Source organism: Bacillus cereus group sp. TH152-1LC (assembly GCF_027710505.1).
Lineage (GTDB): Bacteria > Bacillota > Bacilli > Bacillales > Bacillaceae_G > Bacillus_A > Bacillus_A mobilis.
This window is the reverse complement of the sequence record NZ_JAQFNK010000003.1, coordinates 343,195-398,736: the sequence shown is the minus strand read 5'-3', so window position 1 is coordinate 398,736 and position 55,542 is coordinate 343,195. Positions and strand designations below refer to the sequence as shown.

Genomic DNA, 55,542 nt, shown 5'->3' with positions numbered 1-55,542 from the left:
GCTGTTAATATTGCGAAATCAACAATTCGTCTTGGGGAAAAAGAGGTGGTTGTTAGTTTGCACAATCTTGATGAAATGTTTGCAATTGCAAATAAGATGTTACAGTTAGCGTTGGAAGCATACGAGCAAGAAAATTTAACTTTTGCGAAACAAATTGCCGAAATGGATGATTCAGTTGATGAAATATATGGGAAAGCGATTCGTGAATTTATATCTTCAGTTCCAGAACAACCAGAAGCAATTACACAAATTACACAATTATCCTTTGTGGCGAGATATATCGAGCGTGTAGCAGATCATATTACAAATATTGCTGAAAATGTTTTTTATTTAGTAAAAGGAAAGCATTACTTATTAAATGAATGAAGAAAAAAAGCAGGTGAAACATCACCTGCTTTTTTTAGTCAAAACATGACAAAAAAAGCTCGTTGTTTCCTTTAGTTTATGATGATAAGATGTATCATAATGTAATGGAAAAAATAGGACATACATGCTATTCATTTTAATAAGTAATATTTTAGCGAGTTGATAGTAAGCGCTTTCTTTTCAGGGTATTTAAAAGGTACATGTATTTAGGGAGTTTTACTGCCTGTAAAAGCCTGAGTGATCAGGGTTAATGATCAGAGGGAGATGCAGCAAAATCCCTACTAATTAAAGTTTCATTTTATACTGCTAGTTAATGCGGGGTAGATAATATACATATCGTATATGGAGTCACTGAACATTATATAAGTGGAGGCTGAAGTATATGAAGGGGGTTATTTTAGCTGGAGGAAAAGGACGACGCCTTAGACCATTAACATGTAATACTCCAAAGCCAATGTTACCATTATTAGAAAAGCCAGTTTTGGAATACAATATTGAATTATTGCGTCAGCATGGTATTCGTGAAATTGCAATTACTGTTCAGTATATGAGTACAGCTATTAAGCAATATTTTGGTGACGGTAGCAAGTGGGGCGTTAACTTGTACTACTTTGAAGACTCTCCACCGCTTGGAACCGCAGGGAGTATTAAACAAGCGGAAACATTTTTAGATGAAACGTTTGTTGTAATAAGCGGGGATGCGTTAACTGATTTTCAATTATCAGAAGGAATTACGTTTCATGAACAAAAGAAAAGAATGGTAACTATGTTTGTAAAGGAAGTAGAAAATCCACTTTCATTCGGTTTAGTTGTAATGAACAAAGAACAAGAGGTTACACGATATATAGAAAAACCGAGCTGGAATGAAGTAGTCTCTAACATTGTGAACACCGGTATATATATTATGGAGCCAGAAATTTTTTCTTACATACCGCCCCAAGAATTTTTTGATTTCAGTCAAAATGTGTTTCCATTATTGGCAAATAAGAAAGCGTTATTTGCATATTTGTCAGAAGGCTATTGGTTAGATATCGGTACATTTGATCAATATCGACAAGCACAATTTGATTTGTTAACGAAAAAATTGCAAGTACCTATTCCTTATACGGAAGTATTGCCGATGGTATGGATGGGGGAAGGTGTGGCGATTGGAAAAGGAACGAAAATTCACGGCCCTTCTTTTATTGGAGAAGGAGCGAAGATTGGTGCTGGAGCTGTAATTGAGCCGTACTCTATTATCGGGAAAAATAGTATTGTTTCAAGTTATTCTCATCTTCAAAAAAGTATTGTTTTTGCAAATGCGCACATTGGGCAGTATTGCGAGCTATTAGAAACGACAATAGGAGAGCATACAATGGTGGAAGATGACGTTACACTGTTTCAAAAAAGTATTGTAGCGGATCATTGTCATATAGGGAAAAGTACGGTAATTAAGCAAAAGGGAAAACTATGGCCATATAAGGCGATTGACAGCTATTCGGTAGTAGGATCGGCTGGTGTTCAAGAAAGTGAAAAGAGTGCAGGGTGGTTGCAAAAAAGCCGCATTGTAGGAAGAGGTAATGTTGAGATCACTCCTCAATTTATTGTGAAGGTTGCGATGGCGTATGGATCTCTTTTTGCTAAAGGAGAAAGTATATTAATCGGGAGTCAAGAATATATAGAAACGACTTCTTATAAAAATCTCTTTCTTCATGCGATTCATGGTATCGGGGTTCATACGATGGAATGTAAAGAAATGAACGAGTCGCTTTTTCAGTATAGTATTCAGGATTTGCAATGTGCAGGTGGGGTTTTCATTCAAGTGGAAAATGAAAAAGAGGTTGTAATAAAGTTGTATGGTAAGGATGGGGTACAATTAACGTATAAGCAGCAAAAAGCGATAGAACAAGTATATATGTCTGAGTCGTTTTATTACGTGTGTGAGAAGGAAATGGGACGGAATAAGCTAGTCCACGTTTCTTTAGATGATTATATAGAGGCTGTATTAGAACGCATTGATATTGAAAAAATTCAAAAACAGAAGTTTCACCTTCTTATTAATAAAAGAAATGATATGTTACAACATTTACTTATGCTCTTTTTGCAAAGGCTCGGATGTACAGTTACATGGATCTATGCAGGTGAACAAAAGGATCATGTGAAAGCCTTGATGAAATCAAGTAAAGCAAATATGGCACTTATGTTTTCGGAGCAAGGAAATTATTTCGAGTTATATGATAATCATAGTAATATTTACCAAGGTACAGATTTTGAAGAGGTAGATATTCCAGATTTATTACTTGAATCGACAGGAAATATTTACCCAATGTCTTTGAAATTAGGAGAATGTTACCTTCTATTTTATACGCAGGATGAAAAGAAGTCGTTTCAAGCGAGATGGAAGAGAGATATTTTATATCGAATAGGAAAATTATTTGAGCTAATAGCATTGCAGGGAAAAAACTTTCTCAGCATAGTAGAGCAATCGCCTCCGCTTTATTTACTGTGTGATGAAGTTGTATGTTCATGGAATGAAAAAGGGAAAGTAATGAGGAAATTATTAGCTGATATGGAAAGAAAAGAAGAAGGTATATTTGAAGGAATACAATTCAAATATACCGAAAAAGAGTGGTCTTATATCGTTTCCGACACAAAACAACCGAAATTTCTAGTGTATTCGCATGCTAGAAACCCAGTAATAGCAAGGGAAAACATGAAAAATCTTATAGAAAAAATTAGACAATATCAAAAGGTGTAGAATTTTTATTTTAAAAGTGGTATTATAGTATAGTCTGATTTAAGTTATTAGTACTGGAGGGAAATAAGAATGCGTGTGAATATTACTCTAGCATGTACAGAATGCGGAGATCGTAACTATATCTCAAAGAAAAACAAACGTAACAACGCTGAGCGTATCGAGCTTAAAAAGTATTGCAAGCGTGACAAGAAGTCTACGTTACACCGTGAAACAAAGTAAGCAGTAGGAATATTTTCCTACTGTTTCTTTTTTTATTCGATTCCTCTGTTAAAAGTGATACACTATCATCGTAGAGAAAAGTATCACTGTGAGGGGGAAAATGTGTGAGAGAAGAGAAATTACGTTTACGTAAACAAATAATAGAGCACATGAATTCTTTATCAGAAGAACGGTATACAACTTTATCAGAGCAAATTGCATTTTTGTTGTATGCGCAAAAAGAGTGGGCTGAAGCTAAAACAATCGGAATCACTCTCTCAATGGAAAATGAAGTGAATACATATCCTATTATCGAAAAAGCTTGGGAAGAGGGAAAGAAAGTTGTTGTCCCGAAGTGTAATAAAGGAACACGATCAATGTCCTTCCGACAAATTAGTAATTTTGATCAATTAGAAACAGTGTATATGAATTTACGTGAACCAATTCCAGCGCTTACGGAAGAAGTGGATGCAGATGAAATTGATCTTCAAATCGTGCCAGGCGTAGCTTATACAGGTCGAGGAGAACGGATTGGATATGGCGGTGGCTATTATGATCGTTATCTCGTGCATTATAAAGGGAAAACGCTATCATTAGCTTATAGTTTTCAAATGGTAGAACATATTCCGGTCGAGCCGTTTGATAAAAATATAGAAAAAATTATTACAGAAAAAGGAACAATGGTTAAAAATGGGCTTGTATAGACAAATAAAAATTGACGAGACTTTTTCTTCTTGATTATAATAAAATATGTGAACGTTTTCTTATTATAATTTTTATAGTAAGTGAGCATAGAGGGTGATGAAATGGTATCTATTTATGATATTCAGCAATTGCTAAAGAAATTTGGTACGATTATTTATACGGGTGATCGAATTGCAGATTTACAATTAATGCAAGATGAATTGCGTGAATTAAATCAATCACAGCTAATCGATCCACAAGACTATCAAACAGCTTTATTTTTATTGAAGCAAGAAATTCAAAAAGAGCTAAATAAGAATTAGATAAAGGTAGGTAAGCAACATGGAAGAGAAATGGTTAGTTGGTGTTGACCTTGGTGGTACAACGATTAAATTAGCATTTATTAATGTGTACGGTGAAATTTTACATAAGTGGGAAATCCCTACGAATACAAATGAGCAAGGAAAACATATTACGCTTGATGTAGCGAAAGCTATTGATAAAAAGTTAGAAGAATTAGGTGAATTAAAGAGTAAGTTAATCGGTATTGGTATGGGAGCTCCTGGTCCTGTACACGTGGCATCTGGAATGATTTACGAAGCGGTTAACTTAGGATGGAAAAACTATCCGTTAAGAGATTTATTAGAAGTAGAAACAGGATTACCTGTTGTTATTGATAATGATGCAAACTTAGCAGCGCTTGGTGAAATGTGGAAAGGTGCCGGTGAAGGAGCAAAAGATTTAATCTGTATGACACTTGGCACTGGTGTTGGCGGCGGTGTAATTGCCAATGGTGAGATTGTACACGGCGTAAGTGGAGCTGCTGGTGAGATTGGACACATTACAGTCGTTACAGAGAATGCTTTCCCATGTAATTGCGGGAAGTCTGGTTGCCTAGAAACAGTTGCATCTGCAACAGGTATTGTGCGTGTTGCTATGCAAAAAATACAAGAGACTGATAAAGAGAGTATGCTACGTTCTATGTTAGCAGAAGAAGGGCGCATTACATCAAAAGATGTGTTTGAAGCACTTGGACAAGGTGACGAGCTAGCAGGCGAAGTAGTAGAAAAAGTAGCTTCTTATTTAGGATTAGCTGTAGCGAACCTTGCTAGTACGTTGAACCCAGAGAAAATTGTTATTGGCGGCGGTGTGTCTAAAGCTGGAGATGCACTATTAGAGCCAATTCAACGTTATTTCGAGCAATATGCTTTTTCACGTGCTGTAAAGAGCACGAAGTTAGCGATTGCAATACTTGGTAATGATGCAGGTGTTATCGGAGGAGCTTGGCTTGTAAAAAAGCACAAATACGAAGCGAAGATGGTATAAGTTGTGAAATATGAAAAGAGGAAGGGGAAACCCTTCCTCTTTTTGTGTGAAATCTTGATGAAGAATAACATGTTAATGAATTAAGCTGCTGGTGGGTACCCGTTATATAGAACAGTCATGATCGTAAACCATCCGAAAACGAGTACAGTTGCAATTGCAAAGCCGCCTGCGAAAAAGTTCTTTTCACGAAGTGTTCTAAGCGTAGCAAATACAGCTAACAGAGTGACTAGCGCAAAAATAATAACAAGGCCCATACAATATCCTCCTCTGTCTACCCATTCCTGAATATGAGTTTTTGGAATATTTACTCTTTTATATTGTACATGTTTTAAAAATGATTGTCGAGATAGCATCCTTTCTTTTCCTAAGAGAAAAAAATGTTGTATCATTGAAAGTAAGTTTAATAATTGGAGGAGATTTTCATATGAAATGGATACAAATGCCGTTAGGCCCATTACAAACGAATGCTTATATTTTAACGAATGATCAAAATGAGTGTATTATCTTTGATCCTGGTCACGAAGGAGAGAAGCTCGTTACATATTTACAAGAAGAACAATTAAAGCCAATGGCTGTTTTATTAACACATGCTCACTTCGATCATATTGGCGCTGTTGATGCGGTAAGAGACGCTTTTCATATTCCTGTGTACGTACATAAAGAAGAAGCAGATTGGTTAGGCGATGCAACTGTAAATGGTTCTCAAATTTTTATGATGAATCGCAGCATTACAGCAAAACCAGCAGATCGTATTATTGATGCAGAAGGTGCATTAGCAATTGGTTCATTTAATTTTGAGGTTTTTGAGACGCCAGGACATTCTCCGGGCAGTATTTCTTATTATTGTAAAGAGGCGAATGCTGTATTTTCTGGAGATGTATTGTTCCAAATGAGTATCGGAAGAACAGATTTACCTGGTGGAAGTTTTGCTGAATTGATTGGAAGTATTGAAGAAAAATTATTTGTATTACCAGATGAAACAGCGGTGCTATGTGGACATGGTCCAGAAACAAGCATTGGTTTTGAAAAAGAAAATAATCCATTTTTACAGTAAGGAGTCATTATGGGGATGGAGCTCATTTTAAAAGAATGGATGGGGAAAGAGAAGGATTATTCAATTTCGTATAGTACGTATATGAGCCTTGTATTGTATACAGAGGGGCATGGCTATTATATGAAAGAACGTGAAAAAATTGGAAGGCAAGGGGATTTTTTTACAAGTAGCAATGTATCCTCTGTTTTTGCAAAAACCTTTGCTAAGTTTTTTATTCGTCTTGTTGAAAGTGGTGAAGTTGCTCCGAATATTTGTGAGATTGGTGGGGGAACAGGAAGGTTTGCCTATGATGTTTTACAAGAGTGGAAGCAAGTCTCTCCAGAAACCTTTATTGATTTAAACTATTCAATGATTGAAATGAGTCCTTTTCATAGAAATTTACAGCAGAAAAATCTTTGTTCGTTTTCAAATGTTTCGTATTATACGTCGCATAGTGAAATGGGAGAATCGTTCGATGGGATTCTTTTTTCGAATGAGTTATTTGATGCATTTCCTGTTGAAGTAATTGAGAAGAGAAATGGAATGTTGTATGAGGTACGTGTTACGTACACGGAGGAAGGGAAACTTGCAGAAGTAAGGAGGCCGTTACATAAAAGCATCGGTCGATACTTATTGAAATATAATATTCATCTTGCAGAAGGGCAGCGTTTTGAAGTGCCAATTGCGATGGAAGAATATATAAAAGACATTGCGAAATGGTTTCAAAAAGGTATATGTATTACAGTTGATTATGGATATACAAAAGAAGAATGGATGCATCCTGCACATCAAGAAGGAAGTTTACGAGGATATTACGAGCATAAGCTAATCCGTAATCCTTTAGCACATCCAGGTGAAATGGATCTTACTGCTCATATTCATTGGGATGAACTGAAAGAGATGTTTAGCTTGCAAGGCATGGATACAGTATGGCATAAGAAGCAGTCTGAATTCTTGTTAGCAGCAGGAATACTAGATCAGCTTACAGGTCACCAAGATAGAAATCCTTTTTCTGAAATTCAAAAACAAAATCGTGCAGTTCGTTCTATGATTTTGAGCGGAGGATTAGGGAGTGCATTTGATGTTGTGATACATACGAAACATATGCAACAGTTACACTTGGATCGGTATTTGAAAATATAAAAAAACAAGACACAGCATATTTCTGTGTCTTGTTTTTTAATACGACTTATGTAGCATCATATATTTCCTCTCATGATATATATTTATATTAAAGATATGAGATAAAAAATATAGAATACGTCCTTTTTCTCTGTTTATGAGTCCCTAACCCAATAATACGCGAACGAGTTGAATAATTGTCTCGTTTTCTACTTTGTAATAAATTTCCAATCCTTTTCTTTCACTTGAAACAATTTTAGCACTTTTTAACTTTGCTAAATGCTGTGAAATTGTAGATTGTGGCATGTTTAAGCCAGTGTACATTGTAGAAACGTTGCTTGGACCACGTTCAATTAATCCTTTTACAATACATAAGCGAACAGGATGAGCAAGTACTTTCAATAATTCTGCATTGCTTTCATATAGTTCTATTTCTTTTTGAAAGGTTTCTAACATGTTCTTTTCCACCTCCGTGTGAGCTGTTATACCATACTATACATACCAAAAAATTAAAGAAAAGAAAACAGTTGTTGCAGAAAAAAATTCCTAAAGTAAAGAAATTGTAAGAAAAGAGACCCTGATGTAAATAAAGTAGATAAATTAGCACGGTTTTGTAAAATGACATTTTTGGGTGAAAATTTCGATGCGTTTTAAAAATTGAAAGATATAGATATATTTGTAACACAATTTTATCATGATTTTCTTATTCTTTCAAATGAATATACGAAATTTTTAAAATAATATGACAAAGGAATTATAATGTTATATATAGAATATAAAACAGGTTATAAGAAAAGAAGCTGAATGTAGTCAGCTTCTTTATGGTGAAAACGAAATGTTTGAATATAGCTGATAAATCTTAGAATTACCAAGACATTAGTTATATATTCTAGCGTTTACTTTGTATCAATTTTAAAAATCTGTGATTCCATATATTTTCATAAAAATCAATTGTATCTTTTGCAGACATAAATGGATTATTTAACGTAGAGGTTGCTTTCTGTACCATGAAGTTTTCGTATCCTAGTCCATGAGCGAATTTAATCGTAGCATCCATACAGTACTCTGTTTGGGCACCACAAAATTCAATACGATGTACAGATAATTGATCTAAAATCTCTTTTAAGTTTGTCTTATAAAATGAATTGGCATGTGTTTTTCTTACAAAAAAATCTTGTTCTTGAACATCTAGATCAGCATGAATAGCCCAAAGTTCTTTTTCGGGTACTAAATCATCATCACAATGTTGAACGAAAAGAATTGGTTTATTTGATTTTCTGTATGAAGAAATTCTGTTATTTACTTTTGTAAGTAAGTTTTGTAAATCAAATAAATGTTCTTCGCTATAACATACTCCATTTTGTAGATCGATAACGATTAAAACATCTGCACAAGTATCCATTATTTTTGCCCCTTTTTTTACTTCTTAATATATCAATTAATTTATTACTTGGAAATAGATGGTGCTCTTTCGTTTTTTATGAACTATATGAAAAGTAAAATATACGCAACAGCATAAAAAGAAGATATGATAACTTAATTTCATATCTTCTTTTCTCTCTATGCATTTACAGGTTCTTCTACATAAGAAAGGGCATTTTCAAAATCGGATATTAAATCGTCAACATTTTCAAGGCCGACGGATAATCGAAGTAATGAATTAGAAATCCCTCTTTCATCACGAGCTTCTTGCGATAGTGCTGCATGTGACATTTTAGCTGGGTAGGAAAGGATCGATTCGACAGCTCCTAAACTAACGGCAAAGACAGGTAATTTTACTTTTGATAAAAATTGGCGGAGTGCGTCTTCTGATTGTAAAGTGAAAGATAGGACAGCTCCGGCTGATGTAGCTTGAGATTGTTGAATGTCAAATCCAAGATGTGTTTGTAAACCAGGATAATAGACATTTTGAACTTTAGCGTGCTCTTGTAAATAGTGTGCAATTTTATTGGCGTTAGCAGCTGAATGTTCAAGACGTACATGTAATGTTTTTAGGCCGCGAAGCACGAGAGAACAATCTTGAGGACCTAAAATAGCGCCGAATGCATTTTGTAAAAATCCAAGTTTTTGGGCGAGTTCGGCATCTTTTACAACCGCTAATCCGGCAGTAACATCACTATGACCGGCAATGAATTTTGTGGCACTATGAAGAACGACGTCGGCACCAAGATCAAGTGGTTTCTGGAATAGTGGTGTCAAAAATGTATTATCAACAAAAGTAAGGGCATTAATAGATTTTGCAAGTTGAGAAACAGCACGAATATCTGTCACTTTTAAAAGTGGATTAGAAGGTGTTTCCACATAAAAGAGTTTTGTGTTTGGCTTAATGTTCTGCTTTATTTCTTCTAGATTGGTCATATCAACAAATGTATGTGAAACACCGTAACGGGAGAGAACTTCAGTTATAATTCGATAAGTGCCTCCGTATACGTCTTCTGAAATGAGTACGTGATCACCTTGTGAAAGAAGGAGGAATGCAGTAGAAATCGCTGCAATTCCCGATGCGAAGGCAAATCCTTTTGTTCCGCCTTCTAATAATGCAATGATATCTTCAAGAGCTTCACGTGTTGGATTACCAGAGCGGCTATAGTCATATTTCCCGAACGTATCTACATCAAATTGGTGGAATGTTGATGTGTTATAGATGGGAACGTTAACAGCTCCTGTTTGCAAGTCATGCTTATATTGGTTGTGCAGTAAGAGTGTATCAATAGAATAACTCATATTCTTACACCTTCTTTTACAAGTTTAATGGCTTGCTTTAAGTCTTGAATCAAATCGTTACTATTTTCGATGCCAACGGAAAATCGAAGAAGACGATTGCATACACCGTTTGCTGTTCTGATTTCTTCAGGAATATCAGCGTGTGTTTGCGTTGCTGGATATGTCATTAAACTTTCAACACCACCAAGACTTTCAGCGAATGTAATTAAGGATAAAGATTGTAAGAATGGATTGATCCATGTTTCATCTTTCAGGCGAAATGAGATCATGCCGCCTCTTCCAGGATAAAATACATCTGTTACCCCGTCCTCATCATTTAAATAAGCGACAACTGTTTTTGCATTTTCTTCATGTTGTCTCATACGAAGCGCTAACGTTTTCATACCACGAATTAAAAGCCATGAGTCAAATGGGCTTAAGACTGCACCAGAGGCATTATGGTAATGAGCAATTTCCTCACAAAGTTCCTTTCCTTTTGCAACGACAAGTCCGCTTAGTACATCGTTATGCCCACCTAAATATTTCGTTGCACTATGAAGTACAATGTCAGCACCTTCTGTTAATGGTTGCTGTATATAAGGCGTGTAGAATGTGTTATCTACAATAAGGAGTAGTCCGTGTCTTTTCGCTACAGTTGCGACAGCGGCAATATCAGTAACTTGCATTAATGGATTAGTTGGAGTTTCTATGAAAATAGCCTTCGTTTCAGTTGTGATAGCTTTCTCAATTTGTTTAATAGATTGTGTATTTACGTATCTACATCGAACGTTCCACTTTTTTTCGTGCTCAGAAAATAATCGATAAGTGCCGCCGTATAAATCTTCAGACACAATAAGTTCGTCTCCAGAACGGAATAGCGAAAGGACGAGAAGAACAGCCGCCATTCCGGAGCTACAGGCATAACCTTGTTCGCCGTATTCTAAGTCTGCGATTGCCTGTTCTAAAAGACCGCGAGTTGGATTTCCAGTTCGTGAATAGTCAAAACCAGTCGATTTACCAATTCCTTCGTGACGATAAGCAGTTGAGAAATAAACAGGCGGATTAACAGTTCCTGTTGTAGTTTCGCTCCGGTTTCCGATTTGTGCTAGTTTTGTTTCAATAGTTGACATGTAAAAATTCCTCCTTTTTAAATTAACAATTAAGTGAATGTAAAATAAAAAAAGCCTTCTAAGAAGAAGGCTTTCGGTTTGAATAGAGTCTTCTTCTCATCTGTCAAATCTTTCACAATTTGCTGGAATTAGCACCTTATTAACAAATGTTAATGGTTGCTGAGGCGTCATAGGGCCAGTCCCTCTACCTCTCTAGATAAGAATGTTCGTATGAAATTTTATTATGTTTTTAACTTTACAACAAAAGATAATTGAATTGCAACTTTATTTTAAATAATTTTTATTTTTCCGCAAGTGTCATTGACTTTTGTATTTGTGCATGCTAAATTTATTAAAAAATTAACAAACATTGTTAAAAGGGGAACGCATTTCCTTTTAGCTACATAAATAAAATAATAAAGACAAACTCTTATTGAGAGCGGTGGAGGGAAAGGCCCTGTGAAACCCGGCAACCTTCAAACTAAATGTTTGAAACGGTGCTAATACCTGCAAAACGAATGTTTTGCATAATAAGAGGAGGATCAATTATGTCCCCCTCTTCAAAGTGAAGAGGGGGTTTTTATATTGATAGAAATGAGGGAGATTTGTGAAATTACTAGATTTATTATCAAAAGGAATTGTAATAGGTGATGGCGCGGTTGGGACATTATTACATTCACATGGCTTGCAAAGTAGTTTTGAAGAATTGAATATATCTGATCCAGATTTAATTATATCGATTCATAAGCAATATGTAGCTGCTGGGGCTGATGTAATTCAAACAAATACGTACGGAGCAAATGAAGCGAAATTACGTATGTATGGTTTAGAAAATCAAGTTACTGAAATTAATAGAGCGGCAGTAAAATTGGCGAAAGCATCTGTGACAGATAGAAATGCAATTTTAGGAACAATTGGTGGTATGAAACATATCGGAGCTGTTACAACGACTGATATAGAAAGAGAATTTATGCTACTTGAGCAGGCAAGTGCATTACTAGAAGAACAGGTTGATGGACTGCTATTAGAGACTTTCTATGATGAGTTTGAATTACTTCATGCTGTTCAGGTGTTACGAAAACAAACGAATATTCCAATTGTAGCTCAATTAGCGTTACATGAGGCAGGTACGACTCAAAATGGAAATGATGTAAATGAAATATTAAAACAGCTTTTAGATTATGGTGCAAATGTTGTTGGATTGAACTGCCAACTAGGACCACTTCATATGACGGAAGCTTTTAAAATGATATCGATTCCGCAAAATGGATATTTGTCAGCATATCCGAATGCAGGTCTCCCAAATTATGTGGAGGGACGTTACGTATATGAGGGAAGTCCAGCTTATTTCGAAGCGATGACGCCGAAGTTTATTGAGCAAGGTATTCGGTTATTAGGTGGTTGTTGTGGCACGACTCCAGAACATATTGAAAGTATGAAACGTGCAATTGCAAATGCTACACCTGTAATAGAAAAGGATACGATTCAAAGACCGAAAGTAGTTCATACACAGGAGAAACGTTCGAAAGCCCATGTCACTTTAGCAGAGAAAGCAAAAAAACAAACGACAGTAGTAGTGGAATTAGATCCACCGAAAACATTAGATACGCAGCGGTTTTTTGAAGGCGCAAGAGCATTGAAAAGAGCTGGAGCAGATGCTATTACTCTAGCAGATAATTCATTAGCATCGCCTCGCGTCTCGAATATGGCAATGGGGGCATTATTAACGAAGCACGATATTCCGGTATTGACGCATTTAACGTGTAGAGACCATAACGTCATCGGACTACAATCTCATTTATTAGGCTTATCAGCGTTAGGCATGGAAGAAGTGCTAGCTTTAACTGGGGATCCAGCGCGCGTTGGTGATTTTCCAGGTGCTACTTCTGTATATGATTTGTCCTCTATTGAGCTCATTAAAATGATCAAAGAAATGAACGATGGGCGCTCCATTTTAGGGAAATCAATAGGTCCAGCAACAAGATTTTCAGTAGGAGGTGCGTTTAATCCGCATGTAAGACATTTAAAAGCAGCGGTTAAGCGAATGGAACGGAAAATAGATGCTGGAGCGGAATATTTCTTAACACAGCCAATTTACGATATTGCGTTAATTGAAGAAGTGTATGAAGCGACAAAGCATTTGGAACAACCTATTTTCATTGGGATTATGCCATTAATAAGTAAACGGAATGCAGATTTTCTTCATTTTGAGGTGCCAGGAATTACGCTACCTGAAGAAATAAGGGAGAGAATGGATGGACATGAAACGAAAGAGGTAGCAATTGAGGAAGGGATTCGCATTTCACAAGAATTGATCGATGCAGCGATGAAATATTTTAACGGCATTTATCTTATTACACCATTTCTAAAATATGAAATTACAGAACATCTTGTTAAATATGTGAGAGAAAAGCAAGAAGTGAAAGAAGGTATTAACTGATGAAATGTATAGAAGAAAAATTACAAAATAACATCTTAATATTAGATGGTGCAATGGGAACAATGATTCAGCAAGAGGACTTAATTGCTGAAGATTTCGGAGGAGAAGAGTACGAAGGTTGTAATGAATATTTAGTAGAAACAAGGCCTGATGTCATTTTAAAGATTCATAAAGCTTATATTGAAGCTGGAGCGGATATTATTGAAACAAATACATTTGGGGCGACAAATATTGTATTAAGTGATTATGAGTTGTCTCATTTAGACGAGGAACTAAATGAGAAAGCAGCGCGTTTAGCGAAGCAAGCGGTCAACGAAAGTGGGAAGGAAGTATATGTTGCGGGAGCAATGGGACCGACAACGAAAGCGATTAGTGTTACTGGTGGTGTGACGTTTGAAGAATTAATTGAAGCTTATACACGGCAGACGAGAGGCTTATTGAAGGGAGAAGTTGATGTATTACTCGTTGAGACGAGTCAAGATATGCGTAATGTGAAAGCTGCTTATATTGGAATTCAAGCAGCTTTTGACGAACTAAATAAAATTGTGCCTATCATGATTTCCGGAACGATTGAACCGATGGGAACAACTCTGGCTGGGCAAACAATTGAGGCTTTTTACTTATCAATAGAACATATGAAGCCATTATCTGTTGGATTAAACTGTGCGACTGGTCCGGAGTTTATGAGAGACCATATTCGTTCCCTATCCGATTTGTCGGAGTGTTACATTTCTTGTTATCCAAATGCGGGTCTTCCTGATGAAGATGGACATTATCATGAATCTCCATCTTCTCTCGCTGAAAAAGTGAAGCGATTTGCTGAAGAAGGATGGATTAATATTATCGGTGGTTGCTGTGGTACAACACCAGAACATATAAAAGCAATGAAAGCTGCGTTAGCTTCTCTTAATCCGCGTGAACACCACGAAAGAGCTGGACACGGGGTTAGTGGATTAGAGGCGCTTCAATATGATGACTCTATGAGACCGTTATTTGTTGGTGAAAGAACAAACGTTATTGGGTCACGTAAATTTAAACGATTAGTAGCAGAAGGGAAATTTGAAGAGGCTGCTGAAGTCGCAAGAGCGCAAGTGAAGAAAAATGCTCATATTATTGATATTTGTATGGCAGATCCTGATCGCGATGAAATAGAAGATATGGAAAACTTCTTGGCAGAAGTTACGAAAGTGTTAAAAGTACCGATTATGATCGACTCAACAGATGAAAATGTGATGGAGCGAGCTCTTACTTATATTCAAGGAAAAGCTGTTATTAATTCAATTAATTTAGAAGATGGAGAAGAACGATTTAAAAAAGTGACGCCGCTTCTTCAGAAATACGGTGCTGCTATTGTTGTAGGAACAATTGATGAAGATGGTATGGCGGTTAGTGCAGAACGAAAACTCGAAATTGCAAAAAGAAGTTATGAGTTATTGACGACGAAATATGGTATACGCCCGTCAGATATTATTTTTGATGCACTTGTATTTCCTGTAGGTACAGGAGATGAAGAATATATTGGCTCGGCGGCAGCGACGATAGAAGGAATTCGCCTTATTAAAGAAGCGTTACCAGAGTGTTTAACGATTTTAGGTGTAAGTAACATATCATTTGGTTTACCACCAGCTGGACGCGAAGTATTAAATTCCGTCTTTTTATATCATGCAACGAAAGCAGGATTAGATTATGCAATTGTGAATACGGAAAAATTAGAGCGGTATGCGTCAATTCCTGAGGAAGAAAAACGTCTTGCAGATGCATTGCTTTTTGAAACGACGCAAGAGACGTTAGAAAAATTTACAAACTTCTATCGCGTGGCAAAAAAGAAAGATGTCGTTATCCAAGAAACATTAACTCTTGATGAAAGGCTAGCAAATTACATTGTAGAAGGTACGAAGCAAGGACTACAAGAAGATTTAAGTCTTGCACTTACAGAAGGAAGAAAGCCTTTGGATATTATTAATGGCCCACTTATGACAGGAATGGATGAGGTGGGACGATTATTTAATAATAATGAGCTTATCGTTGCTGAAGTATTGCAAAGTGCTGAAAGTATGAAAGCTGCGGTAAGCTATTTAGAGCCACATATGGAATCTAGCGATAGTGCGAAAAAAGGGAAAGTATTATTAGCAACTGTTAAAGGTGACGTACATGATATTGGGAAAAACCTCGTTGAAATTATTTTATCGAATAATGGATATGAGATTATTAATTTAGGAATCAATGTTCGCTCGGATCGAATTGTACAAGAAGTACAAGAAAAAAAGCCTGATATTATCGGTCTTTCTGGTTTATTAGTAAAATCAGCGCAACAAATGGTAACGACTGCTGAAGATTTAAAAGCAGCAAATATTGATGTTCCAATCGTTGTAGGCGGGGCAGCATTAACGAGAAAGTTTACAGATAACCGAATTTCACCATCATATAAAGGACTTGTATGCTATGCGAGTGATGCGATGACTGGTCTTGATATTATTAATAAGCTTCAAAAGGAAGAAGAGCGCGAGAAGATGAAACAAGATAAAAAAGAGCGTCATCTCCATATCGTAGAAAAAGAGGAGAAGAAAGTAGAGATTCCAGCAGTAATTGAGCCATTACCGAAGGCTGAGGTTATAGTGCCTGATTCAACAAAGCGAATTGTATTACGTGATATTCCAGCCCTTCATCTCGCTCCATTTTTAAATAGACAGATGTTACTTGGACATCACCTTGGATTAAAAGGAAATGTGAAGAAGCTCTTGCGAGAGGGAGATAAAAGAGCACACGAATTAAATGATTTAATAGACGAACTATTGCAGGAAGGACAATCTTGGTTAAAACCGAAAGCAGTGTATCAATTTTTCCCAGCGCAAAGCGACGGACAAAATATTGTAATATATGATCCAGAAGATCATACGCGTGTTATAGAGCGTTTCACATTCCCTAGACAAGGAAAAGCACCATATCGTACTTTAGGTGATTATTTACGCCCAGTTGGAGATGAGATGGACTATGTTGCTTTCCTATCTGTTACGGTTGGGGAAGGTGTTCGGGACATTGCTGAAGAGTGGAAGGTGAAGGGTGATTATTTACGCAGTCATGCCATTCAATCGTTAGCGCTTGAACTAGCAGAAGGACTTGCTGAAAAAACACATATGCTCATTCGTGATCGCTGGGGTATTCCAGATTCACCAGAACTGACGATGGAAGAACGTTTCCGTACGAAATATAGAGGTATACGCGTGTCCTTTGGTTATCCAGCATGTCCAGAACTTGCAGATCAAGAAAAGTTATTTCGCTTAATTCACCCAGAAGAAATAGGTATTTCATTAACAGAAGGATTTATGATGGAGCCAGAAGCATCTGTGACGGCTATGGTATTTTCTCACCCTGAGGCAAGATATTTTAGTGTATTATAGTGTAGAAGGGGGAGACGTATGAAGAAAATAGTCTTTACAGGTGGCGGTTCGGCAGGGCATGTAACACCTAATTTAGCCATCATTCCACATTTACAAGAACAGAATTGGGATATTTCTTATATCGGTTCTCATCAAGGAATTGAGAAAACGATTATAGAAAAGGAAGGCATTCCGTACTATAGTATTGCAAGCGGAAAGCTACGTCGTTATTTTGATTTGAAAAATATAAAAGATCCTTTTCTTGTAATGAAGGGTGTTATGGATGCGTATGTAAGGATCCGAAAACTAAAACCGGATGTGATTTTTTCAAAAGGTGGTTTCGTATCTGTACCAGTCGTAATTGGAGGATGGCTAAATAGAGTCCCTGTTTTATTACATGAATCTGATATGACGCCAGGACTAGCAAATAAAATTGCGCTCCGTTTTGCTTCGAAAATCTTTGTTACATTTGAAGAAGCTGCGAAACATTTACCGAAAGAAAAAGTAATTTATACAGGATCTCCTGTACGTGAAGAAGTGCTAAAGGGAAATCGTGAAAAAGGTTTAGCGTTTTTAGGTTTTTCACGTAAAAAGCCAGTTATTACAATCATGGGAGGAAGTTTGGGCGCAAAGAAAATTAATGAAACGGTTCGAGAGGCGTTACCAGAACTTCTGAAAAAATATCAAATCGTTCATCTTTGCGGAAAAGGTAATCTTGATGAAAGTTTACAAAATAAAGAAGGATATAGACAATTTGAATATATACATGGAGAGCTGCCAGGCATATTAGCGATAACAGACTTTGTTATTTCGCGTGCGGGCTCTAATGCCATTTTTGAGTTTTTAACATTGCAAAAGCCGATGGTTTTAATTCCGCTATCGAAATTTGCAAGTCGTGGAGATCAAATATTAAATGCAGAGTCTTTTGAAAGACAAGGATATGCTTCTGTATTGTACGAAGAAGATGTGACTGTAAAATCTCTTATAAAGCATGTCGAAGAATTAAATCAAAATAATGAGATGTATAAAACAGCATTGAAAAAATATAATGGAAAAGAAGCAATTCAAACAATTATTCAACATATTTCAGAGGCATGATGAAACAATCATGCCTCTTTTAATAGGATGAAAGATTCCAAGAAACAGTGTTTTTATGTTACAATAACAAATGGATTAGTAGGGAAATTCCAATTAATGAAGCGTGAAAATACGAATGGATTAGGAGTGACTGTGTTGGAGCTAAGTCTCTATGAAAATACTGCACTTATTATATGCTTTGTGTTGTACGTTGGTAGTGTTATTGTTTATATTTCAAGGAAATTTTCGCAAGAAAGAGAACTTGAAAAATCAGAAATAACAGCTGAACTAGAAATGTTAGCTGATGAAAGTTATAAAAAGAAAAAAATAAAAGAAGAGCATGAAGAATCCCATCATTTAAACGCAAATAAGTTTTAAAGATGGGGATTTTTTTTTGAAGTCGTTCTTTATTATGTGTATAGCAAGTAACGCTAAAAGGAGTTTCCCATACATAATGAAGGAGTGTATATAAATGAATTTTTATGTCGCCTCAGGATTCCAAAATAAACATCTTGTACGTTCTATAGCAAATGAACTGAAACATGCAGGATGGCACCATACATATGATTGGACAAGAAACGAAAGAGCAGTGAATCAAGATCAATTAAGAGAAATTGGTCAGGCAGAAAAGAATGCTATAAAAGAAGCGGATGTCTTTTTACTTATATTAGATGGCGGAAACGGGAGCCATACAGAGTTTGGAATGGCGATCGCGCTAGAGAAAAAGATATATGTATACCATGAAAGAAACCCGCTTCAAACAACGTTCTATCATTTGCCAGAAATAAATATTTTTGAAGGAGATGCAACTGAATTTGCATCTTATGTTATGGATCACGTGAAATAATAATAACTGTCTAAAAGGTTATAAAAGTGATCTTTTGGGTACAGTGATGATAAGAAACGTATATAAAGGAGTATATAATATGAAATTAGAAAATGGATGGGAAACGAGCTTTTTAGAAGTCGTACAAAATAGTGAATTTAAGAAAGATGCACTTCTTAGTCAATTGCTTTGTGAGGATAGTGAAGAAGTTGAGGAGCTTGTTGATGATTATGGTTATGAAGAAATTATTGACCGTGAACATGATGAGGAATTAGCTGATATTTTAGGAGAAGAACTTTTTAGTGAGATGGAACGATGTGTATTCTTATCTTCACAGCCAGAAGAAAAACTTATTTCATTCGTAAATGGATTAGGTTTTCACGTGTTAGATTGGATCGTTCTTCTTGAAACAGAATTTGGAATTGATAGTGCAAACTTTACGTCGGACGCCGTGAAAATGTTAGAAAAGCGTTTTAGACAGTTTCCATACATAGAAGATAAAACAATTTTTGATATGACATTTGGAGAAGCAATGGATGTATTACAATCCATTACAGGATTACAACTGAAGGAAAAGATGAACGTATAATGTAAAAAAAGAACGTGAGGCTATCACGTTCTTTTTTTACATTATAATAATTTTATCATCTAGTTTTGTCTGTCCGCTAAGAAGTGCGTTTAAATATTCCACTTTTCTTATACAGGCCTGTATATGTCTTTCAACCTCTTGCAACTCTGCTTGGTGATGTGTTTCAATCGGATGAATTTGTACGTTGAATTTTTCAAATTGACTACTATATGTTATTTCTGCATAGCCGCTCATAATATCCATTTCGTTATGAAATAAAAATTGCTTCGTTTTGTCACAGAATGATACATTCTGAAAGCCATATACTTTTAATGCTTCAATTACCTTTTTTATCATTTTTATATTCATTTTTTAACCCTCTTTACGAAGTTCTACTTATATAGTATAACATAAAAAATTACATAGAAAGCGCTTCCAAGTGTATTTTATTATAAACTTTACGTTTCGATCACAAAAATGAAACAAAGAAAAAATAATTGTAAAGAAGGAAGGACTCTTTTATTGTTTCGTCATATATATAGAGAAATAGTGCAATGAAAGGAAATTTTCCGAGGTGGAGATCGTATTTCCAATTTGAGCGCAGTAAAAGAGGTGAAAATCTTGAACTTTGATATTGTAGGACAAAAAGCATATATAAAAGATGGACCGCATCGGAACCGAATTGGAATTGTAAAGAAAGACGAGACAAAATTAGAATCGCAGTTTGCTATTGTAATTGGAGAACAAAGCATTGATGTAGAGCTAAAGGATATCGTGTTAGTTGGAGTAGACGTAGGACAATTTCATAAATGGTGCGAACAAAATGGTTATTTGTGAGAAGGACGGGCTGTGAGATAATGAAATATATTTGAGAGAAGAGGATATGTTATTGTATTCTCTTTTTCTATGTTTAAGGAGGCGAAAATGAAATATAAAGAACAGGAGTTTACGTTGGAGTTAAAAGAGAATATTCAATGTATGGAGAAGGAAATAGAGCGAATATCATTTAAACTTTTTAAAGATTATTCATATTTTTACATAGAGAAAAACATGGAATTATTTATAGAACTCATCAGAGATAAAGAATATCCTTTTGAAACAGGATATTCTTTATCCGTTTCGATAGCTGTATTAGATGAAGAAGGGAAGATGATTGAATTTTATACTGTTCCTATCTGGGAATGTTGTAATTATTTTTTAGGAGTACCGCTTCAAATAAGGCTTTGGGGAAGTAAGTTAAGTGGTGAGCTTGTTGATGAATCTTATTGTGAGATAGAAGAGGAGTTAAAGGAGCGCTTGGAAGAGTTTTTACAGTTTGCAGATGAGGAATAATAGTTAGTCTTTAGTTTAAAACAAATAGTTATTAAAAAATGAAAAACGGTATATTTTCGTTATATCTATACGTGATGCCTTATGTATAAAAGACAAAGAGAAAGATGAAAAGAACTAAAAAAGGCCGCTAACAGTTTTTGTTAGCGGCCTTTTCATTATGAAGCAATTTCACCAGTTTTTGTATCATCTTGATTGTACGTATCTTGATCTAATTCACCAAGCCATTTACTAGAAATAAGACCTGCTGTCATAGAACCACTTACGTTAAGAGCTGTACGACCCATATCGATTAATGGTTCAACTGAGATAACCAGAGCGACAATACCGATTGGTAAGTTCATTGTAGATAGTACGATTAACGCTGCGAACGTTGCACCGCCACCAACACCGGCAACACCGAATGAGCTAATAGCAACGACAGCGATTAAAGTTAAAATAAATTGTGGTTGTAATGGATCGATTCCTACAGTTGGAGCGACCATCATTGCAAGCATTGCTGGATAAATACCTGCGCAACCGTTTTGCCCGATAGATACTCCAAATGATGCTGCGAAGTTGGCAATCCCTTCGGAAATACCAAGCTTTTCTTTTTGCGCTTCAATATTTAATGGCATTGCACCAGCACTAGAGCGAGATGTGAATGCAAATGTTAATACAGGGAATACCTTTTTTAAATATTGAATTGGATTTAAACCAGATAGAGCAATTAATAATAAGTGGATAACGAACATTACGATAAGTGCTACGTAAGACGCTAACACGAAGTTACCAAGTTTTAAAATAGCATTTATGTCGCTACCAGCAACTGTTTTTGCCATAAGAGCTAATACGCCGTATGGAGTAAGACGTAAAATTAATGTTACCATACGCATTACGATTGCATATACAGCATCAAGCATTTTCTTAAATAGTTCTGCTTGTTCTGGATATTTTCGTTTTACACCTATAAAGGCGATACCGATAAATGCTGCAAATATTACAACAGAAATTGTTGATGTTGGACGAGCGCCTGTTAAATCAAGAAACGGATTTGTAGGCAATAGTTCTAATAATTTATCTGGAATTGTTGTTTTTTCAATAGAAGTAAATCTTTCTTCAACTAGCTTCAGACGAGCTGATTCTGCATCACCTTGTTGCAGGCCTGTTGCAGATACATCAAATCCTGCACTTGCAGCGATACCGACAGCTGCAGCGATTCCTGTAGTAAGAATTAAAATTCCGATAATAAGACCACTAATTTTACCAAGGTTTTTCGTTAACTGTAATTTTGTAAAGGCTGAAATAATAGATACTAAAATAAGTGGCATAACGATCATTTGAAGTAATTTCACATAGCCGTTACCGATTAAGCCAAACCAAGTATTTGATTCAATAATTACTTTAGAAGTTGGCTCATAAATAAATTGTAATATAAGACCGAAGATAATTCCGACTCCTAAAGCAGTAAATACACGTTTATTAAAAGATACATGCTTACGTTGCATATAATATAATACGCCAACTAAGATGAGCATGACTGCAACGTTAATTCCGACAAGCAGTGTATTCATGTTGATTCCCCCTAATTCCAATCTGTTATATAGAATATAAAGTAATAAAACCTATAAGTCAACTAGGAAATTACGGAATTAAAAAAAAGATGGCAAAATGCCATCTTTTAATGTCCAGCTCCAGGGACAAGTAAAAACGTCGTGTAGTATGTAAATCCTATGAAGAAAACAGTCAAATATGCCCCGAATACGTATATATACATACGCTCTGTTAAATTTAAATAGCTTAAAAGTACGAAGAATCCTGTTTGTCCTAAAAATAGTAGTGCGGTCGAATGCATATCCCCTACGTAAAACATAACCGAGAAAATTCCAGTCCAAAAGCCGAGAACGCGAAACATGCGCTCCATGCCATCTCCCTCCTTTTCTAAAAAAAGTAAACCTCACTTCATTATAGTTTATTTTTCTTACTATTGTAAATATTCGTTCATATAAAAAGAAGCCATTTATAAATGGCTTCTTTTTATATGAGAAATTAAATTGTTAGTTTATAATTACAAGATTTACATCCATCTAGTAGACTGTCATTTCGTGTTAATTCCGTGTTAGGGAATAGGATTTCAAAAATCCCTTTCATCATATCTCCGTGCATATTACAAATTTCAGTTGGATGATGAACAGCAACTTCTTTAAATGGACAATTGTGTACATCATAGAAAATTTTCGTTCCATCTGCACTTAATTCAAATGCAGGTGATAAGCCAGCTGTTGAGAAAGCTTCTTTTGCAATTTGAACTTTTTGCTCGACTGTTAAAGCATCTTCATTCACATTTAAACGCATCATATGTTGTTGCATTAATTCGGCTCCGAACTGTTTTCCAGTTTCGTATAGCGCTTTTTCACCAGCAGCGCCAAGGCTAAGTAAAGAATTAAATGCGATTCTTGCTAACAATTGATAATCACGGAATGGAAATTGTAATTGGATAACATCTTCAGATAATACATATAATCTGCTTGGTCGTCCGCCTTTTCCAGTTTTCTTCGTTTCAGATTTCAGCATATGAACATCTTCTAATTTAGATAAATGTAAACGCGCTACGTTTGGATGAATTTCAAACTCATCTGCAATTTCTTGTACAGTTACGTAACTATGTTTTTGAGAAATATATTTATAAATGTAATAACGAGTTGGATCAGATAATACACCTGTAATTTTTAAAGCTTGTTCCATGAGGATCTCCACCTTTATCACTTTATCCAAGATAATAACATTATAATACAGATAAACTTTCATATAGGTAATTTCAGACAATAATTCGGAAATTGTTCATAATTTCACAAACATATTTTTCCTTTTTTCTCTAGTGAAAATACAAAAATACTGATTTTTCTTATGAATTTTTTCATGCTATATACATAGTGGGGAGGGAAAAATGATGAATGGAATTGAAAGTTTTGCGAATACGATTTTGAAAGAAGCGTGCAGGGTACAAGCTTCGGATTTACATATTGTGCCCCGGAAGAAGGATGTAGCGGTTCAACTGCGTATAGGGAAAGATTTAATGACGAAGCATTGTATCGAAAAGGAATTTGGAGAAAAACTTGTTTCACACTTTAAATTTTTAGCATCCATGGATATAGGGGAAAGGCGGAAGCCACAAAATGGTTCACTGTATTTACAAATGGATGGGCAAGAAGTATATTTACGCCTTTCCACGCTACCAACTGTATATCAAGAAAGTCTCGTTATTCGTCTTCATTTACAAGCATCTATTCAGCCGTTATCTCATCTTTCGTTATTTCCAAGTACAGCGAAGAAACTACTCTCTTTTTTACATTACTCCCATGGGTTACTCGTATTTACTGGACCGACTGGTTCTGGAAAGACAACAACAATGTATGCATTATTAGAGGTCATTAGAAAAAAGAAAACACGTCGCATCGTTACGCTGGAAGATCCAGTTGAAAAAAGAAATGACGATGTATTACAAATTCAAATAAATGAAAAAGCAGGTATCACATATGAGGCAGGGTTAAAGGCTATTTTACGCCATGATCCGGATATTATTTTAGTCGGTGAAATTCGTGATGAAGAAACAGCGAAAATTGCTATAAGAGCAAGTTTGACTGGACATTTAGTAATGACGACACTGCATACGAATGATGCGAAAGGGGCGATACTCAGGTTCATGGATTTTGGTATAACGAGGCAAGAAATTGAACAATCTTTATTGGCTATAGCTGCACAGCGACTTGTCGAATTGAAGTGTCCGTTTTGCAAAAGAAAGTGCTCAACTTTATGTAAATCAATGAGGCAAGTCAGACAAGCGAGTATTTATGAGTTGTTATATGGATATGAGTTAAAACAAGCGATTAAAGAAGCAAATGGGGAATGTGTCACATACGAGCACGAAACATTAGAAGCTTCGATACGAAAAGGATACGCTTTAGGATTTTTAGAAGAGGATGTGTATGTTTAAGAAAATATGGAGTTTAAGTGATCAAGTAGTATTGCTGAAACGATTAGGAGAACTATTAGAAAAAGGATACTCCCTTTTGCAGGCATTAGAATTTTTACGGTTTCAATTACCTTTGGAAAAGAAAGGACAATTGCAGCACATGATTGATGAATTAAAAGATGGAAAAAGTCTACACGATTCTTTTCATCAGTTAAAGTTTCATCAGGATATGTTAAGTTATTTATTTTATGCCGAGCAACATGGTGATATTTCTTTTGCATTGCAACAAGGGAGCGCACTTCTTTATAAAAAGGATAAGTATAGGAAAGATATGATGAAAATCATGCAGTATCCTATGTTTTTGGCGTTTTTTTTAATAATCATGATTTTGATTTTTAACCGCATTTTATTACCGCAAGTTGATATGGTATATAGTTCATTCGGTTCTACAGCATCGTTATTTACAGAACAAATATTAAGTGCAATTAAGCTACTACCCTATCTTATTTTTAGTACTATTTTTATCGTTATGATTGGTTGTAGCGTATATATATTTTACTTTCGGAAACTTCCGCATATGAAGCAGGTAAAAATTAAGCTTCGTATCCCCTTCATAAAAACATTTCTTATTTTAAAGCATTCACATTATTTCGCCACTCAATTAAGCGGTTTATTACACGGCGGACTATCAGTACTTGAGGCTCTAACAATAATGATGGAGCAAAAATATCATCCGTTCTTTCAGTATGAAGCGGGCCGAATTGAACGCCAATTAATTGCGGGAGAACCGTTGCAATCTATTATTGCTAAAAGTGGATATTATGAGGAAGAACTTTCTTATATTATTACGCATGGACAAGCAAACGGTAATTTGGCGATTGAATTAGGTGACTATAGCGATCTTATTATGGAAAAGATGGAGCAAAAAGTTAAACGTATGTTAGTAATCATTCAACCGATTTTATTTACGTGTATTGGAGGAATAGTCGTTCTTATGTATTTAGCGATGATTATGCCAATGTTTCAAATGATGAATTCTATTTAGGGGGTGTTTGCATGCAGAATGAGGAAGGATTTACCCTTTTAGAAATGTTATTAGTTATGGTCGTCATAACTGTATTATTACTATTAATTATTCCGAATGTAGTCACACAGCGTTCATCCGTCGAAGGAACAGGATGTAAAGCCTATGTGAAATCTATAGAAGCTCAAATACAAGTATACCAATTACAACATAATAAAATTCCCTCGCTAAAAGAGCTAAGGGATGAAAAATATATTACAGCTGATAAGTGTCCAAACGGTGAATCCATTCACATTTCAAATGATGGCACAGTAACAACTGGGAAACTGTGAAACAAAAAGGATTTACTCTTTTAGAAATGCTACTCGTTCTATTTGCAATTTCTGTACTAAGTATGGTCACATATTTTAACGTACATTCATTACATGAAAAACAAAAAGTCGACCAATTTTTAAGACAGTTTTCAAATGATATTTTGTATATGCAACAATTAGCGATAAACCGTCAAAAACACTATACATTACGATGGCATAAAGATAGACATACGTATTATATAGGGGAACTAAGTACGAATCTTACTATCATTAAAAGAGAATATGATAGCGATATACAAATTGATTTGAATACTTTTCCAAATCCGATGACATATAATCCGAGTGGAAATATTAATAGAGGTGGCACGATTTTATTTTCGTATCGAAGTTATAAATATGAGATTGTATTTCAGCTTGGAAGAGGGAGATTTACGTATCGTGAAATGTCAAAAAGGGTCAGTGATGGCTGAGATGCTTGTAGCGTTAAGTATAGTAATGATGGCAGTGTCTTTACTACTTCCGCAAACAGTATTGATTATGCAAGAACGAAAAAACATACAAATTCGTTATAAAGCATTTGCATTATTAAAAAGAGAAGCGGCTTTATATATATATGAAAATGGAGCGAAACAACAACAAGAAAAAGTCGTAAACGGAAATGTATATTACACATACTGGGGAGGAAATGAAGTTTGTGCTATGTGGAAAGATGTGAAAGGAAGAATGGTGGAACAATGCTTTTATGCAGGAGAACAAATAAATTAGAAGTTGGGTTTACATTAATAGAAATGATCGTATGTTTTTTTCTGTTATCACTGTTCTTTTTACTCTTGCCACGTTTAAATTTTATTGGGATAGAAAATAATCAATCAAAAGGATTAAATAATTGGGAATGGGATGTGTTTTTAGGACAAGTACAGTTAGAGTTTCGGGAAGTATCTTTTGTAGAAAAAGTAGTCAATGAAAATAAAGATACCCTTTTGCGCTTCCGTCTTCGCACTGGAGATGAAGTGACGTATGAAAAATTGAATAATCATCTGATAAGAAAAGTGAATATGCGCGGAAGAGAATTTATATTACAAAATATTGAAATGGTTTCGTATGAAGTAACACCTCATTTGCTCTTTATAAATGTGAAAGATATGAGTGGGAAAATATATGAAGGTGTAGCTGTAAGATATAGCAAAATGGAAATAAATATATGAGAAAACAAGATGGATTTACGATGCCAGGAACAATCATTTTTCTTGTATTATTAACTTCCTTCTTTGTATACGAAACGAATATGTTGCTTATAGATAAAAAATTTTATATTGAAATAGAGCAAAAGTTTGTACTGGAGGAACTACTAAATCGATCGATTACAAGTATAAAAAAAGGTTTACAGCAAAAAGAAAAGGAAGATACATTTTTCTTTCAATATGAAAAGGGCGAAGCAAGTGGAAATTACGTCTTTGAAAACGATGATATTCTCGTTTCGTTGCAGTGCAAAATAAAGCAGGAAGTTTTCTATAAAGTAAGCTTTCGATATAGAAAAAAGGATGGAAAAATATTCGATTGGATAGAAGGATAGTCTGTTTAATGTGTGAACAAAAACCATAATTTCTCATTTTAAAACAATTGAAAGTTTAAATTTTCTCAAAAAAGAGAAAGGTAGAAAGAATGTGATATATTCAAGCTATCCAAACATATTTTTTTAGGGAGAATAGGGAAATGACAAATAACAATCAAATAGGTGAAAATAAGGAACAAACTATTTTTGATCATAAAGGAAATGCAATTATGACGGAAGATAGGGAAATACACATTATTTCAAAATTCGAAGAACCTCTTATTGTCGTGTTAGGAAATGTATTAAGCGATGAAGAATGTGATGAATTAATTGAATTGTCTAAAAGTAAGTTAGCACGTTCTAAAGTTGGTTCATCACGTGATGTAAATGATATTCGAACGAGTAAGGGTGCATTTTTAGACGATAATGAACTTACTACGAAGATTGAAAAACGAATTGCATCTATCATGAATGTTCCTGCGTCGCATGGAGAAGGATTACACATTTTAAATTATGAAGTGGATCAACAATATAAAGCACACTATGATTATTTTGCGGAACATAGTAGATCAGCTGCTAATAATCGTATTAGTACGCTTGTCATGTACTTAAATGATGTAGAAGAGGGCGGAGAAACGTTCTTCCCTAAATTAAATCTTTCTGTGCACCCTAGAAAGGGAATGGCAGTATACTTTGAGTATTTTTATCAAGACCAATCATTAAATGAGCTTACGTTACATGGAGGGGCACCTGTAACGAAAGGTGAGAAATGGATTGCAACGCAGTGGGTAAGAAGAGGCGCTTATAAGTAAAAGCGTGTATGAAACGTTTTGTTCTTTATTTTATAAGAAGAACAAAACGTTTTTTTATTAAATAATGTAATCATTCGTTATAATAACAAATAATAACGGATGATTGAGAGGAACGAACATGAAATCTATATACATAACCGGTTATATGGGAGCTGGGAAAACAACAATTGGAAAAGCGTTAAGTAAAGAACTTCATATGGATGTTGTCGATACAGACCAAAAAATTGAAGAGAAGCAGGAGAGGGCAATTCGTGATATTTTTGCTGAAGAAGGCGAAATGGCTTTTCGGGAATATGAAAGTGAAATGTTACGTTCACTACCGAGTTGTAATGTAATTATTACAACTGGTGGTGGCATCATTGAACGAGAGGAAAACCGAAAGTGGATGAAGGAAAATGGAACTGTCGTGTATTTATATTGTGATCCACATGTAATTGCAGAAAGACTTCGGGAAGATACGACACGGCCACTATTTCAGAAGAAAGATATAGAGGCATTTGTGGCAAAATTTGAATCGCGCCGAGCTTATTATGAAGAGGCTCATATTTATATCGATACGACGAATAAGTCTGTAAAGCAAATTATGAATGACTTAAAAGAAAAGATTAATGAATAAAAAAGTGGACATACTAATCAAGTAGAGGTGATGATAATATGTCTACTAATGATTATGTTCGCTTTGTGACACAGCAGTTTGTGTCGTATATGGATGCTCCAAAAGAAGATCGTAAACAAAAGAAAGAACAACGCCGTGCTGAAAAAGAGCCATTTATGAATAAATGGTTTGGTGTTATGCCGCTAAGTGCTGCTTTGTTTTATCGAAACGTAAAAGATAAAAGGAAAAAATCAAGTTAACGATTTCGTAATATGTGTAGCAAAATAAAAATCCCCTAGTAGTATGATGCTACTAGGGGATTTTTATTTACTGTACGGATTCTTTTTCTTCTGTAACGGCATGTATTTTATTGTTCACCCAGACAAATCCAATTCCGATACAAATGGAAATGCCCCATCCAACAGCGGTCATAATCGCTCTCATTTCACCATAGCCATCTACACCGAAAACAGAAATGAAATAAATCTTTAAGAAGCTTTTTAATATGAATTGTAGCCCGAAAAATAGCGTTAAATATTGGAGTGCCGGATAGATACGACTATCACGATACAGTTCACGACTTTTATCACGGTCATGGCCTTGCAGTGCGGCAATATCTGCTGCGAAATATAACATAAGTGGTTTTTTTATAAAAATGGTACATATAACGATAATACCTAGTACGATGTGATAATACGCATCGTTCCACAACATGCGTTCAGCTGATCCAGATAATAAATCCACTGTTGTATTAGAAATGAGTGTAATTAAAATAAAGAATCCTGTTACGTTAAACTGTTTTTCTTTTTTAAAGGTATACAGTGTATAAATAATCCCTGGAACAGAGGAAAGTAACATCGCGTAATAAGGATCGATATAAGGTTTTGCAAATTTCCAAATGAGGAATGGGATTACGAGATAAAAGACAAGATCTAATATAGCTTTTTTATTTTGATTCATATAGGGCCTCCTTAAGTCATACATATATTTTATAATATAATTTCTGAAAATTGTATAAGGTTTAATGGGAAAAGAAAAAATATATCGCTTTTTGAGGGATTAGTAGATTGAAAAAATTGCCCCTAGCGTAGTAAGTTTTTTTAGTATATAATAAAGGAAACGCTTTCATTTTTAGTTTGTTCACAAAATGGACGGAAAATCACATATTTACTATCGATATGTTGCTTTATAATGAAACTAATTAAATATACATGCATACAATATTGTGAAATAAATAACATAAATAATCTATATAAATGTAAACGTTATCAAAAAAGAGAGGTGGAGACAATGAGTAAATTTTTCTTCAATCATAATCCGGCAACAGTAGAGGATGGAAGGCTTGTTAAGTATGCTGAAATTATTTATGGAGAAGGTGGCCGTTCTGTATTAGAAAATTTAATGGTGAAGGCATCTATCAGATTGCGTGATCGTTATCCGAATAAATCTGACGAGCAGATCTCGAACCTCGTAAATAAAGGCATCCATGATATGTTTCAAAAATATGTGAGTGAGTAAGTAAGAGTAGCCAATGGCTGCTCTTATTTTTTTGTATAAGGATTGTATCTCTAGCTGAAAATAAGGGTGTATTTTGAAAGACATAAGAAGGAGTGGAAAAGATGAGTAATGGAATTGGCCGTTCAAAAGAAAACCTTCCTACTGATGCAAATCATGTGAGTGCAAAAGATCGTGCGCATCAAAAACGTATGGCAAAGCAAAAACAACAAGAGCGTAATGGCGATAGAGGATAACTCAAAAAAAGCTCCTTCTAAAACAGAAGGGGCTTCTTTAAGCTAGAAAATGATTCGCGGTAACATAAAAGAGTCCACCGTTAATAATTTGCACGGTAATGCGTGGCTCGTATTGTTCTTGCAGTGCTTGTTTTTCAATTTCATAGCTTTCGGGAAGTTCATCACTTTCTTCATAAAAACGATTTAAAAGGTCTAAATCGTGATTCCAGCGCACTCTTGCTTCTTTCGCCCACGTATGGTCATCTTCCGCAATAATATTCTTTAAAGCATCCTCTATACGTTGTAAACCACTTTGCGGTTTAATGATGGGCGAGAGCGTAAAACAAAAGTCAGGTATTTTCGGTGTAAGTTTAATTTTGGCTAATGTTTCATGAAAGTTTGCGATCATTGTGCCAGAAATGAGATGAATCCCAATGGAGTGAAGGATGTCTTTTTTTCGATCACATTGATAGGAAACTTTAATATTTACACCGAGCCACGGATGGAGCGGTGTATGTGTTGCCCCGCTATGCCTTACTTCCTCATATAAACGTATGTAAGAGCCTAATTCTTTTGTCGTTTGGAAAATTTGATGAAGACGTGGTGAACCGTAGTGAATAAGCTCGCCATCGTTTTCTTCATTTTCTGGATTTGTAATAAGAGTAAGGCGCATCGGATTCGGTACGCCTCCTGTTTTCTCAAGATAGTGCCAATAAAAAGGGCGATTCATTAATAATTTATCCATCTCAATTGTTAGCTGCACATCTAATAGATGAGGGGAACGGTTTAAAATTTCACAGTTATTCGCCTCGAAAAAATTGTATAAGTAATTATGAATTTCATGTTGCTGCATAGCCTTGCACCTCAGCTTCATTTCGTTTCGCGAAGTCGATAATAGATGTTAAGTTTTCCATCTTAATTCGAATTTCTCCTTCGCTTTTTGATTGCGCAAATATTTCTTGAATGTGCGCGTCGATGTTTTTCATATTAATTCTCGTTAAAATTTCATCAAGTTCCCCGATAACACGCTCAAATAAATTGATTTTTTCATATAACAGTTTCAAAATATGTTCTTCAACAGTGTGTTTTGTAGCTAAGTTATAAATATGAACATCATTCTTTTGACCAAGACGGTGAATACGTCCGATTCTTTGTTCAAGGCGCATTGGATTCCATGGTAAATCATAATTGATCATATGGCTACAAAACTGTAAGTTAATCCCTTCACCACCAGCTTCAGTTGCAATTAATACTTGTGCGTGGTTTTGGAAAAGCTCCTTCATCCAATCTTTCTTCCCACGTTTAAATCCGCCGCGGAATGGAACGGAAGAAATGCCGTGTTGTTGTAAAAACCATTGTAAGTACATTTGTGATGCTCGATATTCTGTGAAGATGACGACTTTATCGTCAATTTCTTTTATAAGCTCAAGAGCTTTATTCGCTTTTGAGTTGAAAGGAATATGATTAATTTTGTCCATTAGCACATCAATATGCGGGTCTTTTATGTAATGCTCATTTTCCTTCTGTCGTTTTTCTACATGTTTTTTTAATGAATAGTACACAGCCTCACGACTACTACAAGCTTCTCGTTTTAAAGTTAACGATGAGAAAGCGGATGTGAAGGCGTCTTGTCCTCGCCAATTTTCAATCCCGTTATACAAAGCTTGCTCTTCTTCATTAAACTCAACGAAAATTGTACGTACATGTCTCTTTGGCCAATCAATTCCGGTATTATGCCGTCGATTTCGGACCATTACTTTATTAATAAGAGCTTTTAAATCTTCATCAGATTCGGCGGAACGATTTTTGGAAGCGTAATATTCTTCAAAGTTGGATTGATTGCCTAAATGTCCTGGTTTTAATAAAGAAACAAGGTTGAAAATTTCATCAATCTTATTTTGAACAGGAGTAGCAGTTAATAATAAGCAAAATTTCTTTTTTAATCGCTGTGCAAATTCATAGTTTTTTGTTTTGTTATTTTTAAGTTTATGTGCTTCATCGATAATAATAAGGTCATATTCTAAGTTCAAAACGATATCGCGATGCGGTGAACGTTTTGCAGTATCAATTGATGATACAATCACATCGGCTTGTTCCCATGAATAGCTCTTCCTTTGGGCTACAGCTGGAATGAAAAACTTTGTATTTAGTTCGTATGCCCATTGTGATACGAGAGAGGCAGGGACGAGTATAAGTACTTTTTTCACAAGGCCGCGGACCATATATTCTTTTAAAATAAGCCCAGCTTCAATCGTTTTCCCAAGTCCCACTTCATCTGCAAGTATCGCTTTGCCATTCATTTGTTCAATGACATTTTGAGCGACTTCTAATTGATGAGGAAGTGGTGTGAAATGAGATAAATGCTTCGGTGCTTGTAATCCATCGAAAGTAGGAACAAGTAACGATTTTTCAGTTTTATAAGCTAAATGATATAAATCCCAGTTTGTCCAAGGGCCATCTTCGTCAATCCTATTTAAAAAATTGTTTTGCCACGTTCGATCTACGGAAATATCGACATTCATTACGACTCTCCCACCTTTTATAAACTAAAGTAATTATTAAAAAAATCTTTATTATATAAGCCTTGTAATAAGGCGCTATTACACATACTAAAAGTTAAAGAATAGGCAAAGATAAAGGGCTAAATTTTGAAAGTTGTATTCAATTAGATTAAGAATAAAAAATTCTAAATTATTTTTTATGCTAGAATATTGATGAAATATAGCGAATAATGTTAGGATAATGGTGTGAAATGTGTGGAATCTTTCGTATTTTATCCAAGAAAGTGATTTTTTATTTACGCTTTCATAAAAAAATATAATGAGATTCCGTATATCCTATCTTTTCAGAGTGAAAATGTTTAGATATGGCGAGCAACTTTTATTGATTTGTCAAAGCATAAGGGGGAGAGAGCATGATTACATTACAACGTACACCGTTATTTGATGTATACGCGAAGTATGGTGGGAAAACAATCGACTTCGGTGGTTGGGAATTACCAGTTCAATTTTCAAGCATTAAAGAAGAACATGAAGCTGTACGTACGGCTGCAGGTTTGTTCGATGTGTCTCATATGGGAGAAGTTGAGGTAAAAGGTGTAGATAGTTTAGCATTTTTACAACGTGTTGTTACAAATGACGTTTCTACCTTAAAGGTAGGAGGCGCACAATATACAGCTATGTGCTACGAAAATGGTGGTACAGTAGATGATTTATTAATCTACAAACGTGGTGAAGAAGACTATTTATTAGTAATCAATGCATCAAATATCGAGAAAGATTACGAATGGTTAGCTAGCCATGTAATTGGCGATACGAAAGTAGTCAATGTTTCTAGTGAAGTTGCACAGCTTGCAATTCAAGGACCAAAAGCAGAAGGCATTTTACAAAAAGTTGTGTCAGAAGATTTGAAAGAAATTAAGTTCTTTAAATTTAAAAACGATATTCTTGTAGATGGAATTCCAGCACTTGTATCTCGTACGGGTTACACAGGTGAAGATGGATTTGAAATTTACTGTAAGAGTGAAGATGCTGCAAAACTTTGGGAGAAACTTCTTGAAGTTGGAGCAGAAGAAGGCATAAAAGCATGTGGTTTAGGTGCTCGTGATACACTTCGCTTCGAAGCTACATTACCACTTTATGGCCAAGAATTATCAAAAGATATTACACCGATTGAAGCTGGAATTGGCTTTGCGGTAAAACCAAATAAAGAAGCAGACTTCTTTGGAAAAGAAACGTTAAAAGAGCAAAAAGAAAACGGTGCGCCTCGTAAGTTAGTCGGCATCGAAGTAATCGAACGTGGAATTCCTCGTACGCATTACCCTGTATTTATTGGAGAAGAAAAAATCGGGGAAGTAACGAGTGGTACACAATCTCCAACGTTAAAGAAAAGCATTGGTTTAGCACTAATTGATGTAAAATACGCAGCAGTTGATACAGAAGTAGAAATTGAAATTCGTAATAAACGCGTCAAAGCAGTAGTTGTTCCAACACCATTTTATAAACGTTCAAAGTAACGGGGAGAGGGGTAGATTTCATGTTGCATCGTTATCTTCCAATGACAGAAGAAGACAAAAAAGAAATGTTACAAACGATCGGCGTTCAAACGATCGATGAGTTATTCTCTGATATTCCAGAGAGTGTTCGTTTTAAAGGGGATTTAAAAATTAAAGAAGCAAAATCAGAGCCAGAGCTTTTAAAAGAGTTAACTCAAATGGCTAGTAAAAATGCTAACTTAAAAGAGTACGCTTCTTTCTTAGGAGCAGGTGTATATGATCATTACGCTCCAGTAATTGTAGATCACGTTATCTCTCGCTCAGAATTTTATACAGCTTACACGCCATACCAACCAGAAATTTCACAAGGGGAATTACAAGCAATCTTTGAATTCCAAACAATGATTTGTGAATTAACAGGAATGGATGTAGCAAACTCTTCTATGTACGACGGAGGTACAGCTTTAGCTGAAGCGGCAATGCTAGCAGCTGGCCATACTCGCAAAAAGAAAATTCTTGTATCTAGCGCAGTTCATCCAGAATCAAGAGCAGTACTTGAAACGTATGCAAAAGGTCAACATCTTGAAGTTGTTGAAATTAATCATAAAGATGGTGTAACAGATTTAGACGTATTACAAAGTGAAGTAGATGATACAGTTGCTTGTGTAATCGTTCAATATCCAAACTTCTTCGGACAAGTTGAGAAATTAGCTGATATTGAAAAAATCGTTCATCAACAAAAATCATTATTTATCGTTTCTTCAAATCCATTATCATTAGGCGCATTAACACCACCAGGAAAATTTGGTGCGGATGTTGTAATCGGTGATGCACAACCATTTGGTATTCCAACGCAGTTTGGTGGACCACACTGTGGTTACTTTGCAACAACGAAAGCATTTATGCGTAAAATTCCAGGGCGTCTTGTTGGACAAACTGTAGATTCAGATGGTAAACGTGGATTCGTATTAACGTTACAAGCGCGTGAACAGCATATTCGCCGTGACAAAGCGACGTCTAACATTTGTTCAAACCAAGCGTTAAATGCATTAGCAGCATCAGTTGCAATGACGGCACTTGGTAAACAAGGTGTGAAAGAAATGGCACGTCAAAACATTTCTAAAGCACAATATGCAAAACGTCAATTTGAAGCGAAAGGCTTCACTGTAACATTTGCTGGACCGTTCTTCAATGAGTTCGTTGTAGATTGCAAGCGTCCAGTTAAAGAAGTAAACGATGCATTATTACAAAAGAATATTATCGGCGGTTACGACCTAGGCCGTGATTATAAAGAGCATGAAAATCATATGCTTGTAGCAGTAACTGAGCTTCGTACAAAAGAGGAAATTGACACACTTGTAAACGAAATGGGGGCTATCCAATGAAGAACCAAGACCAAGCACTTATCTTTGAAGTGAGTAAAGAAGGACGCATAGGATATAGCCTACCAAAATTAGATGTAGAAGAAGTGAAACTAGAAGATGTGTTTGAGAGCGATTATATTCGAGTAGAAGATGCAGAGCTACCAGAAGTATCTGAACTTGACATTATGCGCCACTATACAGCACTTTCAAACCGTAACCACGGTGTAGATTCTGGATTCTATCCACTTGGATCTTGTACGATGAAATATAATCCAAAAATTAATGAGAGTGTAGCTCGTTTTGCAGGATTTGCAAATATTCATCCGTTGCAAGATGAAAAGACAGTACAAGGTGCAATGGAATTAATGTACGACTTACAAGAGCATTTAATTGAAATTACAGGTATGGATACTGTTACATTACAACCAGCAGCTGGTGCACACGGAGAATGGACAGGCTTAATGTTAATTCGTGCATACCATGAAGCAAATGGTGACTTTAACCGTACGAAAGTAATTGTGCCTGACTCTGCTCACGGAACGAACCCAGCATCTGCAACTGTAGCTGGTTTTGAAACAATTACAGTAAAATCAAATGAGAATGGTCTTGTTGACTTAGAAGATTTAAAACGTGTTGTAAACGAAGAAACAGCAGCACTTATGTTAACAAATCCTAATACATTAGGTTTATTCGAAGAAAATATTTTAGAAATGGCAGAAATCGTCCATAATGCAGGCGGTAAATTATACTATGATGGTGCAAACTTAAATGCGGTATTAAGCCAAGCACGCCCAGGAGATATGGGATTTGACGTTGTACATTTAAACCTTCATAAAACATTTACAGGTCCTCACGGCGGCGGTGGTCCAGGTTCTGGTCCAGTAGGTGTGAAAGCAGATTTAATTCCGTACTTACCAAAACCGATCTTAGAGAAAACGGAAAATGGCTATCGCTTTAACTATGATCGTCCGGAAGCAATTGGGCGCGTAAAACCGTTCTATGGTAACTTCGGAATTAACGTTCGTGCATACACATACATTCGTTCTATGGGTCCAGATGGATTACGTGCAGTAACGGAGTATGCAGTATTAAATGCGAACTATATGATGAGAAGACTAGCACCATTCTATGATCTTCCATTCGATAGACATTGTAAGCATGAGTTTGTATTATCAGGTCGTCGTCAAAAGAAACTTGGTGTACGTACATTAGATATTGCAAAACGCCTGCTTGATTTCGGTTACCATCCACCAACAATTTACTTCCCATTAAATGTGGAAGAATGTATTATGATTGAGCCGACAGAAACAGAATCAAAAGAAACATTAGACGGTTTCATTGATAAGATGATTCAAATTGCTAAAGAAGTAGAAGAAAATCCAGAAGTTGTACAAGAAGCACCTCATACAACAGTCATTAAACGTTTAGACGAAACGATGGCTGCACGTAAACCAGTTTTACGTTATGAAAAACCAGCTCCTGTACAAGTTTGATTAAAATAACAAAGGAAGAACTCGCTATATGCGGGTTCTTTTTTTTATGGAGAATTCGTGCAGAATTAGTGAAGAAAATGTTAAAAATTTATATTTTTTGTTTCATAATGGCGTAAAGAAGCAGTTTCATAGGTAATTTTGTTGAAAAAGTCGGTTTGATAAAAGTATTTATTTTTGTTAGAATTTTATTGAAATTAAGAAGATGTAATGAGATAGGAATGACTCATTTTTATGTATATGTGAAAAAACGAGCAAGCTGGGGGTGAAAATGTGGGATATTGGTGTTATAGAATGATATACCATTTAGAAAACGGAAAAACGATTAAAGATATAAAAGAATTTTGTTATCGAGACCAAGGAAAAGTGCTAGAAAGAGTAGCGCATCGTGTAATGGATAATAGAGAAGTGACGGCAATTGATAAGCAAGGAACGATCATTTCAATAGCATGTGAGGACATTGTAAAGGTGGAACTTGATTACATAACAGAAAGTTAACCTTGAGTCATATCGAATTATTCGATAAAATATACTGTTGAATGGTGAAGTGAGAAGAGAGGAGTTTATCATGGGTAGCACAAGACACTTTTATATGTTTATCTTAGCGTTTGTTCTTGTTGTCGCATTAACGATTTATTTAATTGTTGATAGCACTTGGTACAACACAGTTCATCCTGCGTTCCTTCTGTTTATGTATGTAGGAATTGCGGTAGTGAGTTTCGGAATGAGAGATGAGATGTTAGATCGCTTTGAAAAGTGATACATATACGAAAGACCAACAGGAAAATGTTGGTCTTTTTTTCTTGCCAAAAATAGGATGTTGTGTATATACTGTGTATATAAGGTATATACAGTATATACACAAACTGGAGGAAAACATGAATATTATTATTTCGAATTCTTCCCAAGACCCTATTTATGTACAAATAAGAAAACAATTAAGCCAGCTTATTTTAAATGGTGGTTTAAAGGGTGGAGACCAATTACCGTCTATTCGTAGCTTAGCGAAGGAATTACAAATTAGTGTAATTACAACGAAGCGTGCGTACGAGGAGCTTGAAAAAGAAGGATATATAGAAACTGTTGCTGGGAAGGGGACTTATGTTTCACGTAAAAATAATGAACTACTAAAAGAACAGCGGCTACGTTTACTGGAAAGTAAAGCGGAAGAGATTGTGAATGAAAGTAAAGCGTTGCAGCTTTCACTTGAAGATTTACAGCAGATGATTGCGTGTTTATATGAGGGGGAATAAGAGATGTTAGAGCTAAAAAATGTTTGTAAAAGTTATCAAGATTTTGTAGTGAAAAATATAAATTTTACGTTACCACGCGGATATATTATGGGATTTGTCGGACCGAATGGAGCCGGGAAAAGTACGACGATCAAAATGATTATGAATTTAATTCGAAAAGATAGCGGCGATATAAAAATTTTTGGCAAGGACAATAAGAAAGCCGAAAAAGAAATAAAACAAAATATCGGTTTTGTATATGATGAAAATCATTACTATGAAGATTTAACATGTGAACAAATGAAGCGTATTATTGCGCCGTTATATAAAAAGTGGGACGAAGAGCAGTATCAATCGTATATGCATAGATTGCAAGTTCCGAAGTATAAAAAAATTAAAGAACTATCAAAAGGGATGAAAATGAAATTTGCGATTGCCATCGCACTTTCGCACCACGCGGAGTTTATTATTATGGACGAACCAACAGCAGGATTAGATCCAGTTGTTCGAAGTGAATTACTTGATATGTTACAAGAAATTGTAATGGAAGATAAAGTATCTGTATTATTCTCAACGCACATTACAACAGACTTAGAGCGCATTGCAGATTATATTACGTTTATCAATGATGGAGAAATTATATTTACTGGTGAAAAAGATGAATTAATGGAGAACTACGTAATCGTAAAAGGAAGTAACGATTTATTAGACCGAGAAGGAAAAGAACTATTTGTTGGATTACGAAAAAACAAGTTTGGTTTCGAAGGTTTAGCGAAGGATAAACAAGCCATTATCGATTGGTTTGGAAGTGAAGTTGTACTAGAAAAGCCTACATTAGATGATATTATCGTTTACACCGCGAAAGGGAGAGGTGCCTATGCGTCAGCTCGTATATAAAGATTTGTTCTTTTTTCGAGGGATATGGCCAGTGTATCTTACTATACCCTTTATATTCTTTTTATTTGAAAACGGTGATGGAATGCTGTTTCCTATGAGTTGTTTATTTGTAACGCTTTCATCAATTACGATGTTGATTGTAATTGATGAACGGAATACTAGTGACATTATTATCAATAGTTTACCGGTAAGTAGAAAAAATATCATAATTGCTAGATATCTTTCCAGTGCAATATTTATTGTAGGTGGTATGTTCTCTACTATGTTGTTTATTTTCCTTATAAGAGGTATTGCTGTTCTGGGTGATATCGGTGCCTATCATCCTAATCTATACATTGAAATTCCGTGGTATGAAGTAATAAATGGGGTTGTTTACGCCGTATTTTTAGTTGTCACCTTTTTCCCTAGTTATTATGGTACAAAATCGAAGGTAGTAAGAAGTCTAGTATCAGCAGCATCAATAGGAGTGGGTGGGATACTTTGGATATTTATTAGTGATGGGCTGAATGAAACAACACCTCCATTCCTTGAGTGGATTATGAATCCTATGCATATTGGTGTATTTATAGTTGGATTCATTGCATTAGTCAGTATTTATATCGCTTCTATGTTTCTTACAATTAGAATTTATGAAGCACGTGATTTGTAGAGAGGAGAATTCATATGCAACAGTTGATTTTGAAGGAGTTTTTCTTACAGAAGAAGATGTTTCCTTTTTATTTTTTAATACCTATTTTATCTGTTTTTAGAAATTCTGTAGAACCAATGGGGATTGCAATAGGATTATTTATGACATGTAGTACGATTATATATATTTCTTTTTATTATGAAGAAAAAAGTAAAACAGAAAAAGTATTAGTGAGTTTGCCTATAATGAGAAAAGAGATAGTGATAGCTAAATATATTTCAAGCACATTATTTATTATAGTCGGTTTGAGTATAACCTCTATAGTCGTAATATTAGGAAATATTTTGTTGAACAGGGATATAGTTATTCCTGGATATGCAATATTTTCAGCAATAGCAGCAACCTTGATTTATTGTGTAGTAACGATACCTACTAATTACATTGGGGGATATAAAGCTATTACTGTCTTGAATGTGATTATGATTTTTCCTTTAATGGGTATGATTGGCCTTATGTGCAATATTTTTGGTGATGAAATAATCATGTTAAAAGTACTCCACTCTCAAGAGGCTACACTAGCAATGAGTGTTGTTGGTATCGGAGTGTTAGTAAGTATAGTCATATCAATGTTGCTCTCAATGAAAATGTTTCAGGAGGCAGAGTTATAGAAGGGGCATTTTCATATTAGGAGGGTAAAAAATGATCAAGCAACTAGTTTTAAAAGATATGAAGTTGCAAAGAAAGTTAAGTTTTGTGTATCTAATATGTTTGTTTTTCCTTGCTATTGTTGATTTTCGTAGTGAGAGTTTCCTTATGACGATTAGTGTATCTATACCTTTTCTTGGTATGGTACTGTCAATGGGTTATGAGGGGAAAAATAAAAGTGAAATAATAGTAAATAGTTTACCGTTTGAGCGTAAAGATATTGTCATAGGGAAATACATATTTGTAAGCATTTTAGTTGCTCTAGGTGGATGTTTCTCACTAGTGGTGGGTTTGATACAGTTACAAAATGAACATATGACAGGACTTATCCTGTGGGGAGAAATTCTCGGAGGTATAACAGGTGGATTTGTTTGTAGCATAATTGTACTTCCGATTGAATTCTCAGTAGGATATAGCAGTGCAAAACAAATTGCACCCTTCATCGGAATTGCATTTGGGTATTTAAGTGGACTGATTGTAAGTAAAGTATGGTTAGATGTAGAAAATATTTGGAGCACGAGTCTAGTCGTAAATATTTGTTTTATAGCGGGGCTACTTCTTTTATATATCATGTCTATGTTACTCTCAATTCATTTGTACAATGAGCGTGATTTGTAAGAGAGAGGAGAATAGTTTTGAAACAACTAATTTTAAAAGATTTCATCATTCAATGGAAATTTTTAATTTGGTACATACTGTATCCTATTTTCTTTTATATGGCTTTAACAGATACGGAAAATCTGTTCATAATTATGTCAGTAATTTTTACAATTGGGGCAACAGTAAAAACATTTGAAGCAGATAGTAAAAATGAGAGTGAAGTTATAGTAAACAGCTTACCAATATGGAGAAAACAAATTGTGTATGCGAAATATATAGTAGCAATTATTATTCTTTTTATAAGCGTAACGGTCGGTTGTTTCACGATGGGAATGAAGAATGGGGTTAACCTATTTGAATTTATTGAAACGAAAATGGTTGCTAGTATTAGCTTTATTTTAGTGTATTTAAGTTTCGTTTTACCAATATCGTTTTGGTTAGCATACAAAAAAACTATTTTTATTACGTTTTTCATACTAATAGCACCAATAGCAATTGGTACCATGTTCTTTGAAATCAACTTGGAACAAATTCAACTATATAACAACTTGTTATTCGTTAGTTCAATATGCATGTTCATAGTATCTATCTTCATTTCAGTGAAATTGTATGAGAAGAGAGAATTTTAAAAGGTGCCTTATGTAAGGCACCTTATTCAATAACGACAATATGAAAGTAAGAGTTTATAAACAGAGAGGCTATTCGGTACAACATCTTTTGGAGTATGTAATATAAAGCTGAAAACGATAACGAGAATGAGAAAGAGGAAAAATAAAAATAGGATCTGCTTATGTATAGAATTTTGCATAGTATTCACTCCTTTTTTAGGTAGTATGTCCAAAAGAAAGAAGTGTATGAAAAATGTTAGGAGGAGAATGATGAACAAAAGAAAATGGTTATATAGAATAGGGGTACTTTTATTTTCAATCGGTCTCATATTAGCAAATTTTTACTCAGATATACCATCACCATTTCCTGATTTGCATAAAGGGATTGGTATAAGTATTGTCATAGTTGGTCTTCTTTGTCTTATCACATCAAACTTCTACAGAAAGTCTGAATGAATATAAAAAAGGACAGTTACTCTTTTTCAGAAGTACTGTCCTTTTTAAATAATGTATTCCATAGTTTGGCGATACTCCATATAATGACGATTGCAATGGAGGCAATAATAGACCAAGCAATAGATGCAATTTCAAGTGCTATGCTAGGAAGAAATGTAAGAATGGATATTACTTTATGAAACAACCATTCTATTATATGAAAACTGATTTGCGATAGAATGACAATTCCGAGTGTAATCCATGCTAACATTTGTTTTCCTTTTTCTTTCCACATGACATTCACCTCACGTTAGCTTAATAGTTTTAAGCCAACAGCGCCGCATAGAATGCAGCTTAAGAAGGCAAGACGACGCCAATCCGCTGATTCACGGAAAATAAGAATACCTAGAAGTGCACTTCCGGCAGTTCCGATTCCAGTCCAAATCGCGTAAGCAGTTCCCATCGGTAATGTGTTCATCGCAAGAGATAAGAAGAAGAAGCTTACGCCGAAGTTAGCGATTAAAATAACTTTTGGTGCCCAGCCTTTCTTTTCAGTGGCTACTTTCATAAAGAGTACACCAATAATTTCACAAATACCAGCTAGAATTAAAAATAACCAAGCCATTTTATGCGGCCTCCTTCGCTTCTTTTTCTTCTGTTACTCGTTTTAAACCAATTACACCGAAGAAGATTAAGCCGATTAATAACACTTTTACAATAGAGAAAGGTTCCCCGAAGATGAAAATCTCTGTCAGAACAATCCCACCAGCTCCAATTCCTGTAAAGACTGCGTATACAGTGCCGACAGGTAAATCTTTATAAGCTCTAAATAATAAAACGAAACTAATTGTAATTAATAACGCAACACCAGCCCATTCAAGTGGTGCCTCCGCTTTTTTAAGTCCAATGACCCAAAAGATTTCAATAATACCAGCTATGATTACATAAATCCAAGCCATATGTCATTTCTCCTTCCTACCAATCGTTAGGTAAAGGGCTAAAAACGACGCATTGCAAAGGAGCAATCCGTCAGTTTGAAAGGCCTCGCCAAAATACTTGCCAAGAGGCGTTTAAACGAGCCTCAAAGCGATTTAAACCTGCAAATAGTAGCTCAACCATAAGTCCGTCTAGTAAGCATAGAAAAGCTTCTAGAGCGTCTTCTACTGTAATGTTATGCAGTTCACTTTGTTCGTTTGCCCGTTTAAATATAGGGAATAAAAGTTTTCCGACGTTCTCAATGTGTGTATTCGCTTTTTCGATAATTTGTTCGCGAAATGCATCGGGCGGAAAATAGGAAGTTCGTAACCAAAACATTGATTCTTCACTTTCACCAAATCGTTTTGCGTAGCCCTTTAGTAACTGTAAGAGCGATTCTTCAGTAGACGAATTTGAAAAATTTTCGATATCGTCTGTGAAGCTCTGTAAATCTTTTTGAAAAGCGGATTCCAAACATATAAAATATAGCTCTTCTTTTCCTTTAAAGTGTGCGTAAATTGATGGTTTTTTAATCCCAACTTCTTGAGCAATATTTGCTAATGAAGTTCCTTCGTAGCCATAGCGTGCGAAATGAGAAAGTGCTACAGCTTTAATGCGGTTTGCTGTCATTTTCATCCCCTACCTATCGTTCGTTAGGTTCATTATATGAGATGGAAAATATAAAGTCAATAGGTGAAGAGCTGAAAAAAGAGCGCTATAGGTAACGCTCTTTTTTTAGACAGTATCTCGCTCAATTAAATGGAATGAAAGTTCTTTTGCGCTCCCGACAATTTGCTCGCTTTGGATTTGTTTATGGAATAAAGAAAAAGCATGTGAGCCCATTGCGAGACCAGGATGCTCAATAGTTGAAATTTCTAACGCCTTTGAAATTTCATGATTATCAAATCCGAGGATAGCGAGATCTTCAGGGACGCGAATGCCATGTTTTCGCGCCTCTGTTAATAAACCAGCTGCAACTTGATCGTTCGCTGTAAAAATAGCGGTTGGACGATTTTTCATATTTAAAATACGATGGAGTATTTGTGCACCGTCTTGCATTGTATAGCATTGATGAAAAATCCAATCAGGATGTGCCGTTTTACCTGCGTTACGAAGTGTATCTGCGAAAGCTTTTTTACGCTCGATTGAATTAACACTTGTATTTCTTGCTAAACATATCCCGATTTTCTCATGCCCTTTACTGAGTAAATAGGCAGTACCGAGACGGAAGCCTTCGTAATGATCTACATAGATAGATGAAATGAGAGGGTGGTTCATTTTTTCACATGAAATAATAGGGGCAAATTTTGCAAAAGGTTCAATTTGTTCCCATGAACTCGTTTGAGAGCAAATAATCATTCCGTCGAATTGTTTCATTTTCATCATTTCAAGAACGCGAATTTCTTCAATACTATCGTAATTCGTTTGGCATAAGTTAATGTGATATCCAGTTGCTAACGCTTCGTTGCCAATTCCTTCAATAATGGTACTAAAGTAAGGAACATTAATGAAAGGGAGCATAACCCCGATTGTATAGGTTTTTCCCTTTATTAAATGAATAGCATTTATATTTTTGGCATAATTCAATTCTTCAACAGCATCTAGAACACGCTTACGTTTTTCTTCTTTTACGTAAGGGTGATTATTAAGGACGCGGGAAACAGTTGATATGGATACACCAGCGGTTTTTGCAATTTGTTTTATATTGGCCATATGTATCACCTCTTTCCCTTATTATAAAGGGAAAATAATAAGAATGAAAAAATCTTGACCTGAAAAGCTTTTCACAAACTATGTTATAAACATGGCTTCTGTTATTCGCGTAACCTTTGTATTTGGGCGTGAGAATGATGGCGGTCTTTTTTGCGTTTATAAAAGAGTTTTTGTCAAAATGTGTGAGAATAACGTGGAAAGTTTTCAAAGGGGAGTTTGTTAATGAAGCGAATATGAATAGCATATAAACGCTTCATTCATAAATATAGCGGTATGAAGAAAGGGCGGAAACAAATTGAAAAAAAGAATCATTTGTTTCGTGTTTTCTAGTCTAGTGCTAAGTTCATGTTCGTTTCAGCAAACGATGCAAGAAGAAAAAAACTTTGTGGGAAAAACAGGGGGAGCTATGGATCGTGTTACGGATCCAATTCCGCTGAAGGAGCTTCCGAAATATTTTCCAGTGAAATTTAAAGTTCCGGCGTTTTTACCGTATGACATTACGAGTGATGTGAAGGGGGAAGTCAGAACGATTGGACAAAAGAACACGGTTTTGATGATTAAATATAAACAGCGGGAGCTGGGGAGAAATGAGTATATTGAGTTAAATGTTGCGAACTTTCCTTATAGTTTTCCGGATCTTGTGGAAGAGAAGCGATTTCAAGAACAAATGAAATTGAATAATGGAGCACTCGCTTATTTTAAAAATAAGGATGATTCCGAGCGAGGAGACGAATTTGCTACGCTTATCTGGAAAGAGAAAGGACTTGAATATCAGATTTTGTATCGTAATGCACAAGAGAATGATAAAGATGTGATTAAGCAAAATTTAGTATACATTGCGAATAATATGGAATGAAAAAACTAGCTGAATCATTCAGCTAGTTTTTGTATGTTATTATTTCTTTTTAATTTTTCCAGTCCACGTTTTGAATCCACCTTGTAATTGGTAGAAATCTTTGTAGCCTTGTTTCTTTAAGTATTGAGCCGCACGACCAGTACGGAATCCGCTTTGGCAGTATAAGTAAACTGGTTGATCTTTACGAAGTTCTTTATGACGAAGGCGAATTTGTGATAACGGAATGTTACGTGCGCCTAAAATATGCCCTGCAGTATATTCGTCTGCTTCGCGAATATCGATAAGCTGTGCTTTACGGTAGCCAGCGCGAAACTCTTCTTCTGAAAGTGTTTTAATTAATTTTTTCTGATAGAAATACATCCATACAGTGTAGCCGATGAACGCTACGATTACGGCTAATAAAATAATCCAAGTTGTTGACACGGTTCTATCGCTCCCTTTTTTCTTATCCTACTTTCAATATTATAATGCCCTTATGTATTTATGCAACAGATTCATTTGCATATAAGAAGAAATTTCGTATTCTTTCACAAATTTTGTCGAATTTGGTAGACTAGAGAATGTGAAAAATAATTGGTTATATGAGGTGCAGGATGGGAAAAGAAAAATGGTGTTATATTAACTCTGGTCAATGTTCACCGGCATTTAATATGGCGTTAGATGAATGTTTATTAAATTGGCAAAGTGAAAAGAAAATGCCACCAACCATTCGTTTTTATGAATGGGAAGTACCAACATTAACAGTTGGGTATTTCCAGCGTGTTGAAAAAGATATTAATATGGATGTAGTTAACGAAAAGAAATATGGATTCGTTCGTCGTCAAACAGGCGGCAGGGGTGTACTACATGATAAAGAATTAACGTACAGTGTTATTGTGTCTGAAGATCATCCAAATATGCCAAAAACAGTTACAGAAGCGTATCGTATTATTTCGCAAGGTTTATTAGACGGTTTTAAGGCATTAGGATTAGAAGCGTATTATGCAGTTCCAAAAACAGAAGCAGATCGTGAAAATTTAAAAAATCCACGCTCAGGTGTATGTTTTGATGCACCATCTTGGTATGAAATCGTAGTAGAAGGAAGAAAAATCGCAGGTAGTGCTCAAACACGTCAAAAAGGTGTTATTTTACAGCACGGGTCGATTCCGTTAGAAATAGATTTAGATGAGTTATATGATCTGTTTTTATTCCCGAATGAACGTGTAAAAGAGCGTATGAAGAGTATGTTCTCTTCTAAAGCGGTAGCAATTAATGAATTAACAGACCGTACGTTTACAATCGATCAGTTAATTAAAGCGTTTGAGGTTGGGTTTGAAAAAGGATTAGATGTAGAACTTGTTCCGTATGAATTAACAGAAGAACAATTACATGAAGTGCAAACATTAGCAAAAGAGAAGTATGAAAGTAACGAATGGAATTATAAAAAATAAGAGGTGGCAATTGCCACCTCTTATTTTTTTATAGTAAATTAAGTACTTTTTCTACTTTGATTCCTTTATCTTGTAAAGAACGAAGGCGATTTACAACGTCCATAATTTCTTTGTCGAATGTAACGCTAATACCTTGGCTTTGTAGTTCTTGTTTTAAGCTTTCAATAGAATCATCTATGTCGATGCCAAGCTCGTAATCTTGACAAACTTCAATTGTCTTTTTCACGAGTTTCACATAATTTTCTTGTAGTTTTGTATTTGTTTCAGTCAAAGCAGGTTGCTTCGGTTTTGCAGGTGCAACCGGTGCTGTCTCTTGCTTTGTAACTGGAGTTGGTACTGCTTTTTTCACAGGTGCTGGAGTAGATAATTCCACAGCAGCTTCTACACTTACTGGCTTCGGTGTTGGTACCGGAGTAGGTTTAGGTGCTGCAGGTGTTTCTACTCGCGTAACAGGTTTTGGAGCTTCTACAACTACTTCTTTTTTCGGAGTAGCTTCTACAACAGTTTCTTCTTGCTCAGCAGCTTCTTTATTCTCTTTGCTCCACATAACGCGTTCAACTTCTAGAGAAACATTGTTTTTGTTCATCGCTGTTAATGTAACTTTACCAACTTCAGCGTTCCCAGTGAAATCAACAATTTTATAAATAACACTCTTGTTCCAATCCACGTTTCCGCTCAAAAATAATTCTTCGTTACATTTCGGCGTTAAGCCCTCGATTTTAATTTCTGCGTTTACACCGTTTTCACTATATACCATAATTAGCGAAGCATTTACATCTTCGTCTGCTAACATTAGTTCACGTACCATTTTGCCGGTGCGTACTTGCGTTTTCTTCTTAACTGACATCTAATTTCTCCTCTCAAAAATTCAGTAATAATAAAAAAATCGTATAACGAAAAATAATTGCTCACGAAGATTTATGATACCGATAATAAAAGCATCACGTCAACAATTAACTTTAATTATTTTGCATTTTTCTTATTTTCTTTATGAAATTTTTCAATTTGTAAAATTAGACAGAAGAAAAACAGCCTTTTGAAAGGCTGCTAAAAATTTGATTTTTTATATAGTAATTTATATAAAACAAAAAATAAGATAGCAATTAAGGCATTTTGCCAAAATGTTAAATGATAAATGAGATAAGGTTGCTTTTTAAAATAAACATGTAAAAATACAGAGGCGCAATATGGAGTAGCGAACGTAAATCCAAATAGAATTCTTCTTTTCCAAGTCGTTTTTTGATCAAAGGAGTAACGCTTTAAAAAATACAAAATAAGCAGTATTCCTAGAATAATGAGTGAAACAGATAAAATGGTTCCAGGGATACTAAAAGATGGAGTGAAGTGTTCCGTATTCTTTCCAAAAGTTAAAATAAAAAATGAAACGATTGCATCGATTCCAAACTGTATAGCAAGAAGTAAACTAATAGCAAAACCGATTAAAGAAGTTTTTTCTAACTTTGTTTGGGTTGGTAAAGCTGATATAAGTTCATTGCAATAAGATTGTAAATCGTTACCGAAAATGTCGTAAGCACTTTTATTTTCTGCTTGTGCTTCGATGAGATGATCTAATATTTCTAGTAACAGTTCCTCCATTTGTTGCTGAGGTACATTTGATATTCGAAGATATACTAACATATCACCATAAGCAGCTTCGTTTTCAGGTGTTAAGAGTTCTCGTTTTTTATTGTTTAATTCAACCATGTCTTTAGCTTTCATTCCTATCACTCCCCTTGTAATAAGTTGTTTACGGTTGTTGAAACCATTCCCCAGCTTTGTTTAAATTCTTCAAGCTGTTCTAATCCTTTATCGGTTACGTGATAATATTTACGTTTTGGACCGAGTGAGGAGGCTTTTAATGTTCCTTCAATCAACTTTTCTTTTTGCATACGTAACAATAACGGATATATGCTTCCTTCGCTTACGAATGTAAATCCGTGTTTATTTAATTTTGTACTCAGTTCATATCCGTACACTTCTTCTTGTGAAATGATGTATAGGATGCAACCTTCGAGCACACCTTTTAACATTTGGCTGTGCATGATTTCACCACCTTTTATTCAGGTAACTTGCGTTGCAAGGTAGCTGATATCCAAATTATAACATCCAGTAACTTGCAACGCAAGTTACTGACGTGGAAAACTTTTATGAGTTTTAATTTTTCAACATTCCCCATACTAACGAGAGGAGGGAAACGTATGAAACCATTTATGCCAAAACTCGTTTACTTTGAACCGAAGGCACTTGAATATCCGCTTGGAAAAGAGCTGTATGAGAAGTTTACGAAGATGGGATTAGAAATTCATGAAACGACATCTCATAATCAAATTAGAAATTTGCCAGGTGAAAATGATTTGCAAAAGTATCGTAATGCAAAGGCAACGCTTGTCGTTGGGGTTAGGAAGACATTAAAGTTTGATACGTCAAAACCGTCAGCTGAATATGCAATCCCGCTCGCAACGGGGTGTATGGGGCATTGTCATTATTGTTATTTGCAAACGACACTTGGGAGTAAGCCTTACGTTCGCGTGTATGTTAATCTTGATGAAATATTGGAGAAGGCAAAGCAATATATGGATGAAAGAGCACCTGAAATAACAAGATTTGAAGCGGCTTGTACATCAGATATCGTTGGGATTGATCATTTAACACATGCATTAAAGCGGGCGATAGAATTTATTGGAGAAAGTGAATACGGGCGTTTACGTTTCGTTACGAAATATTCGCACGTGGATCATTTGTTAGATGCAAAACATAACGGGAAAACTCGTTTCAGGTTTAGTATTAATTCACGGTATGTGATTAAAAATTTTGAACCAGGGACATCACCGTTTGAAGAACGAATTGAAGCCGCTCGTAAAGTAGCAGGAGCGGGTTATCCACTTGGCTTTATAGTTGCGCCACTTTATATGCATGAAGGATGGGAAGAAGGATACCGTGAACTATTTGAGCGACTGTACAATGCGCTAAAAGATTTGTCGATACCGAATTTAACGTTTGAATTAATTCAACATCGCTTTACAAAACCGGCAAAAAAGGTCATTCAAGAGCGTTATCCGAATTCGAAACTTGAAATGGATGAAGAGAAGCGTAAATATAAATGGGGACGATACGGAATCGGGAAATACGTATATAAAAAAGATGATGCGGAAGTATTAGAAGAAACAATAAGAGGTTATATACATGAGTTTTTTCCTGATGCAGAAATACAATACTTTACTTAAGAAGAGTCTGTATACAAATACAGATTCTTTTTTGTTTTATATATTTAGGCTTGTTTTCAACTTGTCACGTTATTCTTTCTGGTGTATCATTTTATTGATTGCTTCGTACGGAATGAGCAAAATGAAATTGGATGGAGGAAACCGATGCCTACCCCTAGTATGGAAGATTATATTGAACAAATTTATTTGTTGATTGATGAAAAGGGTTATGCCCGCGTATCTGATATTGCTGAAGCGCTGAGTGTACATCCATCCTCTGTAACAAAAATGGTGCAAAAATTAGACAAAGATGAATATCTAATTTATGAAAAATATAGAGGGCTTGTATTAACATCAAAAGGTAAAAAAATCGGAGAACGTCTCGTATACCGTCATGACTTGCTAGAGCAATTTATGCGTATTATCGGTTTGGATGAAAGCAAGATTTACAATGATGTAGAAGGAATTGAACATCATTTAAGTTGGGAAGCAATTGACCGCATCGGTGATTTAGTGCAATACTTTGAACAAGATGAGGTTCGAGTGGAAACACTTCGTGGTGTTCAAAAAGCAAATGAAGAGAAAAGTAATTAAGGGGAACGTATGTCGTTTCCTTTTTTATTTCAATCGAAAAGGATGGGAGAATTATGAAAGCAATTATTTTTGATTTTGATGGATTAATTGTGGACACAGAGACAATATGGTTTCACTCTTTCAGAGACGCCGTTCGTGAGTATGGCGGGGAGTTACCCTTAGAGGAATTTGCAAAATGTATTGGAACGACAGATGATGTACTATATGCATATTTAAATGAGCAATTAAAAGAGAAGTTTAACAAGGATGCATTAAAAGAAAAAGTGAAAACTTTACATAAAGAGAAAATGAAAATACCAGAAGCTCGTGACGGGGTAAAAGAATATTTAGAGGAAGCGAAAGAAATGGGATTGAAAATCGCATTAGCTTCCAGTTCATCTAGAGAATGGATTATTCCTTTTTTGGAAGAGCTACAAATTCGAGATTATTTTGAAGTCATTAAAACGAGAGACGATGTTGAAAAGGTAAAACCGGATCCAGCACTTTATCGAATTGCGATAGAAGATTTAGGGATCGATCCGTCTGAAGCAGTTGTATTTGAAGACTCGTTAAACGGATTGAAGGCAGCGATTGCAGCAGGATTAAAGTGTGTCGTAGTACCTAATGATGTGACACGGAACTTACCTTTTGAAAATCATCACCTTCGAATTGAAAGTATGAAAGATAAAAGTTTGAAAGAAGTACTGCAAAATATAAAAAAAGACCGTATTTCCTAAAAGGAAGCACGGTCTTTCTTTTTTGTTTTTTTACCTTCAATGACAGTTAAATGAGATTGTTTTCTTTTTCGCTTCAAAGTGGAAGGAGTGCCTTTTTTCCCTTTGTCATTAGAAGCGTTTGATTTAAATAATGAATTGCTTAGGGGTGCTACATTTTGTTTCCCATGTTTGCGGTTCGATTGTTTTGCAGCACGCTTATAAGAGCTTTGCGAATTTGCAGAACCACTAGAGTTTGTAAACATTTTGTAGAGTAAATAAAAGATACCAACGACAGCCAACATGATACCAATATTTCTTAACACTCCCATTGGGTCTGTAATGACAGATGAAACAAGGCCGAATATTGCTAATCCGATAATAAGCACAAATATAGCGAAAGTAAACGAACGACCGTTCATAAGGGACACCTCCTAAAAACATATATTAAAAATAGTATATTAACGATGAGGAAAGGAGTTGAACACCATTTTTAAATAATTATTGTTTGTTTTCTAAACGTAATAATTCTTCAAACGATGCAATGGCTACTTCCACTTGATCATCTGTTGGTTCTTTCGTTGTTAACAGTTGCAGCCATAATCCGGGATATCCAAGTATGCGTAATACTGGAATATCGCGTAATCGATTTGTAAATTGTAACACTTCGAAAGAAATGCCGAGAACGACTGGAATTAATAAAATTCGGTTTACGACTCTGGCCCAAAGTGGATCTGTAGGGACAAGGAAATAAACAAACATGCCAATAATGACTGTAAATATAATAAAGCTACTGCCACAGCGATAATGAAGGCGAGTTTGTTTTTGTACATTTTCTACAGTCATTGGAAGGTTATTCTCGTAGGCATTAATTACTTTATGCTCCGCACCATGGTACTGAAATACCCGCTTAATAAGTGGGGTTAAAGAAATAAAGTATATATAGCTCAATAATAGCACGAGCTTAATGACACTTTCGACAATGATTTGCCCTGTATGTGAGGGGAAAATCGGTCTCGTTAATTCAGCTAGTAGTGCAGGAACTGCTGTGAAAATGACTTTACCAAATATGAAAGATAAAACACCAACTGCTGCAACTCCTAATACCATCGTTAATTTCGATTGTTCTTCTTTGTTATTTGCAATTTGTTCGTCGTCTTCTGGGTGGACATCAAATCGTTCTGAAGCAAAGTTTAAATGTTTTGCTCCGTTCGCACTTGCATCCACAATAGCGGCAATACCTCGTAAAAATGGAATTTTTTTCAGGATAGATAATGCTTTATTACGAACGCGTGGTAATCGATAAAATTCAATCGATTTATCTTTACGACGAACCGCTGTAACAGTATATTCTCTACCGCCAAACATAACTCCTTCTATGACTGCTTGCCCGCCATATATTTGTTTTGACTCTTCTGCCATGTTAACACCAACCTGTATTTGTTTCTCTCTTATGTAGAAAAAGAGGCAATTGTCATACTGGGTTCTGTCATTTTGAAATAAGACAATCACCGAGTTTCCTTTATTTTATCGACAAATACAAGTATATGACAAGGGAAAATGTTACGAGAGTCGGACATTTCTTATTCTTTTTATAGACAAATTTCGCAGTATTTAAACATGGTTCAAAATAGTTTCGGGCATACTATTGAGCGGAGGTGTCGATGTGAGTCAAGAACAATTAGGAACAAGGAATTTTGTGCAAATTGGTTTATTTGGTGGAGTCTTTTGGGGAGGGATATGGTATTTCCTTCATATATTTTCATTTACGGAAGCGGGACCGAACTATTTACTTTTACCATTTGCCTTTGGAAGCTGGAAGGAAGGGGTATGGGGCAATGTGTCAGGAATTGTTTGTATGGGACTACTTTCGATTTTAATTGCCTTTTTGTACAAAGCGTTTTTGGTAAAGTTTGAGGGAATTCTTCCAGGGATGATTTACGGTTTATTTTGGTGGGCGTTACTATTTTTCGGAATGGGATTAATAGCGCCTGCTATTAAAAGTGCACTCCATTTACCGAAAGAAACGATTGTGACGACGATATGCATTTTTATATTATATGGTGTGTTTATAGCATACTCTGTTTCCTACGCCGTAAATACCAATAAGGCCGAGCGTGAAGGGGAAGAGAAGACAAACTATTCAAATAAGTAACTCCTATGTTAAAATGTTGTATAGACATTTAATATTAAGGAGTTTTAAGCATATGAAAAAGGTACTCCTCGTAAACGGTCCTAACCTAAATCGCCTCGGTGTCAGAGAGGTAAATGTATATGGAAAGGGCACGCTAGCGACACTTGAAGCAGATATGAAGCAAGAAGCAGAAACAATGGGAGTGGAGTTAGAATGTTTCCAATCGAATCATGAAGGTGCGATTATCGATCGTATTCATGAGGCGGAAGATATATATGAAGGGATCATTTTAAATCCTGGAGCATTTACGCATTATAGCTATGCGATTCGAGATGCAATTGCGAGCATTTCGATTCCTGTTATTGAAGTACATATTTCAAACATTCACCAGCGTGAGTCGTTCCGTCATGAATCTGTGACGGCAGCTGTTTGTGCAGGACAAATTGTTGGATTTGGTTTTTATGGCTATAAGTTAGCGTTATTTGCATTAATGGAGAAATTGAGGGAGGCATAAAGTAATGGAGAAAATCGAAAGAGTAAGAAGTGCATTTGATGAGGCTGGTATTGACGGTATTTTGTTAACAAATGAACATAGTCGTAGATATATGGCTAACTTCACAGGAACAGCTGGTGTTGTACTGATTTCGAAAAATCGTGCTCAATTTATTACAGACTTCCGTTACGTAGAGCAGGCTACTAAACAAGCTGTTGGATATGAGATTGTACAGCATGCAGGATTAATTATTGATGAAGTTGCAAAGCAGGTGAAGGAACTAGGAATTCAAAAGCTTGGCTTTGAGCAAGATACTCTTACATATAGTTCTTATTCAGCGCATAAAGAAGCGATCGATGCTGAATTTATCCCAACTTCTGGGCTTGTAGAAAAGTTACGCTTGATAAAGACTGATTCAGAGATTAAGATATTAAAGGAAGCTGCACAGATTGCAGATGCTGCCTTTGAACATATTCTATCATTCATTCGCCCGGGAGTATCTGAAATTGAAGTGTCAAATGAACTTGAATTTTTCATGAGAAAACAAGGAGCAACATCTTCTTCGTTTGATATTATCGTTGCCTCAGGTCTTCGTTCGGCATTACCGCACGGCGTGGCATCTGAA

General features: G+C 35.5%; 72 protein-coding genes and 2 riboswitches (2 of these 74 cut by a window edge). Of the genes, 48 read left to right on the top strand and 24 right to left on the bottom strand.

Annotated features, from left to right (window positions below; genetic code table 11):
• The 6 genes from phoU to glcK all read left to right on the top strand — a co-directional run.
• Positions 1-366, top strand: the 3' portion of a protein-coding gene (gene phoU, locus PDL00_RS11885; RefSeq protein WP_098237943.1) for a phosphate signaling complex protein PhoU. It extends 291 nt beyond the left edge of the window; only the last 366 of its 657 coding nucleotides appear in the window; its start codon lies beyond the left edge, outside the window; its stop codon occupies positions 364-366.
• A 382-nt stretch (positions 367-748) separates the two neighbouring features.
• Positions 749-3,103 (top strand): sugar phosphate nucleotidyltransferase, encoded by a 2,355-nt coding sequence (locus PDL00_RS11880; protein WP_270729138.1) that lies wholly within the window; start codon positions 749-751, stop codon positions 3,101-3,103.
• Between the two features lie 69 nt (positions 3,104-3,172).
• Positions 3,173-3,322 (top strand): 50S ribosomal protein L33, encoded by a 150-nt coding sequence (rpmG, locus tag PDL00_RS11875; RefSeq protein WP_001265616.1) that lies wholly within the window; start codon positions 3,173-3,175, stop codon positions 3,320-3,322.
• A 104-nt stretch (positions 3,323-3,426) separates the two neighbouring features.
• Positions 3,427-4,005, top strand: a complete 579-nt coding sequence (locus PDL00_RS11870) for a 5-formyltetrahydrofolate cyclo-ligase (protein ID WP_242254741.1) — start codon at positions 3,427-3,429, stop codon at positions 4,003-4,005.
• Between the two features lie 102 nt (positions 4,006-4,107).
• The gene (locus PDL00_RS11865) at positions 4,108-4,308 is read left to right on the top strand and encodes a YqgQ family protein (protein WP_000253699.1); all 201 of its coding nucleotides are present in this window, start codon (positions 4,108-4,110) and stop codon (positions 4,306-4,308) included.
• Between the two features lie 19 nt (positions 4,309-4,327).
• Entirely contained in the window at positions 4,328-5,311 is a 984-nt protein-coding gene (gene glcK, locus PDL00_RS11860; RefSeq protein WP_073516517.1) for a glucokinase, read from the top strand.
• An 80-nt stretch (positions 5,312-5,391) separates the two neighbouring features.
• Here glcK and PDL00_RS11855 read toward each other — a convergent pair whose 3' ends face one another.
• Positions 5,392-5,565, bottom strand: a complete 174-nt coding sequence (locus PDL00_RS11855) for a DUF2759 domain-containing protein (RefSeq protein ID WP_000524846.1) — start codon at positions 5,563-5,565, stop codon at positions 5,392-5,394.
• A 170-nt stretch (positions 5,566-5,735) separates the two neighbouring features.
• Between PDL00_RS11855 and PDL00_RS11850 the strand changes: the two genes are divergently transcribed.
• A complete protein-coding gene (locus tag PDL00_RS11850) occupies positions 5,736-6,365 on the top strand; it encodes an MBL fold metallo-hydrolase (RefSeq protein WP_270729134.1) in 630 nt (209 codons plus the stop codon).
• Positions 6,366-6,374: 9 nt separating this feature from the next.
• The gene (locus PDL00_RS11845; RefSeq protein ID WP_242254737.1) at positions 6,375-7,487 is read left to right on the top strand and encodes a class I SAM-dependent methyltransferase; all 1,113 of its coding nucleotides are present in this window, start codon (positions 6,375-6,377) and stop codon (positions 7,485-7,487) included.
• Positions 7,488-7,631: 144 nt separating this feature from the next.
• Here PDL00_RS11845 and PDL00_RS11840 read toward each other — a convergent pair whose 3' ends face one another.
• The 4 genes from PDL00_RS11840 to metI all read right to left on the bottom strand — a co-directional run bounded on the left by PDL00_RS11840 (position 7,632) and on the right by metI (position 11,299).
• Positions 7,632-7,922: an ArsR/SmtB family transcription factor gene (locus PDL00_RS11840; protein ID WP_000894375.1), complete on the bottom strand. Its 291-nt coding sequence runs from the start codon at positions 7,920-7,922 to the stop codon at positions 7,632-7,634.
• Between the two features lie 433 nt (positions 7,923-8,355).
• A complete protein-coding gene (locus PDL00_RS11835; protein ID WP_242254734.1) occupies positions 8,356-8,868 on the bottom strand; it encodes a cysteine hydrolase family protein in 513 nt (170 codons plus the stop codon).
• 158 nt (positions 8,869-9,026) lie between these two features.
• Entirely contained in the window at positions 9,027-10,190 is a 1,164-nt protein-coding gene (gene metC, locus PDL00_RS11830; RefSeq protein ID WP_270729132.1) for a cystathionine beta-lyase, read from the bottom strand.
• Positions 10,187-11,299, bottom strand: a complete 1,113-nt coding sequence (metI, locus tag PDL00_RS11825; protein WP_242254731.1) for a cystathionine gamma-synthase/O-acetylhomoserine thiolyase — start codon at positions 11,297-11,299, stop codon at positions 10,187-10,189. Before metI ends, metC begins: the two co-directional genes overlap by 4 nt.
• Positions 11,300-11,392: 93 nt before the next feature.
• A riboswitch (SAM riboswitch) is annotated at positions 11,393-11,502 on the bottom strand.
• A gap of 203 nt (positions 11,503-11,705) precedes the next feature.
• A riboswitch (SAM riboswitch) is annotated at positions 11,706-11,815 on the top strand.
• 70 nt (positions 11,816-11,885) lie between these two features.
• On the opposite strand from metI, the gene PDL00_RS11820 reads away from it, so the two are divergent.
• The 6 genes from PDL00_RS11820 to PDL00_RS11795 all read left to right on the top strand — a co-directional run bounded on the left by PDL00_RS11820 (position 11,886) and on the right by PDL00_RS11795 (position 19,587).
• Positions 11,886-13,718: a bifunctional homocysteine S-methyltransferase/methylenetetrahydrofolate reductase gene (locus tag PDL00_RS11820; RefSeq protein WP_270729130.1), complete on the top strand. Its 1,833-nt coding sequence runs from the start codon at positions 11,886-11,888 to the stop codon at positions 13,716-13,718.
• The gene (metH, locus tag PDL00_RS11815; protein ID WP_270729128.1) at positions 13,718-17,116 is read left to right on the top strand and encodes a methionine synthase; all 3,399 of its coding nucleotides are present in this window, start codon (positions 13,718-13,720) and stop codon (positions 17,114-17,116) included. Before PDL00_RS11820 ends, metH begins: the two co-directional genes overlap by 1 nt.
• 18 nt (positions 17,117-17,134) lie before the next feature.
• On the top strand, positions 17,135-18,193 hold the full coding sequence (gene murG, locus PDL00_RS11810; protein WP_242254727.1) for an undecaprenyldiphospho-muramoylpentapeptide beta-N-acetylglucosaminyltransferase: 1,059 nt from the start codon (positions 17,135-17,137) through the stop codon (positions 18,191-18,193).
• Positions 18,194-18,289: 96 nt separating this feature from the next.
• The gene (locus PDL00_RS11805) at positions 18,290-18,550 is read left to right on the top strand and encodes a DUF3966 domain-containing protein (RefSeq protein WP_000817963.1); all 261 of its coding nucleotides are present in this window, start codon (positions 18,290-18,292) and stop codon (positions 18,548-18,550) included.
• Between the two features lie 94 nt (positions 18,551-18,644).
• Entirely contained in the window at positions 18,645-19,019 is a 375-nt protein-coding gene (locus tag PDL00_RS11800; protein WP_088028802.1) for a nucleoside 2-deoxyribosyltransferase, read from the top strand.
• Positions 19,020-19,098: 79 nt separating this feature from the next.
• Complete coding sequence (locus tag PDL00_RS11795; protein ID WP_061677376.1) at positions 19,099-19,587, top strand: hypothetical protein; 489 nt, start codon at positions 19,099-19,101, stop codon at positions 19,585-19,587.
• A gap of 36 nt (positions 19,588-19,623) precedes the next feature.
• Here the strand turns inward: PDL00_RS11795 and PDL00_RS11790 are convergent, their stop codons facing one another.
• Positions 19,624-19,935 (bottom strand): hypothetical protein, encoded by a 312-nt coding sequence (locus PDL00_RS11790; RefSeq protein ID WP_242254725.1) that lies wholly within the window; start codon positions 19,933-19,935, stop codon positions 19,624-19,626.
• 252 nt (positions 19,936-20,187) lie between these two features.
• Between PDL00_RS11790 and PDL00_RS11785 the strand changes: the two genes are divergently transcribed.
• Entirely contained in the window at positions 20,188-20,403 is a 216-nt protein-coding gene (locus PDL00_RS11785) for a DUF3912 family protein (protein WP_242254723.1), read from the top strand.
• 87 nt (positions 20,404-20,490) lie between these two features.
• Positions 20,491-20,898 (top strand): hypothetical protein, encoded by a 408-nt coding sequence (locus PDL00_RS11780; protein ID WP_270729123.1) that lies wholly within the window; start codon positions 20,491-20,493, stop codon positions 20,896-20,898.
• A 155-nt stretch (positions 20,899-21,053) separates the two neighbouring features.
• Here PDL00_RS11780 and PDL00_RS11775 read toward each other — a convergent pair whose 3' ends face one another.
• The 3 genes from PDL00_RS11775 to PDL00_RS11765 all read right to left on the bottom strand — a co-directional run bounded on the left by PDL00_RS11775 (position 21,054) and on the right by PDL00_RS11765 (position 23,619).
• Positions 21,054-22,448: an L-cystine transporter gene (locus PDL00_RS11775; RefSeq protein ID WP_001094339.1), complete on the bottom strand. Its 1,395-nt coding sequence runs from the start codon at positions 22,446-22,448 to the stop codon at positions 21,054-21,056.
• A 107-nt stretch (positions 22,449-22,555) separates the two neighbouring features.
• On the bottom strand, positions 22,556-22,798 hold the full coding sequence (locus tag PDL00_RS11770) for a DUF2626 domain-containing protein (protein ID WP_000440714.1): 243 nt from the start codon (positions 22,796-22,798) through the stop codon (positions 22,556-22,558).
• Positions 22,799-22,923: 125 nt separating this feature from the next.
• Positions 22,924-23,619 (bottom strand): helix-turn-helix transcriptional regulator, encoded by a 696-nt coding sequence (locus PDL00_RS11765; RefSeq protein ID WP_242254719.1) that lies wholly within the window; start codon positions 23,617-23,619, stop codon positions 22,924-22,926.
• Positions 23,620-23,824: 205 nt separating this feature from the next.
• Between PDL00_RS11765 and comGA the strand changes: the two genes are divergently transcribed.
• The 10 genes from comGA (at position 23,825) to PDL00_RS11715 (ending at position 29,404) form a co-directional block, all read left to right on the top strand.
• Positions 23,825-24,868, top strand: coding sequence for a competence protein ComGA (gene comGA / locus PDL00_RS11760; RefSeq protein WP_270729122.1), 1,044 nt, complete (start codon positions 23,825-23,827; stop codon positions 24,866-24,868).
• Entirely contained in the window at positions 24,861-25,892 is a 1,032-nt protein-coding gene (comGB, locus tag PDL00_RS11755; RefSeq protein ID WP_242254717.1) for a competence type IV pilus assembly protein ComGB, read from the top strand. Before comGA ends, comGB begins: the two co-directional genes overlap by 8 nt.
• A gap of 11 nt (positions 25,893-25,903) precedes the next feature.
• Positions 25,904-26,203: a competence type IV pilus major pilin ComGC gene (comGC, locus tag PDL00_RS11750; protein WP_242254716.1), complete on the top strand. Its 300-nt coding sequence runs from the start codon at positions 25,904-25,906 to the stop codon at positions 26,201-26,203.
• Positions 26,200-26,655, top strand: a complete 456-nt coding sequence (comGD, locus tag PDL00_RS11745) for a comG operon protein ComGD (RefSeq protein WP_242254715.1) — start codon at positions 26,200-26,202, stop codon at positions 26,653-26,655. The genes comGC and comGD overlap by 4 nt, the downstream gene beginning before the upstream one ends.
• Positions 26,648-26,950 (top strand): competence protein ComG, encoded by a 303-nt coding sequence (locus PDL00_RS11740; RefSeq protein WP_242254714.1) that lies wholly within the window; start codon positions 26,648-26,650, stop codon positions 26,948-26,950. Before comGD ends, PDL00_RS11740 begins: the two co-directional genes overlap by 8 nt.
• Entirely contained in the window at positions 26,920-27,390 is a 471-nt protein-coding gene (comGF, locus tag PDL00_RS11735; RefSeq protein ID WP_242254713.1) for a competence type IV pilus minor pilin ComGF, read from the top strand. Before PDL00_RS11740 ends, comGF begins: the two co-directional genes overlap by 31 nt.
• Complete coding sequence (comGG, locus tag PDL00_RS11730; RefSeq protein WP_270729118.1) at positions 27,387-27,758, top strand: competence type IV pilus minor pilin ComGG; 372 nt, start codon at positions 27,387-27,389, stop codon at positions 27,756-27,758. The genes comGF and comGG overlap by 4 nt, the downstream gene beginning before the upstream one ends.
• A 140-nt stretch (positions 27,759-27,898) precedes the next feature.
• The gene (locus PDL00_RS11725) at positions 27,899-28,549 is read left to right on the top strand and encodes a 2OG-Fe(II) oxygenase (RefSeq protein ID WP_098641666.1); all 651 of its coding nucleotides are present in this window, start codon (positions 27,899-27,901) and stop codon (positions 28,547-28,549) included.
• A gap of 118 nt (positions 28,550-28,667) precedes the next feature.
• The gene (locus PDL00_RS11720; RefSeq protein WP_270729114.1) at positions 28,668-29,165 is read left to right on the top strand and encodes a shikimate kinase; all 498 of its coding nucleotides are present in this window, start codon (positions 28,668-28,670) and stop codon (positions 29,163-29,165) included.
• 38 nt (positions 29,166-29,203) lie between these two features.
• Entirely contained in the window at positions 29,204-29,404 is a 201-nt protein-coding gene (locus PDL00_RS11715; protein WP_000106080.1) for a YqzE family protein, read from the top strand.
• A 67-nt stretch (positions 29,405-29,471) separates the two neighbouring features.
• Here the strand turns inward: PDL00_RS11715 and PDL00_RS11710 are convergent, their stop codons facing one another.
• Both PDL00_RS11710 and PDL00_RS11705 read right to left on the bottom strand, forming a co-directional pair.
• Entirely contained in the window at positions 29,472-30,104 is a 633-nt protein-coding gene (locus PDL00_RS11710; protein WP_001073110.1) for a VC0807 family protein, read from the bottom strand.
• Positions 30,105-30,244: 140 nt separating this feature from the next.
• On the bottom strand, positions 30,245-30,361 hold the full coding sequence (locus PDL00_RS11705) for a hypothetical protein (RefSeq protein WP_003279814.1): 117 nt from the start codon (positions 30,359-30,361) through the stop codon (positions 30,245-30,247).
• A gap of 73 nt (positions 30,362-30,434) precedes the next feature.
• Here PDL00_RS11705 and PDL00_RS11700 point away from each other — a divergent pair, with 73 nt between their 5' ends.
• Positions 30,435-30,662: a hypothetical protein gene (locus PDL00_RS11700; RefSeq protein ID WP_000032702.1), complete on the top strand. Its 228-nt coding sequence runs from the start codon at positions 30,435-30,437 to the stop codon at positions 30,660-30,662.
• 101 nt (positions 30,663-30,763) lie between these two features.
• A complete protein-coding gene (locus PDL00_RS11695) occupies positions 30,764-30,895 on the top strand; it encodes a hypothetical protein (protein ID WP_000064661.1) in 132 nt (43 codons plus the stop codon).
• A 37-nt stretch (positions 30,896-30,932) separates the two neighbouring features.
• Here the strand turns inward: PDL00_RS11695 and PDL00_RS11690 are convergent, their stop codons facing one another.
• Entirely contained in the window at positions 30,933-31,727 is a 795-nt protein-coding gene (locus tag PDL00_RS11690) for a YqhG family protein (protein ID WP_242254707.1), read from the bottom strand.
• Positions 31,714-33,396 (bottom strand): DEAD/DEAH box helicase, encoded by a 1,683-nt coding sequence (locus PDL00_RS11685; protein WP_061677397.1) that lies wholly within the window; start codon positions 33,394-33,396, stop codon positions 31,714-31,716. The genes PDL00_RS11690 and PDL00_RS11685 overlap by 14 nt, the downstream gene beginning before the upstream one ends.
• 392 nt (positions 33,397-33,788) lie before the next feature.
• Between PDL00_RS11685 and gcvT the strand changes: the two genes are divergently transcribed.
• The 12 genes from gcvT (at position 33,789) to PDL00_RS11625 (ending at position 42,848) form a co-directional block, all read left to right on the top strand.
• Positions 33,789-34,889 carry a glycine cleavage system aminomethyltransferase GcvT gene (gene gcvT, locus PDL00_RS11680; RefSeq protein WP_242254705.1) on the top strand — a complete coding sequence of 367 codons (1,101 nt, stop codon included), beginning with the start codon at positions 33,789-33,791 and terminating at the stop codon, positions 34,887-34,889.
• Between the two features lie 20 nt (positions 34,890-34,909).
• Positions 34,910-36,253 carry an aminomethyl-transferring glycine dehydrogenase subunit 1 gene (gene gcvPA, locus PDL00_RS11675; RefSeq protein WP_000903246.1) on the top strand — a complete coding sequence of 448 codons (1,344 nt, stop codon included), beginning with the start codon at positions 34,910-34,912 and terminating at the stop codon, positions 36,251-36,253.
• A complete protein-coding gene (gene gcvPB, locus PDL00_RS11670; RefSeq protein ID WP_063260822.1) occupies positions 36,250-37,725 on the top strand; it encodes an aminomethyl-transferring glycine dehydrogenase subunit 2 in 1,476 nt (491 codons plus the stop codon). Before gcvPA ends, gcvPB begins: the two co-directional genes overlap by 4 nt.
• 291 nt (positions 37,726-38,016) lie before the next feature.
• Entirely contained in the window at positions 38,017-38,220 is a 204-nt protein-coding gene (locus PDL00_RS11665) for a DUF3929 family protein (RefSeq protein WP_061677400.1), read from the top strand.
• Positions 38,221-38,290: 70 nt separating this feature from the next.
• Positions 38,291-38,482, top strand: a complete 192-nt coding sequence (locus tag PDL00_RS11660) for a hypothetical protein (protein WP_000535935.1) — start codon at positions 38,291-38,293, stop codon at positions 38,480-38,482.
• 118 nt (positions 38,483-38,600) lie between these two features.
• Entirely contained in the window at positions 38,601-38,975 is a 375-nt protein-coding gene (locus PDL00_RS11655; RefSeq protein ID WP_001021351.1) for a GntR family transcriptional regulator, read from the top strand.
• Positions 38,976-38,978: 3 nt separating this feature from the next.
• A complete protein-coding gene (locus tag PDL00_RS11650; RefSeq protein ID WP_270729109.1) occupies positions 38,979-39,851 on the top strand; it encodes an ABC transporter ATP-binding protein in 873 nt (290 codons plus the stop codon).
• Positions 39,832-40,500 carry an ABC-2 transporter permease gene (locus PDL00_RS11645; RefSeq protein WP_270729107.1) on the top strand — a complete coding sequence of 223 codons (669 nt, stop codon included), beginning with the start codon at positions 39,832-39,834 and terminating at the stop codon, positions 40,498-40,500. Before PDL00_RS11650 ends, PDL00_RS11645 begins: the two co-directional genes overlap by 20 nt.
• 14 nt (positions 40,501-40,514) lie before the next feature.
• Positions 40,515-41,147 carry an ABC-2 transporter permease gene (locus PDL00_RS11640; RefSeq protein WP_270729105.1) on the top strand — a complete coding sequence of 211 codons (633 nt, stop codon included), beginning with the start codon at positions 40,515-40,517 and terminating at the stop codon, positions 41,145-41,147.
• Between the two features lie 31 nt (positions 41,148-41,178).
• Positions 41,179-41,802, top strand: coding sequence for an ABC-2 transporter permease (locus tag PDL00_RS11635; protein ID WP_270729103.1), 624 nt, complete (start codon positions 41,179-41,181; stop codon positions 41,800-41,802).
• Between the two features lie 17 nt (positions 41,803-41,819).
• Positions 41,820-42,413, top strand: coding sequence for an ABC-2 transporter permease (locus PDL00_RS11630; RefSeq protein ID WP_098274519.1), 594 nt, complete (start codon positions 41,820-41,822; stop codon positions 42,411-42,413).
• Between the two features lie 249 nt (positions 42,414-42,662).
• Positions 42,663-42,848, top strand: coding sequence for a hypothetical protein (locus PDL00_RS11625; RefSeq protein WP_141525351.1), 186 nt, complete (start codon positions 42,663-42,665; stop codon positions 42,846-42,848).
• A gap of 16 nt (positions 42,849-42,864) precedes the next feature.
• On the opposite strand, the gene PDL00_RS11620 is transcribed toward PDL00_RS11625, so the two are convergent.
• The 5 genes from PDL00_RS11620 to PDL00_RS11600 form a co-directional block, all read right to left on the bottom strand.
• Complete coding sequence (locus PDL00_RS11620) at positions 42,865-43,122, bottom strand: DUF3975 family protein (RefSeq protein ID WP_270729099.1); 258 nt, start codon at positions 43,120-43,122, stop codon at positions 42,865-42,867.
• A gap of 15 nt (positions 43,123-43,137) precedes the next feature.
• Positions 43,138-43,452 (bottom strand): DMT family transporter, encoded by a 315-nt coding sequence (locus PDL00_RS11615; protein WP_046956356.1) that lies wholly within the window; start codon positions 43,450-43,452, stop codon positions 43,138-43,140.
• Position 43,453: 1 nt separating this feature from the next.
• A complete protein-coding gene (locus tag PDL00_RS11610; RefSeq protein ID WP_000312339.1) occupies positions 43,454-43,786 on the bottom strand; it encodes a DMT family transporter in 333 nt (110 codons plus the stop codon).
• Positions 43,787-43,856: 70 nt separating this feature from the next.
• Positions 43,857-44,438, bottom strand: coding sequence for a TetR/AcrR family transcriptional regulator (locus tag PDL00_RS11605; RefSeq protein WP_270729096.1), 582 nt, complete (start codon positions 44,436-44,438; stop codon positions 43,857-43,859).
• A 99-nt stretch (positions 44,439-44,537) separates the two neighbouring features.
• Positions 44,538-45,515 carry a LacI family DNA-binding transcriptional regulator gene (locus PDL00_RS11600; protein WP_270729094.1) on the bottom strand — a complete coding sequence of 326 codons (978 nt, stop codon included), beginning with the start codon at positions 45,513-45,515 and terminating at the stop codon, positions 44,538-44,540.
• A gap of 319 nt (positions 45,516-45,834) precedes the next feature.
• Here PDL00_RS11600 and PDL00_RS11595 point away from each other — a divergent pair, with 319 nt between their 5' ends.
• Entirely contained in the window at positions 45,835-46,371 is a 537-nt protein-coding gene (locus tag PDL00_RS11595) for a DNA polymerase III subunit delta (RefSeq protein WP_270729204.1), read from the top strand.
• 39 nt (positions 46,372-46,410) lie between these two features.
• Here the strand turns inward: PDL00_RS11595 and PDL00_RS11590 are convergent, their stop codons facing one another.
• Positions 46,411-46,794 carry a rhodanese-like domain-containing protein gene (locus PDL00_RS11590; RefSeq protein ID WP_048531103.1) on the bottom strand — a complete coding sequence of 128 codons (384 nt, stop codon included), beginning with the start codon at positions 46,792-46,794 and terminating at the stop codon, positions 46,411-46,413.
• 170 nt (positions 46,795-46,964) lie between these two features.
• On the opposite strand from PDL00_RS11590, the gene PDL00_RS11585 reads away from it, so the two are divergent.
• Entirely contained in the window at positions 46,965-47,801 is an 837-nt protein-coding gene (locus PDL00_RS11585; protein ID WP_048531100.1) for a lipoate--protein ligase family protein, read from the top strand.
• Positions 47,802-47,829: 28 nt separating this feature from the next.
• Here PDL00_RS11585 and PDL00_RS11580 read toward each other — a convergent pair whose 3' ends face one another.
• The 3 genes from PDL00_RS11580 to PDL00_RS11570 form a co-directional block, all read right to left on the bottom strand.
• Positions 47,830-48,648 carry a hypothetical protein gene (locus PDL00_RS11580; RefSeq protein WP_270729092.1) on the bottom strand — a complete coding sequence of 273 codons (819 nt, stop codon included), beginning with the start codon at positions 48,646-48,648 and terminating at the stop codon, positions 47,830-47,832.
• A 200-nt stretch (positions 48,649-48,848) separates the two neighbouring features.
• Complete coding sequence (locus PDL00_RS11575; protein WP_270729090.1) at positions 48,849-49,520, bottom strand: DUF1048 domain-containing protein; 672 nt, start codon at positions 49,518-49,520, stop codon at positions 48,849-48,851.
• Positions 49,521-49,525: 5 nt separating this feature from the next.
• A complete protein-coding gene (locus PDL00_RS11570; protein WP_000556083.1) occupies positions 49,526-49,843 on the bottom strand; it encodes a PadR family transcriptional regulator in 318 nt (105 codons plus the stop codon).
• A gap of 156 nt (positions 49,844-49,999) precedes the next feature.
• On the opposite strand from PDL00_RS11570, the gene splB reads away from it, so the two are divergent.
• The 3 genes from splB to PDL00_RS11555 all read left to right on the top strand — a co-directional run bounded on the left by splB (position 50,000) and on the right by PDL00_RS11555 (position 52,314).
• Positions 50,000-51,025, top strand: coding sequence for a spore photoproduct lyase (splB, locus tag PDL00_RS11565; RefSeq protein ID WP_270729088.1), 1,026 nt, complete (start codon positions 50,000-50,002; stop codon positions 51,023-51,025).
• Positions 51,026-51,169: 144 nt separating this feature from the next.
• Positions 51,170-51,598, top strand: coding sequence for a transcriptional regulator MntR (gene mntR, locus PDL00_RS11560; protein ID WP_001143071.1), 429 nt, complete (start codon positions 51,170-51,172; stop codon positions 51,596-51,598).
• A gap of 53 nt (positions 51,599-51,651) precedes the next feature.
• Positions 51,652-52,314, top strand: a complete 663-nt coding sequence (locus PDL00_RS11555; protein WP_242240362.1) for an HAD family hydrolase — start codon at positions 51,652-51,654, stop codon at positions 52,312-52,314.
• Here PDL00_RS11555 and PDL00_RS11550 read toward each other — a convergent pair.
• Both PDL00_RS11550 and PDL00_RS11545 read right to left on the bottom strand, forming a co-directional pair.
• Positions 52,311-52,712 (bottom strand): SA1362 family protein, encoded by a 402-nt coding sequence (locus tag PDL00_RS11550; RefSeq protein WP_046956360.1) that lies wholly within the window; start codon positions 52,710-52,712, stop codon positions 52,311-52,313. The two genes, PDL00_RS11555 and PDL00_RS11550, sit on opposite strands and share 4 nt — an antisense overlap.
• A 79-nt stretch (positions 52,713-52,791) precedes the next feature.
• The gene (locus PDL00_RS11545) at positions 52,792-53,712 is read right to left on the bottom strand and encodes a DUF1385 domain-containing protein (RefSeq protein ID WP_270729084.1); all 921 of its coding nucleotides are present in this window, start codon (positions 53,710-53,712) and stop codon (positions 52,792-52,794) included.
• A 244-nt stretch (positions 53,713-53,956) separates the two neighbouring features.
• On the opposite strand from PDL00_RS11545, the gene PDL00_RS11540 reads away from it, so the two are divergent.
• The 3 genes in view from PDL00_RS11540 to pepQ are tightly spaced (at most 52 nt apart) and all read left to right on the top strand, a layout consistent with a single transcriptional unit that may run on beyond the window.
• Positions 53,957-54,445, top strand: coding sequence for a YqhR family membrane protein (locus PDL00_RS11540; RefSeq protein ID WP_242256069.1), 489 nt, complete (start codon positions 53,957-53,959; stop codon positions 54,443-54,445).
• Between the two features lie 52 nt (positions 54,446-54,497).
• On the top strand, positions 54,498-54,938 hold the full coding sequence (gene aroQ / locus PDL00_RS11535) for a type II 3-dehydroquinate dehydratase (RefSeq protein WP_000757087.1): 441 nt from the start codon (positions 54,498-54,500) through the stop codon (positions 54,936-54,938).
• Positions 54,939-54,942: 4 nt separating this feature from the next.
• Positions 54,943-55,542 carry the 5' portion of a Xaa-Pro dipeptidase gene (pepQ, locus tag PDL00_RS11530; RefSeq protein WP_073516475.1) on the top strand. Its footprint extends 462 nt past the window's final position, so only the first 600 of its 1,062 coding nucleotides appear in the window; the start codon lies at positions 54,943-54,945; its stop codon lies off the right edge, out of view.

Coding starts and splice junctions, on each gene's coding strand:
- PDL00_RS11880 (WP_270729138.1), top strand. CDS start 749: ATGAAGGGGGTTATTTTAGCTGGAGGAAAAGGACGACGCCTTAGACCA.
- rpmG (WP_001265616.1), top strand. CDS start 3,173: ATGCGTGTGAATATTACTCTAGCATGTACAGAATGCGGAGATCGTAAC.
- PDL00_RS11865 (WP_000253699.1), top strand. CDS start 4,108: ATGGTATCTATTTATGATATTCAGCAATTGCTAAAGAAATTTGGTACG.
- glcK (WP_073516517.1), top strand. CDS start 4,328: ATGGAAGAGAAATGGTTAGTTGGTGTTGACCTTGGTGGTACAACGATT.
- PDL00_RS11855 (WP_000524846.1), bottom strand. CDS start 5,565: ATGGGCCTTGTTATTATTTTTGCGCTAGTCACTCTGTTAGCTGTATTT.
- PDL00_RS11850 (WP_270729134.1), top strand. CDS start 5,736: ATGAAATGGATACAAATGCCGTTAGGCCCATTACAAACGAATGCTTAT.
- PDL00_RS11845 (WP_242254737.1), top strand. CDS start 6,375: ATGGGGATGGAGCTCATTTTAAAAGAATGGATGGGGAAAGAGAAGGAT.
- PDL00_RS11840 (WP_000894375.1), bottom strand. CDS start 7,922: ATGTTAGAAACCTTTCAAAAAGAAATAGAACTATATGAAAGCAATGCA.
- PDL00_RS11835 (WP_242254734.1), bottom strand. CDS start 8,868: ATGGATACTTGTGCAGATGTTTTAATCGTTATCGATCTACAAAATGGA.
- metC (WP_270729132.1), bottom strand. CDS start 10,190: ATGAGTTATTCTATTGATACACTCTTACTGCACAACCAATATAAGCAT.
- metI (WP_242254731.1), bottom strand. CDS start 11,299: ATGTCAACTATTGAAACAAAACTAGCACAAATCGGAAACCGGAGCGAA.
- metH (WP_270729128.1), top strand. CDS start 13,718: ATGAAATGTATAGAAGAAAAATTACAAAATAACATCTTAATATTAGAT.
- murG (WP_242254727.1), top strand. CDS start 17,135: ATGAAGAAAATAGTCTTTACAGGTGGCGGTTCGGCAGGGCATGTAACA.
- PDL00_RS11805 (WP_000817963.1), top strand. CDS start 18,290: ATGAAGCGTGAAAATACGAATGGATTAGGAGTGACTGTGTTGGAGCTA.
- PDL00_RS11800 (WP_088028802.1), top strand. CDS start 18,645: ATGAATTTTTATGTCGCCTCAGGATTCCAAAATAAACATCTTGTACGT.
- PDL00_RS11795 (WP_061677376.1), top strand. CDS start 19,099: ATGAAATTAGAAAATGGATGGGAAACGAGCTTTTTAGAAGTCGTACAA.
- PDL00_RS11790 (WP_242254725.1), bottom strand. CDS start 19,935: ATGAATATAAAAATGATAAAAAAGGTAATTGAAGCATTAAAAGTATAT.
- PDL00_RS11780 (WP_270729123.1), top strand. CDS start 20,491: ATGAAATATAAAGAACAGGAGTTTACGTTGGAGTTAAAAGAGAATATT.
- PDL00_RS11775 (WP_001094339.1), bottom strand. CDS start 22,448: ATGAATACACTGCTTGTCGGAATTAACGTTGCAGTCATGCTCATCTTA.
- PDL00_RS11770 (WP_000440714.1), bottom strand. CDS start 22,798: ATGGAGCGCATGTTTCGCGTTCTCGGCTTTTGGACTGGAATTTTCTCG.
- PDL00_RS11765 (WP_242254719.1), bottom strand. CDS start 23,619: ATGGAACAAGCTTTAAAAATTACAGGTGTATTATCTGATCCAACTCGT.
- comGA (WP_270729122.1), top strand. CDS start 23,825: ATGAATGGAATTGAAAGTTTTGCGAATACGATTTTGAAAGAAGCGTGC.
- comGB (WP_242254717.1), top strand. CDS start 24,861: ATGTTTAAGAAAATATGGAGTTTAAGTGATCAAGTAGTATTGCTGAAA.
- comGC (WP_242254716.1), top strand. CDS start 25,904: ATGCAGAATGAGGAAGGATTTACCCTTTTAGAAATGTTATTAGTTATG.
- PDL00_RS11740 (WP_242254714.1), top strand. CDS start 26,648: ATGGCTGAGATGCTTGTAGCGTTAAGTATAGTAATGATGGCAGTGTCT.
- comGF (WP_242254713.1), top strand. CDS start 26,920: ATGCTTTTATGCAGGAGAACAAATAAATTAGAAGTTGGGTTTACATTA.
- comGG (WP_270729118.1), top strand. CDS start 27,387: ATGAGAAAACAAGATGGATTTACGATGCCAGGAACAATCATTTTTCTT.
- PDL00_RS11725 (WP_098641666.1), top strand. CDS start 27,899: ATGACAAATAACAATCAAATAGGTGAAAATAAGGAACAAACTATTTTT.
- PDL00_RS11720 (WP_270729114.1), top strand. CDS start 28,668: ATGAAATCTATATACATAACCGGTTATATGGGAGCTGGGAAAACAACA.
- PDL00_RS11715 (WP_000106080.1), top strand. CDS start 29,204: ATGTCTACTAATGATTATGTTCGCTTTGTGACACAGCAGTTTGTGTCG.
- PDL00_RS11710 (WP_001073110.1), bottom strand. CDS start 30,104: ATGAATCAAAATAAAAAAGCTATATTAGATCTTGTCTTTTATCTCGTA.
- PDL00_RS11705 (WP_003279814.1), bottom strand. CDS start 30,361: ATGCATGTATATTTAATTAGTTTCATTATAAAGCAACATATCGATAGT.
- PDL00_RS11700 (WP_000032702.1), top strand. CDS start 30,435: ATGAGTAAATTTTTCTTCAATCATAATCCGGCAACAGTAGAGGATGGA.
- PDL00_RS11695 (WP_000064661.1), top strand. CDS start 30,764: ATGAGTAATGGAATTGGCCGTTCAAAAGAAAACCTTCCTACTGATGCA.
- PDL00_RS11690 (WP_242254707.1), bottom strand. CDS start 31,727: ATGCAGCAACATGAAATTCATAATTACTTATACAATTTTTTCGAGGCG.
- PDL00_RS11685 (WP_061677397.1), bottom strand. CDS start 33,396: ATGAATGTCGATATTTCCGTAGATCGAACGTGGCAAAACAATTTTTTA.
- gcvT (WP_242254705.1), top strand. CDS start 33,789: ATGATTACATTACAACGTACACCGTTATTTGATGTATACGCGAAGTAT.
- gcvPA (WP_000903246.1), top strand. CDS start 34,910: ATGTTGCATCGTTATCTTCCAATGACAGAAGAAGACAAAAAAGAAATG.
- gcvPB (WP_063260822.1), top strand. CDS start 36,250: ATGAAGAACCAAGACCAAGCACTTATCTTTGAAGTGAGTAAAGAAGGA.
- PDL00_RS11665 (WP_061677400.1), top strand. CDS start 38,017: ATGATATACCATTTAGAAAACGGAAAAACGATTAAAGATATAAAAGAA.
- PDL00_RS11660 (WP_000535935.1), top strand. CDS start 38,291: ATGGGTAGCACAAGACACTTTTATATGTTTATCTTAGCGTTTGTTCTT.
- PDL00_RS11655 (WP_001021351.1), top strand. CDS start 38,601: ATGAATATTATTATTTCGAATTCTTCCCAAGACCCTATTTATGTACAA.
- PDL00_RS11650 (WP_270729109.1), top strand. CDS start 38,979: ATGTTAGAGCTAAAAAATGTTTGTAAAAGTTATCAAGATTTTGTAGTG.
- PDL00_RS11645 (WP_270729107.1), top strand. CDS start 39,832: ATGCGTCAGCTCGTATATAAAGATTTGTTCTTTTTTCGAGGGATATGG.
- PDL00_RS11640 (WP_270729105.1), top strand. CDS start 40,515: ATGCAACAGTTGATTTTGAAGGAGTTTTTCTTACAGAAGAAGATGTTT.
- PDL00_RS11635 (WP_270729103.1), top strand. CDS start 41,179: ATGATCAAGCAACTAGTTTTAAAAGATATGAAGTTGCAAAGAAAGTTA.
- PDL00_RS11625 (WP_141525351.1), top strand. CDS start 42,663: ATGAACAAAAGAAAATGGTTATATAGAATAGGGGTACTTTTATTTTCA.
- PDL00_RS11620 (WP_270729099.1), bottom strand. CDS start 43,122: ATGTGGAAAGAAAAAGGAAAACAAATGTTAGCATGGATTACACTCGGA.
- PDL00_RS11615 (WP_046956356.1), bottom strand. CDS start 43,452: ATGGCTTGGTTATTTTTAATTCTAGCTGGTATTTGTGAAATTATTGGT.
- PDL00_RS11610 (WP_000312339.1), bottom strand. CDS start 43,786: ATGGCTTGGATTTATGTAATCATAGCTGGTATTATTGAAATCTTTTGG.
- PDL00_RS11605 (WP_270729096.1), bottom strand. CDS start 44,438: ATGAAAATGACAGCAAACCGCATTAAAGCTGTAGCACTTTCTCATTTC.
- PDL00_RS11600 (WP_270729094.1), bottom strand. CDS start 45,515: ATGGCCAATATAAAACAAATTGCAAAAACCGCTGGTGTATCCATATCA.
- PDL00_RS11585 (WP_048531100.1), top strand. CDS start 46,965: ATGGGAAAAGAAAAATGGTGTTATATTAACTCTGGTCAATGTTCACCG.
- PDL00_RS11580 (WP_270729092.1), bottom strand. CDS start 48,648: ATGTCAGTTAAGAAGAAAACGCAAGTACGCACCGGCAAAATGGTACGT.
- PDL00_RS11575 (WP_270729090.1), bottom strand. CDS start 49,520: ATGAAAGCTAAAGACATGGTTGAATTAAACAATAAAAAACGAGAACTC.
- PDL00_RS11570 (WP_000556083.1), bottom strand. CDS start 49,843: ATGCACAGCCAAATGTTAAAAGGTGTGCTCGAAGGTTGCATCCTATAC.
- splB (WP_270729088.1), top strand. CDS start 50,000: ATGAAACCATTTATGCCAAAACTCGTTTACTTTGAACCGAAGGCACTT.
- mntR (WP_001143071.1), top strand. CDS start 51,170: ATGCCTACCCCTAGTATGGAAGATTATATTGAACAAATTTATTTGTTG.
- PDL00_RS11555 (WP_242240362.1), top strand. CDS start 51,652: ATGAAAGCAATTATTTTTGATTTTGATGGATTAATTGTGGACACAGAG.
- PDL00_RS11550 (WP_046956360.1), bottom strand. CDS start 52,712: ATGAACGGTCGTTCGTTTACTTTCGCTATATTTGTGCTTATTATCGGA.
- PDL00_RS11545 (WP_270729084.1), bottom strand. CDS start 53,712: ATGGCAGAAGAGTCAAAACAAATATATGGCGGGCAAGCAGTCATAGAA.
- aroQ (WP_000757087.1), top strand. CDS start 54,498: ATGAAAAAGGTACTCCTCGTAAACGGTCCTAACCTAAATCGCCTCGGT.